Annotated in this window: 57 protein-coding genes; 28 read left to right on the top strand and 29 right to left on the bottom strand. The window is 65.1% G+C overall.

Annotated elements, in window-relative coordinates:
* Positions 1 to 159: 159 nt before the first annotated feature.
* A complete protein-coding gene (locus tag AC5I49_RS01860) occupies positions 160 to 1140 on the bottom strand; it encodes an AraC family transcriptional regulator (protein ID WP_495788752.1) in 981 nt (326 codons plus the stop codon).
* A gap of 91 nt (positions 1141 to 1231) precedes the next feature.
* Positions 1232 to 1555 carry a winged helix-turn-helix transcriptional regulator gene (locus AC5I49_RS01865; protein WP_012204939.1) on the bottom strand — a complete coding sequence of 108 codons (324 nt, stop codon included), beginning with the start codon at positions 1553 to 1555 and terminating at the stop codon, positions 1232 to 1234.
* A 150-nt stretch (positions 1556 to 1705) separates the two neighbouring features.
* Between AC5I49_RS01865 and gstA the strand changes: the two genes are divergently transcribed.
* Positions 1706 to 2338: a glutathione transferase GstA gene (gene gstA / locus AC5I49_RS01870; RefSeq protein ID WP_070080323.1), complete on the top strand. Its 633-nt coding sequence runs from the start codon at positions 1706 to 1708 to the stop codon at positions 2336 to 2338.
* A 131-nt stretch (positions 2339 to 2469) separates the two neighbouring features.
* On the opposite strand, the gene AC5I49_RS01875 is transcribed toward gstA, so the two are convergent.
* From AC5I49_RS01875 to AC5I49_RS01895, 5 genes are all read right to left on the bottom strand, one after another.
* Positions 2470 to 3480: a hypothetical protein gene (locus AC5I49_RS01875; RefSeq protein ID WP_495788753.1), complete on the bottom strand. Its 1011-nt coding sequence runs from the start codon at positions 3478 to 3480 to the stop codon at positions 2470 to 2472.
* Between the two features lie 80 nt (positions 3481 to 3560).
* Positions 3561 to 4874 carry a hypothetical protein gene (locus tag AC5I49_RS01880; RefSeq protein ID WP_277848598.1) on the bottom strand — a complete coding sequence of 438 codons (1314 nt, stop codon included), beginning with the start codon at positions 4872 to 4874 and terminating at the stop codon, positions 3561 to 3563.
* Positions 4875 to 5397: 523 nt separating this feature from the next.
* On the bottom strand, positions 5398 to 5889 hold the full coding sequence (locus AC5I49_RS01885) for a response regulator transcription factor (RefSeq protein ID WP_043791276.1): 492 nt from the start codon (positions 5887 to 5889) through the stop codon (positions 5398 to 5400).
* 378 nt (positions 5890 to 6267) lie between these two features.
* Complete coding sequence (locus tag AC5I49_RS01890) at positions 6268 to 6483, bottom strand: hypothetical protein (RefSeq protein ID WP_158529984.1); 216 nt, start codon at positions 6481 to 6483, stop codon at positions 6268 to 6270.
* Positions 6484 to 6580: 97 nt separating this feature from the next.
* The gene (locus tag AC5I49_RS01895; protein WP_277848597.1) at positions 6581 to 7135 is read right to left on the bottom strand and encodes a MarR family winged helix-turn-helix transcriptional regulator; all 555 of its coding nucleotides are present in this window, start codon (positions 7133 to 7135) and stop codon (positions 6581 to 6583) included.
* A gap of 117 nt (positions 7136 to 7252) precedes the next feature.
* Between AC5I49_RS01895 and AC5I49_RS01900 the strand changes: the two genes are divergently transcribed.
* Together AC5I49_RS01900 and AC5I49_RS01905 are read left to right on the top strand one after the other, a co-directional pair.
* Entirely contained in the window at positions 7253 to 8104 is an 852-nt protein-coding gene (locus AC5I49_RS01900; protein WP_277849940.1) for an EamA family transporter, read from the top strand.
* 45 nt (positions 8105 to 8149) lie between these two features.
* A complete protein-coding gene (locus AC5I49_RS01905; protein WP_016453668.1) occupies positions 8150 to 8785 on the top strand; it encodes a nitroreductase family protein in 636 nt (211 codons plus the stop codon).
* 28 nt (positions 8786 to 8813) lie between these two features.
* On the opposite strand, the gene AC5I49_RS01910 is transcribed toward AC5I49_RS01905, so the two are convergent.
* A complete protein-coding gene (locus AC5I49_RS01910; protein WP_016448140.1) occupies positions 8814 to 9173 on the bottom strand; it encodes a hypothetical protein in 360 nt (119 codons plus the stop codon).
* Between the two features lie 280 nt (positions 9174 to 9453).
* Between AC5I49_RS01910 and nikR the strand changes: the two genes are divergently transcribed.
* From nikR to AC5I49_RS01925, 3 genes are all read left to right on the top strand, one after another.
* Complete coding sequence (gene nikR, locus AC5I49_RS01915; protein WP_016448139.1) at positions 9454 to 9912, top strand: nickel-responsive transcriptional regulator NikR; 459 nt, start codon at positions 9454 to 9456, stop codon at positions 9910 to 9912.
* 89 nt (positions 9913 to 10001) lie between these two features.
* Positions 10002 to 12065, top strand: a complete 2064-nt coding sequence (locus AC5I49_RS01920; RefSeq protein WP_495788754.1) for a TonB-dependent receptor — start codon at positions 10002 to 10004, stop codon at positions 12063 to 12065.
* A gap of 26 nt (positions 12066 to 12091) precedes the next feature.
* Positions 12092 to 12799 (top strand): DUF4198 domain-containing protein, encoded by a 708-nt coding sequence (locus AC5I49_RS01925; protein WP_244386223.1) that lies wholly within the window; start codon positions 12092 to 12094, stop codon positions 12797 to 12799.
* A 73-nt stretch (positions 12800 to 12872) separates the two neighbouring features.
* Here the strand turns inward: AC5I49_RS01925 and AC5I49_RS01930 are convergent, their stop codons facing one another.
* Both AC5I49_RS01930 and AC5I49_RS01935 read right to left on the bottom strand, forming a co-directional pair.
* A complete protein-coding gene (locus tag AC5I49_RS01930; protein ID WP_047328102.1) occupies positions 12873 to 13895 on the bottom strand; it encodes a tripartite tricarboxylate transporter substrate binding protein in 1023 nt (340 codons plus the stop codon).
* Positions 13892 to 15214: an arylsulfatase gene (locus tag AC5I49_RS01935; RefSeq protein ID WP_016448136.1), complete on the bottom strand. Its 1323-nt coding sequence runs from the start codon at positions 15212 to 15214 to the stop codon at positions 13892 to 13894. Before AC5I49_RS01935 ends, AC5I49_RS01930 begins: the two co-directional genes overlap by 4 nt.
* Before the next feature lie 150 nt (positions 15215 to 15364).
* Between AC5I49_RS01935 and AC5I49_RS01940 the strand changes: the two genes are divergently transcribed.
* On the top strand, positions 15365 to 16261 hold the full coding sequence (locus AC5I49_RS01940) for a LysR family transcriptional regulator (RefSeq protein WP_013802902.1): 897 nt from the start codon (positions 15365 to 15367) through the stop codon (positions 16259 to 16261).
* A 57-nt stretch (positions 16262 to 16318) separates the two neighbouring features.
* Here the strand turns inward: AC5I49_RS01940 and AC5I49_RS01945 are convergent, their stop codons facing one another.
* Positions 16319 to 17617 (bottom strand): D-amino acid dehydrogenase, encoded by a 1299-nt coding sequence (locus AC5I49_RS01945; RefSeq protein WP_016448135.1) that lies wholly within the window; start codon positions 17615 to 17617, stop codon positions 16319 to 16321.
* A 114-nt stretch (positions 17618 to 17731) separates the two neighbouring features.
* Here AC5I49_RS01945 and AC5I49_RS01950 point away from each other — a divergent pair, with 114 nt between their 5' ends.
* Together AC5I49_RS01950 and AC5I49_RS01955 are read left to right on the top strand one after the other, a co-directional pair.
* Positions 17732 to 18217: a winged helix-turn-helix transcriptional regulator gene (locus AC5I49_RS01950; protein WP_013802900.1), complete on the top strand. Its 486-nt coding sequence runs from the start codon at positions 17732 to 17734 to the stop codon at positions 18215 to 18217.
* A gap of 332 nt (positions 18218 to 18549) precedes the next feature.
* On the top strand, positions 18550 to 19779 hold the full coding sequence (locus AC5I49_RS01955) for a DUF11 domain-containing protein (protein WP_495788755.1): 1230 nt from the start codon (positions 18550 to 18552) through the stop codon (positions 19777 to 19779).
* Between the two features lie 25 nt (positions 19780 to 19804).
* Here the strand turns inward: AC5I49_RS01955 and AC5I49_RS01960 are convergent, their stop codons facing one another.
* The 8 genes from AC5I49_RS01960 to AC5I49_RS01995 form a co-directional block, all read right to left on the bottom strand.
* The gene (locus AC5I49_RS01960; protein WP_016448132.1) at positions 19805 to 20395 is read right to left on the bottom strand and encodes an HD domain-containing protein; all 591 of its coding nucleotides are present in this window, start codon (positions 20393 to 20395) and stop codon (positions 19805 to 19807) included.
* A 46-nt stretch (positions 20396 to 20441) separates the two neighbouring features.
* Entirely contained in the window at positions 20442 to 21302 is an 861-nt protein-coding gene (locus tag AC5I49_RS01965) for a phosphodiesterase (RefSeq protein WP_495788756.1), read from the bottom strand.
* Entirely contained in the window at positions 21289 to 22350 is a 1062-nt protein-coding gene (locus tag AC5I49_RS01970) for an ABC transporter ATP-binding protein (RefSeq protein WP_016448130.1), read from the bottom strand. Before AC5I49_RS01970 ends, AC5I49_RS01965 begins: the two co-directional genes overlap by 14 nt.
* The gene (locus AC5I49_RS01975; RefSeq protein ID WP_034347925.1) at positions 22340 to 23107 is read right to left on the bottom strand and encodes an ABC transporter permease; all 768 of its coding nucleotides are present in this window, start codon (positions 23105 to 23107) and stop codon (positions 22340 to 22342) included. The genes AC5I49_RS01970 and AC5I49_RS01975 overlap by 11 nt, the downstream gene beginning before the upstream one ends.
* 119 nt (positions 23108 to 23226) lie before the next feature.
* Entirely contained in the window at positions 23227 to 24084 is an 858-nt protein-coding gene (locus AC5I49_RS01980; protein ID WP_495788757.1) for an ABC transporter permease, read from the bottom strand.
* A complete protein-coding gene (locus AC5I49_RS01985) occupies positions 24081 to 25106 on the bottom strand; it encodes an ABC transporter substrate-binding protein (RefSeq protein WP_252651580.1) in 1026 nt (341 codons plus the stop codon). The genes AC5I49_RS01980 and AC5I49_RS01985 overlap by 4 nt, the downstream gene beginning before the upstream one ends.
* A 79-nt stretch (positions 25107 to 25185) precedes the next feature.
* Entirely contained in the window at positions 25186 to 26175 is a 990-nt protein-coding gene (locus tag AC5I49_RS01990; RefSeq protein WP_017407210.1) for a LacI family DNA-binding transcriptional regulator, read from the bottom strand.
* A gap of 126 nt (positions 26176 to 26301) precedes the next feature.
* Positions 26302 to 27015, bottom strand: a complete 714-nt coding sequence (locus AC5I49_RS01995; protein WP_392457740.1) for a nucleotidyltransferase domain-containing protein — start codon at positions 27013 to 27015, stop codon at positions 26302 to 26304.
* A gap of 235 nt (positions 27016 to 27250) precedes the next feature.
* Here AC5I49_RS01995 and AC5I49_RS02000 point away from each other — a divergent pair, with 235 nt between their 5' ends.
* A complete protein-coding gene (locus AC5I49_RS02000) occupies positions 27251 to 28639 on the top strand; it encodes a GntP family permease (protein WP_495788758.1) in 1389 nt (462 codons plus the stop codon).
* A 489-nt stretch (positions 28640 to 29128) separates the two neighbouring features.
* Positions 29129 to 29395, top strand: a complete 267-nt coding sequence (gene infA / locus AC5I49_RS02005) for a translation initiation factor IF-1 (RefSeq protein WP_016448120.1) — start codon at positions 29129 to 29131, stop codon at positions 29393 to 29395.
* A gap of 141 nt (positions 29396 to 29536) precedes the next feature.
* Here infA and AC5I49_RS02010 read toward each other — a convergent pair whose 3' ends face one another.
* The 4 genes from AC5I49_RS02010 to AC5I49_RS02025 all read right to left on the bottom strand — a co-directional run bounded on the left by AC5I49_RS02010 (position 29537) and on the right by AC5I49_RS02025 (position 32366).
* Entirely contained in the window at positions 29537 to 29836 is a 300-nt protein-coding gene (locus tag AC5I49_RS02010; protein ID WP_016448119.1) for a pentapeptide MXKDX repeat protein, read from the bottom strand.
* Between the two features lie 104 nt (positions 29837 to 29940).
* On the bottom strand, positions 29941 to 30732 hold the full coding sequence (locus AC5I49_RS02015) for a molybdopterin-dependent oxidoreductase (RefSeq protein WP_046983528.1): 792 nt from the start codon (positions 30730 to 30732) through the stop codon (positions 29941 to 29943).
* A complete protein-coding gene (locus tag AC5I49_RS02020) occupies positions 30729 to 31382 on the bottom strand; it encodes a cytochrome b/b6 domain-containing protein (RefSeq protein WP_160854929.1) in 654 nt (217 codons plus the stop codon). Before AC5I49_RS02020 ends, AC5I49_RS02015 begins: the two co-directional genes overlap by 4 nt.
* A gap of 69 nt (positions 31383 to 31451) precedes the next feature.
* Positions 31452 to 32366, bottom strand: coding sequence for a LysR family transcriptional regulator (locus AC5I49_RS02025; protein ID WP_495788924.1), 915 nt, complete (start codon positions 32364 to 32366; stop codon positions 31452 to 31454).
* On the opposite strand from AC5I49_RS02025, the gene AC5I49_RS02030 reads away from it, so the two are divergent.
* The 9 genes from AC5I49_RS02030 (at position 32289) to AC5I49_RS02070 (ending at position 40254) form a co-directional block, all read left to right on the top strand.
* A complete protein-coding gene (locus AC5I49_RS02030) occupies positions 32289 to 33233 on the top strand; it encodes a hydroxymethylglutaryl-CoA lyase (RefSeq protein WP_495788759.1) in 945 nt (314 codons plus the stop codon). The genes AC5I49_RS02025 and AC5I49_RS02030 overlap by 78 nt on opposite strands.
* A 29-nt stretch (positions 33234 to 33262) precedes the next feature.
* A complete protein-coding gene (locus tag AC5I49_RS02035) occupies positions 33263 to 34408 on the top strand; it encodes a CaiB/BaiF CoA transferase family protein (RefSeq protein ID WP_331254694.1) in 1146 nt (381 codons plus the stop codon).
* A gap of 77 nt (positions 34409 to 34485) precedes the next feature.
* Positions 34486 to 35469, top strand: a complete 984-nt coding sequence (locus tag AC5I49_RS02040) for a tripartite tricarboxylate transporter substrate binding protein (RefSeq protein WP_464181110.1) — start codon at positions 34486 to 34488, stop codon at positions 35467 to 35469.
* A 227-nt stretch (positions 35470 to 35696) separates the two neighbouring features.
* Positions 35697 to 35984: a hypothetical protein gene (locus AC5I49_RS02045; protein ID WP_016453658.1), complete on the top strand. Its 288-nt coding sequence runs from the start codon at positions 35697 to 35699 to the stop codon at positions 35982 to 35984.
* The gene (locus AC5I49_RS02050; RefSeq protein WP_043791292.1) at positions 35981 to 36391 is read left to right on the top strand and encodes a hypothetical protein; all 411 of its coding nucleotides are present in this window, start codon (positions 35981 to 35983) and stop codon (positions 36389 to 36391) included. Before AC5I49_RS02045 ends, AC5I49_RS02050 begins: the two co-directional genes overlap by 4 nt.
* Positions 36392 to 36618: 227 nt before the next feature.
* The gene (locus tag AC5I49_RS02055) at positions 36619 to 36918 is read left to right on the top strand and encodes a hypothetical protein (RefSeq protein ID WP_016448111.1); all 300 of its coding nucleotides are present in this window, start codon (positions 36619 to 36621) and stop codon (positions 36916 to 36918) included.
* 82 nt (positions 36919 to 37000) lie between these two features.
* Positions 37001 to 37918, top strand: a complete 918-nt coding sequence (locus tag AC5I49_RS02060) for a dioxygenase family protein (RefSeq protein ID WP_016448110.1) — start codon at positions 37001 to 37003, stop codon at positions 37916 to 37918.
* Positions 37919 to 37930: 12 nt separating this feature from the next.
* Entirely contained in the window at positions 37931 to 39562 is a 1632-nt protein-coding gene (locus AC5I49_RS02065; RefSeq protein ID WP_495788760.1) for an ATP-binding protein, read from the top strand.
* The gene (locus tag AC5I49_RS02070) at positions 39559 to 40254 is read left to right on the top strand and encodes a response regulator (protein WP_047328114.1); all 696 of its coding nucleotides are present in this window, start codon (positions 39559 to 39561) and stop codon (positions 40252 to 40254) included. The genes AC5I49_RS02065 and AC5I49_RS02070 overlap by 4 nt, the downstream gene beginning before the upstream one ends.
* Positions 40255 to 40281: 27 nt before the next feature.
* Here the strand turns inward: AC5I49_RS02070 and AC5I49_RS02075 are convergent, their stop codons facing one another.
* Together AC5I49_RS02075 and AC5I49_RS02080 are read right to left on the bottom strand one after the other, a co-directional pair.
* Complete coding sequence (locus tag AC5I49_RS02075) at positions 40282 to 41592, bottom strand: NtaA/DmoA family FMN-dependent monooxygenase (protein WP_495788761.1); 1311 nt, start codon at positions 41590 to 41592, stop codon at positions 40282 to 40284.
* A 19-nt stretch (positions 41593 to 41611) separates the two neighbouring features.
* Positions 41612 to 43561, bottom strand: coding sequence for a TonB-dependent receptor (locus tag AC5I49_RS02080; RefSeq protein ID WP_495788762.1), 1950 nt, complete (start codon positions 43559 to 43561; stop codon positions 41612 to 41614).
* Positions 43562 to 43919: 358 nt separating this feature from the next.
* On the opposite strand from AC5I49_RS02080, the gene AC5I49_RS02085 reads away from it, so the two are divergent.
* Positions 43920 to 44711, top strand: coding sequence for an IclR family transcriptional regulator (locus AC5I49_RS02085; RefSeq protein WP_495788763.1), 792 nt, complete (start codon positions 43920 to 43922; stop codon positions 44709 to 44711).
* 30 nt (positions 44712 to 44741) lie between these two features.
* On the opposite strand, the gene AC5I49_RS02090 is transcribed toward AC5I49_RS02085, so the two are convergent.
* Complete coding sequence (locus tag AC5I49_RS02090; RefSeq protein ID WP_034367206.1) at positions 44742 to 45557, bottom strand: ABC transporter ATP-binding protein; 816 nt, start codon at positions 45555 to 45557, stop codon at positions 44742 to 44744.
* A 119-nt stretch (positions 45558 to 45676) separates the two neighbouring features.
* Between AC5I49_RS02090 and fepB the strand changes: the two genes are divergently transcribed.
* Genes fepB through AC5I49_RS02105 form a run of 3 tightly spaced genes read left to right on the top strand, consistent with a single transcriptional unit; the run spans position 45677 to position 48768 of the window.
* On the top strand, positions 45677 to 46651 hold the full coding sequence (fepB, locus tag AC5I49_RS02095) for a Fe2+-enterobactin ABC transporter substrate-binding protein (RefSeq protein WP_495788764.1): 975 nt from the start codon (positions 45677 to 45679) through the stop codon (positions 46649 to 46651).
* A 3-nt stretch (positions 46652 to 46654) separates the two neighbouring features.
* A complete protein-coding gene (locus tag AC5I49_RS02100; RefSeq protein ID WP_495788765.1) occupies positions 46655 to 47731 on the top strand; it encodes a FecCD family ABC transporter permease in 1077 nt (358 codons plus the stop codon).
* Entirely contained in the window at positions 47728 to 48768 is a 1041-nt protein-coding gene (locus AC5I49_RS02105; RefSeq protein ID WP_331254693.1) for a FecCD family ABC transporter permease, read from the top strand. The genes AC5I49_RS02100 and AC5I49_RS02105 overlap by 4 nt, the downstream gene beginning before the upstream one ends.
* A 46-nt stretch (positions 48769 to 48814) precedes the next feature.
* On the opposite strand, the gene AC5I49_RS02110 is transcribed toward AC5I49_RS02105, so the two are convergent.
* A complete protein-coding gene (locus AC5I49_RS02110; RefSeq protein ID WP_047328120.1) occupies positions 48815 to 49186 on the bottom strand; it encodes a hypothetical protein in 372 nt (123 codons plus the stop codon).
* A 405-nt stretch (positions 49187 to 49591) separates the two neighbouring features.
* Here AC5I49_RS02110 and AC5I49_RS02115 point away from each other — a divergent pair, with 405 nt between their 5' ends.
* The 3 genes from AC5I49_RS02115 to AC5I49_RS02125 are packed head-to-tail and all read left to right on the top strand — an operon-like array spanning position 49592 to position 52541.
* The gene (locus AC5I49_RS02115) at positions 49592 to 50251 is read left to right on the top strand and encodes an HIT family protein (protein WP_495788766.1); all 660 of its coding nucleotides are present in this window, start codon (positions 49592 to 49594) and stop codon (positions 50249 to 50251) included.
* Positions 50248 to 51486: a phosphotransferase family protein gene (locus AC5I49_RS02120; RefSeq protein WP_495788767.1), complete on the top strand. Its 1239-nt coding sequence runs from the start codon at positions 50248 to 50250 to the stop codon at positions 51484 to 51486. Before AC5I49_RS02115 ends, AC5I49_RS02120 begins: the two co-directional genes overlap by 4 nt.
* Positions 51483 to 52541: a thiamine-phosphate kinase gene (locus AC5I49_RS02125; protein ID WP_495788768.1), complete on the top strand. Its 1059-nt coding sequence runs from the start codon at positions 51483 to 51485 to the stop codon at positions 52539 to 52541. Before AC5I49_RS02120 ends, AC5I49_RS02125 begins: the two co-directional genes overlap by 4 nt.
* Positions 52542 to 52607: 66 nt before the next feature.
* Here the strand turns inward: AC5I49_RS02125 and AC5I49_RS02130 are convergent, their stop codons facing one another.
* The gene (locus tag AC5I49_RS02130) at positions 52608 to 53015 is read right to left on the bottom strand and encodes a hypothetical protein (protein ID WP_026062022.1); all 408 of its coding nucleotides are present in this window, start codon (positions 53013 to 53015) and stop codon (positions 52608 to 52610) included.
* A gap of 332 nt (positions 53016 to 53347) precedes the next feature.
* On the opposite strand from AC5I49_RS02130, the gene AC5I49_RS02135 reads away from it, so the two are divergent.
* On the top strand, positions 53348 to 53968 hold the full coding sequence (locus AC5I49_RS02135) for a hypothetical protein (protein ID WP_017403990.1): 621 nt from the start codon (positions 53348 to 53350) through the stop codon (positions 53966 to 53968).
* Positions 53969 to 54003: 35 nt separating this feature from the next.
* On the opposite strand, the gene AC5I49_RS02140 is transcribed toward AC5I49_RS02135, so the two are convergent.
* On the bottom strand, positions 54004 to 54939 hold the full coding sequence (locus tag AC5I49_RS02140) for a LysR family transcriptional regulator (RefSeq protein ID WP_013802857.1): 936 nt from the start codon (positions 54937 to 54939) through the stop codon (positions 54004 to 54006).
* Positions 54940 to 55010: the final 71 nt, after the last annotated feature.

Here is a 55010-nt window from a genome sequence, read left to right on the forward strand (position 1 = left end):
GAACACCTGCTGAAATGTTTGATGAGTGTGTTGCGTTGACCGGTTGAATCCACCGTGCAAAGCCGACCCCTGACGGCTAAGGTCCAACGCCTGCAGCGGTTAGTGGATTCAACCACCCAACCCCACACATTCGTCAAACCTCAACCGGCTTGAGTCGCTTCACAGCGCCCGCACCGGAATGCAGATGTCGCAGCAGAACTCACCGGTCTCGGCATCCATGGCAGTGGCCGCAGAAAACATCTCAAAGCAAGGCCGGTCGTCACATTGCATGCCGCTGGACGGCATCCATTCGCGCGTCAGCCGCATCCAGGCGTTGGCCAAGCCCTCGGGTTTTCCTTTGAACCTTGCCACGGCGTAACGGCCGCCTGGCAGGGTTTGGGTGTCCACCTGGCCGCTGGCGACAAAATGTGCGGGGACTTCCACGCAGGCGTCATAGCGGCATTTGCTGGCGGGTGTGAGAGAGGGGTCGTCATAGCCTATGCCGTAGCACGTTTGATCGCTGAGGCCATTGGAATGCATCCACGGCGCAATGGTGCCTCGCCAGAATTGGCCTATGGCTGGCCCATAGGGGCCGATCAAGCGTTGATAGGCGACATGTGCTTTGGGTAGATCAATGATGCGGACGTCCATGGCGATTTCTTCCTTCAGGTGACAAGAGCCCTGAGGTTCGCCGAACGCGCATGGGTCTGTCTGATGGAGATTGCCGAAGACCTGATCAGGATTGCTCTCCTGGCTGCCTTGCGGCTGCCCGATGGCGGCCGCCTGGGTTTTCAGCCGCTCAAGCGTGGTGGAGCGCCAGGCCGATGGCGTGCAGCCAAACTTGAGCTTGAAGGCGCGCGCAAATGCTTCGCCCGATTGGAAACCGGTGGCCAGCGCGGTTTCAAGCACGGTTTCCTTGCTGCCGCAGGACAGCCGGAACGCCGCCTTCTCGAGCCGTCGCCGCTGTGCATAGCTGCCCAGCGTTTCTCCCATCCATGCCGCGAAAATTCGGTGAAAGTGGAAGCGCGAGAAATTGGCGATGTCGGCCAGATGTGCGCCATCCAGAGGCTGATCCAGGTGGGCATCGATGTAGTTGAGCACGCGATTGATCCGTCGCGCGTACTCGGCGCGGGATGCCTGCTCGGAAGGCTTGTTCGTCATGGTCGTTGTTCTTCAAATCACCGTGCATGCGGCGGTGGGGCCTGCCTGTCAGCAGGGGGCGGATGGAGACAACCAGCCGGCGCAGTTCTCGTCAGGCCGGCGCCTTGCCCTTCACCCACAACCCAAACTCCTTCATCACTTCCACCACGGGCTTGAGCCGCTCCCCATCGGGCGTCAGCTCGTACTCCACCTTGATCGGCGCCGTGGGGTAGACGGTGCGCTTGACCAGGCCCGCTTCCTCCAGCGCGCGAAGGTCCAGGGTGAGGGAGCGTTGGGAGATGCCGGGCATGTCGCGGCGCAGGTCGTTGAAGCGCCGGGGGCCGTCGATGAGGTAGGAGGCGATGAGCAGCCTCCAGCGGCCGCCCAGCAGGCGCATGGCTTCTTCCACGGAGCAGCCGGAGATGTTGGATTTCATAGCACATTCATCATAGGCAGACGGCAGGTATATTTTTTTAACCTATGGGCAGTTTTATTGCCTTCTTCCAGATTTATCCCTGGTGCATGACATTGGCCAGGGGCTGTGCCTGAATGCGCAGGCCCCTTGTTCCATCACCAGAGAAATTCCATGAAGCTGTATTACCTGCCGGGCGCCTGTTCGCTGGCGCCGCACATTGTCCTGAACGAGCTGGAGCTTGATTTCCAACTGGTCCGGGTGGACCACAAGACCCACCAGACGGAAGACGGCAGGGACTTCCGTGCGCTCAGCCCGTTCGGCTATGTCCCCTTGCTGGAGTTGGACGACGGCAGCCTGCTGCGGGAAGGGCCCGCCGTCCTGCAGTACCTGGCGGACCTGGGGCCTGCGTCGCTTCTGGCGCCGGCCCATGGCAGCCTGGAGCGCTATCGGCTGCTGGAGTGGCTGGCCTTCCTGAATTCGGAGATCCACAAGGGCTTCATCCCGCTGCTGTATGCAGTGGCGGCGGGAAAGTACGGCGTGGAGACGGCCAAGCCCAAGCTGGAGCAGCGGTATGCCTGGGTGGACGCGCAACTGGCCGGCAAGCCCTACCTGATGGGCGATGGCTTCACCGTGGCCGATGCGTATCTGTACGCGCTCACGCAGTGGGGGCAGGCGCCGTGGCTGGAGTCGGTCTACAAGACGAGCATTCGCTTCGATGGCCTGGAGCATCTTGCCGGCTGGTATGGGCGGATGCGGGAGCGGCCTGCCGTGCGCCAGTCGCTGCAGGCGGAAGGGCTGCGGTAGGGCCGGCGGCCGCCACGCATGCGGCCACCACGCACTTTGCTGCGTCATGGCAAGCAGCCCGCGCCTTGCGGCCTTGAGGGTGCCCAATGCAAATCGTCTGACGTGAAGTGACGTGGTGTGGACGTGACAGATCACGCCAAGGTTTCAAGGCTCACGGCCACGATGACGGGGGCAGGCTCCGTGTTCACGAGGCGCAAGGCTTGGTTTGGCTGTCCGTCTCCGCGTGCGCGCTGAACCGTCACACCCATGGCCTGCACGGCGTCAGCCTCGTCCAGCGTCTGGCGCAGCGAGGCGGGGATCGGCACTGCGGCAGTGAAGTCGAAGCGGGGTTTCAACGCGACGTAGAAAGTTGACACACGGCACGCCATCAGTCCGCCAGGCCCGAAGAATACGCCTGCATCCGGCACCAGGCCGCGACCCAGCGCCACCATCGAGGCGTCGTACCAGCTGCCGGGGTAGATCGGCACTTGGTCCCAGCATTCAGAGGTGATCGTGACCGTCTCCAGCGAAGCTGCGGGTAGCGCAAGGACGCGGCCGGAAGCGTCCAGGGCCTGCAGGGAAGCCGGAGCCTGCGGCCCTGCGCCGGATGTGTCGTTGAGATTCAAGCGCAAGGTGCCGGGGTTTGCGATCGTGCCGACAGCCACTGCTGCGCTCCACTCCGACGAACTCTTGGGCAGTGTCCAGATCGGTTTCCACTGGAGGTAGCCGGTCTCGTACACCTTGGTCCATCCCACCGGAGTGGGCGAGTATGCAGGTTCGCCTGGAGGCGTTGCCATCTTCTGCATGGCGCCTGCAAGCATCGACTGATAGGGGAATTTGCAGGCTTCGAGTACCTGCAGAAAGGTCTTGTATCCCTGCGAAAAGCTGCGCCCCGACGCTTGGTACAGCGCGCCATTGGCAGCGGACTGGGGCACCGCATCTGCAAAGAGAAACTGCGCATCGGCCATGGTGCCGGTCACTGGATCCGGCCAGTTCCACGCGGTCACCGGCATCAGCATCTGCCCCCGCACCAGCGGCGCCGAAATGGATGCCGAGCGCTTGAACACCATGCCGGTTTTCGGCCCGCTCGATACGCTTGGGGCCCTTGGGGGCGGAGGCACCAGATCAGCCAGGCCGCCGAGGAACTGATGGATCACGTTCATGAACGCTGTCTCCGGTTGACGGGGGTGGGCGGGGTGGGCAGGACCGGCCGCGGCGTCCCGCCCACCCGCTGGTCTTCAGGTCAGTGGATGCCCGGGAAATCAACGATCACGCCGATGATTTGCGGGTTCACCGAGGTGCTGCTTCCCTTGAAGGTATTGGCCTGTGCGGTGCTCTTGGTGTACTCGGACTGGTGACCGCCCGTGCCACCGAAGGTGAAGGGCCCGATGCGCACACCCGCGCTGGCCTCGAAGGCCTGCTTGTTCTGCTGATAGGTGTTGGCGCTCATCGTGATCTCGAACGAAGGCTTGTAGACGACCAGCAGCTCGGACACCCGTGCCGCGACGATGCCGTTCGGGCCGAACAGGGAGCTCGATCCCGGGCCGCCGTTGGCCACCCACGGGGCGACGATGGTGTAGCCCTGGCCGCCCGGCCCCTGCTGGGCCTTGGCCAGTTCGCTCATGAAGCCGCCCGGGTACCAGTCGCCCGGATTCACCTTCACGCGCGTGGAGGACTCGCAGCTGATCTTCACTGACGAACTCGAGTCCTGGTTGAACAGGTCGGACTTGCTCCAGCCGCCCGATGCGTTGACGCTCCAGAAGAAGTTGCCAACGCTGGTCGAGCCCTTGGCAAACGAGGACTTGAAGTCGCTGCTCGATTGCGAAGATTTCATCGCGATCGAGAACGCGCCTGCACTGCCATTGCTGAGCGCTGCGCGCCAGTCCGCGCCCGTCGTGTCGATGTGGAAGTCCGGCTGCCAGCGCAGGATGCCCGAGCCATCCGGCACCTTGGTCCAGCCTGCCGGTGCGTTGTTTGAGGCAGGGTCGCCCGACGGAATCTGCATCATGTCGATGGCGCGCTGCAGATCGCTGGGCATGCTGGCCCGCTCCAGCTCCATCTTCATCTTGACCGCCTGGTTGTAGGCGTTGGTGGCCGCCTGGATGGCGGCAACGTAGGCAGCAGCCTCCGGCGCGTTGTTGAGCCAGGTGTTGATGTCAGGGTAGCGGGCTGCGAATATCAAGCCGCCGTTCTGCTTTGAACTCAGGTAGAACTGGTTCATGTCGCTGTTGGCCTTGGCCATCGCATTGCTTTTTTGGACGCACAGGTTAGCCAGCTCCGCCTGATTGGCCTGCTGCTCGGGGCTGACCTTGAATGTCACGTGACCAAAGATCTGGCGAACGGCGTCGAAGAGCGTCGCATCGAGGCTGCCGTACTGGCCGATCGCGGACCACTGCGGCATGCCGCTGACGATCTGATAGGCGGCCGGGTCCCATTGCCCGGTCGGAGCCGTGCCCCAGCTGAAGTCCTTGGGGGTGCCAAGCAACTGGAAATTCGGGGTGCCGAGATTATCGACAAGGGCGTTGTACAACTGGCTGAACATGGCTTGATCTGACATGGCGTGCAATTCCTGAAATTGAATGGATAGGGAGCGACATGAGGTTTGAAGTCATGAACGCTTTTCTTTGCCAATGAGAATGATTGCCCGGTATTGGGCCTAAGGCATGGGGTGCTTGGGAGAAATCGCAGGGGGTGACCGCGAAGAATGATTCATGGCGGGATACTCCTTTGAGTTGCGTGCAAGGATCCGACACGTGGGTGCCGGGAAGATGCCTCGACGGATGCGGACCGTAGAGACGAAGAAACTAAAAGGCGAAGAGAATAAAAGGCGAAGAGATATGAGCTTCTGCAGTCGTTCAAGGCTCGTGCGGATATTCCATGTCAACCGCGCAAACCTCAAATGCAATGGTGCCTGCTGCAGCCGCCATAAGGAGATTGCTCACCCTCCGGTTGATCCAAAGTCGCGAAAGTCAATGTCCGCGATTCGTTGTGCTCATCATGCCCAATTGCACCAGGAGGGTGGAATACTTCCAATGTCGTATTCGGTGGGTACGGACAGGCGATGCGCGCTGGCCTGGATATCAGGTGTCGCCGCCATTGCGAGTTGCCGTTGGCGCGAATGTCTGCAACTGGGCCGTGCTTGTCAGGCCCAGTTTGCGCAGAATGTTTTCGCGATGCTTGCGCACGGTCAAGTCGCTGAGGTAAAGCGAACGTGCGATCTCCTTGCTGGTGTGTCCCGCCAGCACGTGCGCCAACACCTCCTGCTCGCGAGGAGACAGAGGGAGCGGTGAGCGGGCAGCGCTCAACCAGCCTTGCCGCCTGGCATGCGTGACGAGTTCTACGGCATTGCGCAGGCCCAGCCGTGTACACATATTGCTGCGGTGCTTGCGTACCGTGTGTTCGCTGATGCCCAGCGTGTGCGCAATGTCCTTGCAACCAAGGCCTTTGGCCATCGCTTCGAGTACATCGATTTCGCGCGCAGTGAGTGAAGACGCGATGACTTCATCTGCTGTTGGATGCTCAGCATCGAGATGGCATTCGCTATTTGCCAAAGCTATTTCCGATATGTCCATGGTATGTCTCCCATTTTTTATGTGCCGATGCCATAGGGCCATTCCACGCCGAAGCCTCGGCGAGACTGCTTTGCACAGTGCCGTTTGAAAGATTGAATAACTCGCTAAAGCGCCTGTTTACCGACTGAATAAACTGGCGTCATGCCATTCGTGTAGAAATTGTGCGGTAAAGGATCAGCCGAAAAAAGCCTGAACATTGGACGATTGAAAATCGCGCGCATTCAGCCTGCGGCAGCCTTTTGTATCCAAGGCGGGAGATTAGTAAACCATTATCAAGATGGTGTGGTGCGTTGAGGGAGTATCAAAGTCGTTTGAGAATCTGTTATCGCCATTTCACCGTTGGAATGGACATCTTAGTGGAAATCTCTGGCGAAATCATTACATCTGGCTACAAAAATTCGACACCAGGGTTTTTGCAGCAGATTGTGGGAAAGCCAATGGTCTTCTGTGGGTCGCGCTTGTGTGATCAGGATTTTCTGGCATTGCCCAGCCGAGTCCAGGATGCGGGCTGTAGTGCAGGTCTTGAGACATGCGGGTAAGCAATTGCTGCCATGGCGCATCGAGAAGCGGCTGGGTGCCTGCGATGTGCTTCAAGGGAAGCGCCTCTTTTGCCAAAAGCGTTCCCGGGTCATGGCGAAGGGCGTGAGCACCACGACCGTCGCCAGTTCCAACGACCTGGACATACGCCAGTTCAGGGGGCAGGGCGGGTGCCCTCGTCAGGCCCGCCCTCCAGCACGCGCAGCAGCAGGGAGAGCCTCTCATCCAGCTCGGCCAGTTCGGCGGCGGGCATGGGCGCCAGCATGGCGCGCTCGTTGTCCAGGTGCGCTTCCACCGCGCGGTCTATCAGCTCCAGCCCCTGGTCGGTGAGCTGCACCAGCATGCTGCGCGCGTCCTGCGGGTTGGGCAGGCGCTGTACCAGGCCGCGCGTCTCCAGGCTTTTCATGCGGTGGGTCATGGTGCCCGAGGTGACCATGAGCGTGGAGAACAGGGCCGTGGGCGTGAGGCAGAAGGGCGCGCCCGAGCGGCGCAGCGTGGCCAGCACGTCGAACTCCCACATGGTCATGCCGAAGCGTGCAAAGCATTCCTCCAGCCGCTGCTCCAGCAGGGCGGCGCAGCGCTTGATGCGGCCTATGGGCCCCATGGGGCTGGGGTCCAGGTCCGGGCGTTCGCGGCGCCATTGGGCCAGGATGGTGTCGACATGGTCGGGCAGGCGTTGGGAGGAGGGTTGGGAGGGGGGTTGGGTCATTTGTCTTGATTTTAAGATAAATCGTGCATAATGGGTTTGTCTTGAATTGAAGATAAATCCATGTCCTCCTCCTCATCGTCCTGTGCCTCCACGGCCCCTGCTGCAGCCAGCGCTGCCATGTCATGGCGCGACATCCTGCTGACCGCGCTGGCCCCCGCCATCTGGGGCTCCACCTACATCGTCACTTCCGAACTGCTGCCGCCGGACCGGCCGTTCACGGCCGCGCTGATCCGCGTGCTGCCGGCCGGGTTGCTGCTGGTGCTGTTCACGCGGCGGCTGCCAGCGGGTTCGGGCTGGTGGCGGCTGGCGGTGCTGGGCGCGCTGAACATCGGCGTGTTCCAGGCGCTGTTGTTCGTGGCGGCCTACCGGCTGCCGGGCGGGCTGGCGGCCGTGCTGGGCGCCGTGCAGCCGCTGCTGGTGATGGCCCTGGCCTGGGGGGTGGACGGGCGCTCCCCCGCGCGGCTGACGCTGTGGGCCGCCGTGGCGGGCATTGCGGGCATGGCAGTGCTGCTGCTGTCGCCGCAGACGGTGTTCGAGCCCGTGGGCATGGCGGCGGCGCTGGCCGGCGCGGTGTGCATGGCGGCCGGCACGTGGCTGACGCGGCGCTGGCGCGTGGACTTGCCGGTGCTGGCGCTGACGGGCTGGCAACTGCTGTTTGGCGGGCTGATGCTGCTGCCGCTGGCCTGGTGGGTGGATGCGCCGCTGCCCGCGCTGTCTCTCACCCAGCTGGGCGCCTATGCCTATCTGTGCCTGGCCGGCGCGCTGCTGGCCTATGTGCTGTGGTTTCGCGGCATCGGGCGCCTGCCTTCGGTGGCCGTGTCGTCATTGGGCTTGTTGAGCCCGCTCACGGCCGTGGTCCTGGGCTGGGCGCTGCTGTCGCAGTCCATGACGGGCATGTCCTTCCTGGGCCTGCTGGTGGTGCTGGCCAGCGTGCTGTTGGTGCAGTGGTCGGCTTCGCGCGGCGCCTGAGTTTCTGGCATCGAGGTTCCTCTTTTTTCCCACCGAGCGTTTCACATGACTTCTTCCGAACTTTCCTCCATGCCCATCGGGCAGGCCATCGCTTCGCGCATTTCCGCAGACCGTTTCGAGCCGGGCCGCCCGCTGGCCGATGAGACGCTGGCCGCGCTGGTGGCCCAGGCCTCGCTGTCCCCGTCGGCCTACAACCTGCAGAACTGGCGCTTCATTGCCGTGCGCACACCCGAGGCCAAGGCGCGCCTGAAAGCCGCCGCCTATGGGCAGCAGAAGGTGGAGGACGCCTCTGCCGTCTTCATCGTCTGCGGCACGCTGGCCGCGCATGCGCGGCTGGCGGAGTTTTTGCAGCCCAGCGTGGACAGCGGCGTGATGAGCCAGCGCACGGCCGATGGCTGGGTGGCGCAGGCCCATGCCGCGCATGCGGACAACCTGCAGTTGCAGCGCGACGAGGCCGTGCGCTCGGCCTCGCTGGCGGCCATGACGCTGATGCTGTCCGCCCAGGGCCTGGGGCTGGCGAGCTGCCCCATGGTGGGATTCGATGCGGAACTGCTGGCAGCGGGCTTTGGCCTGCAGGCCCACGAACTGCCCGTGATGCTGGTGGCCGTGGGCCACGCGGCCGGCACGCTGCGCCCGCAGAAGGCGCGCAGGCCGCTGGCCGACATCCTGGCCTACGCCTGAGCGTGGGATGGGTTGGCGGGGTGCAGGCTCAGCTGGCAGGCTGCAGCTGCATGCCCAGGCGCGAGAACAGGATCTGCCGGCCGTCGCCCTGCAGGCGCTGTATCACCATGCCACCATCGCGGTGCAGGTAGATGCGCAGGGCGCTGCCGTTGCCGGGATCGTGGTCCAGGTAGCAGGGGTCCTTGTCCAGGTCCTTCCAGCCATGGGGCTCGACCAGCCGGCGGCCGGCGATGCGGCGCAGCTCGGACTCGGGCGCCGCGAAATAGGTGTGGGTCTGCAGCCACAGCGTGCGCAGCTGTTCGAAGGCCTGGTCGCGAGAAGAACAGGCGGGCGCAGCCTCCAGCAGGGACAGCAGCATGTCCAGAAGCTGATCGAATGAATACTGCATGCCGCGCCCCTTTCAGCGATCGACGGTGCGCACCGCGCATCCTCGATCAGCGTAACCGGATATGGCGCGAATGTGAACAAAGCATGACCGTGGTGGTTTGTCGCTATTGCCAGTCCGTACCGACAGTGATTGGCGCGGCTGTTGCATGGGGGCATGTGAGGGATGTGGGGCAAGGGCCTGGATGGCCGGACAATGGCCGGCAGATCCGGCGTGATGCCTGTCTTTTGCGCCTGCCCCGCTGTTGCCGCCATCTTCCTGTTTCCCTTCACTTGTGCTGCCCATGGAACGCTTCACCATCTCCATCGACGACGACCTGGCCCGTGATTTCGACGGCTGGATCGCCGCGCGCGGCTACGACAACCGCTCCGAAGCCATACGCGACGTGCTGCGTGCCCACCTGGCCCAGGTGCGCGAGCGCGAGGACGCCGACGGCCTGTGCGTGGCCAACCTGTCCTATGTCTACAACCACCACGAGCGCGATCTGTCCGAGCGCCTGGCCAGTCTGCAGCACGACCACCATGAGCTGCACATGGCCACCACGCACGTGCACCTGGACCACGAGCAATGCATTGAAACCGTCATGCTGCGCGGCCCGGCCAGCGCCGTGCGGCGCTTTGCCGACACCATCACGGCCGAGCGCGGCGTGCACCACGGCCAGCTCAACGTGGTGATGGTGCGCAGGGCAGAGCCTGGCGGGCACGATCACGCGCACCACCATCCGCATTCGCACGACGATTGAGCCAGCCCGGGGCCGGGCGCCTTGCGCAGGCCCTGTCATGCAGGTCGGTATGAAGTTTGCTTTTTTCTTCATACAACTCCTGGAAACGCATGACACATCCCCTGAATTCCCCTTCCCGGCGCCTTGCCGTGCACCAGATTGCAGCAGCTGGCCTGCTGGGCCTGGGTTGCATTCCCCATGTCGGTGCACAGCAGGCGGGCGACGCCACGGCCAGCCTGCAGCCTGTCGAGGTCAAGGGCCAGACCGCGCGCGGCGCCTCGGCCGCCTACACCACCAGCGTGATCGAGGCCGAGGACATCGCCAACGCCCATGCCAGCCATCCGCAGGAGCTGCTGCGCCAGGTGCCGGGCATGAATGTGCAGAACTACCAGCTGTCCGGCGTGGGTGACGCCATCGTCATGCGCGGCTTCGGCGGTGGCGGGCACGGCGGCGACGTGGGCGTGGTGCTGGACGGCATTCCACTGAACGAGGCCATGTCGCATGCCGACGGCTATGTGGACCTGGGCGTCATCGTGCCGCTGGAGATGGAGCGCATCAGCATCTACAAGGGGCCGGTGTCGGCGCTGTACGGCAACTTCAACCGCGCAGGGCTGATGGCGATAGAGACGCGCAAGCAGGGCGACTACACCCCCTACCGCGAGGCCGACGTGAGCCTGGCCTCGCACGGCACGCTGGACGCTCAGGCGGCGCTGGGGCTGAAGCCGGGCGATGGCGAGTTCCTGAACCTGGCGGCCCAGCACTACCGCACGGACGGTTTCCGCGCGCAGTCGCAAATGCAGCGCAGCACGGCATCCCTGCGCTGGAGCAAGCGGCTCTCGTCGCAGCTGGAGGTGGCGCTGTCGGCACGGCTGCACCACGGCGAGGGCGACTCGCCTTCGTACCTGACGGCGGGGCAGTTCGCACGCGATCCGCATGGCATCGATCCGCGCGCCATGAACGATGGCACGCGCAAGAACTTCGCCACGCTGCGCGCCGATGTGCAGTACGCGCTCTCGCCACGGCTGACCTGGCTGGGCTATGCCTACACCACGCAGCAAAGCTTCACGCGCTGGTTCAGCCGGCCCATCGACGCACTGCAGTGGCGCCAGCGCGAGGAAAGCTATGACCGCGCCGTCTACGGCGCAGGCACCAGCCTCAATGGCCGCCATGCCACGGCGCTGACCCCGATCAACTGGGTGGCAGGGCTGGAGGCCGTGCGCGAATCCACCGACTACCAGTTCTACGACGGCCTGCAGTGGCGCGAGCGCACGGGCGCTGCCCTGGATGACCGCAATTCCAGGCTCAACACCCTCTCGGCCTTTGCCGAGGTGGATGCGCCCGTTCACCGCCTGCTGCAGCTGTCCGCCGGCCTGCGCTGGGATCGCTTCACGGGCGGCTGCCGTCCCAACGGCCCTGAGGCGGGCAGCGACCCCTGCGGCCCGCTGGCGCGCACCTCGCATGCCAGCCCCAAGCTGGGCCTGCGCTCGCAGGTGGTGCCGGGTGTGCTGCTGCGCGCCAGCTGGTCCGAAGGATTTGCGCTGGCCAGCGATTTCGCCAAGTACGCGCTGGGCGCCGCGCAGCTCGATCCCAACATCTTCCGCCAGACTGAAGTGGGCGCGCAGATCAAGCCCATGCCGGGCCTGGTGCTGGATGTGGCCGCCTATCGCCTGCAGTCCTCGGACGAGATCCGCAGCGTGGCGCCCGGCGTCTATGAGAACTTCGGCGCAACGCGCCGCACGGGCGTGGAGGCCAGCGCGCTGTGGGCCGTGCGCAAGAACCTGGACCTGCAAGTGGCCTGGGGCAGCGCCCATTCGCGCGTGACCGAGAACGGCAACCCGGCCCTGGTCGGCAACCAGGTGGCCGGCGTGCCCCGGCAGACGGCCACCGTGGGCCTGGCCTGGCGCCCGCTGGCGCAGTGGGAAGGCTCGCTCACCTGGCGCCGCGTGGGCCGCTATGCCGTCACCGCCGACAACAGCGTCTTCTATGGCGGCTACGCCACCTGGGACCTGGGCCTGAGCTGGCGCCTGCCTTCGGCGCGCAGCCGCATCTACGCCGTGGTCTCCAACCTGGGGGACAAGGCCTATGCCACGTCGGCCTCGGTCATCCGCGGTGTGCCGCTGTTCGCGCCCGGCGCGCCGCGCACGCTCAAGGTCGGCGTGCAGACGCAGTTTTGAGGAAAACCCAAATGAGAAACAGGTACATGACAGCCCGCCATCCCTTCGCCGCCGCAGCGTTCGCTGCGCTGCTGGCCTGCGCACCGCTGGCCCAGGCCCACAACGTCTGGCTGGAGCCCGACGCCGACGGCGCCTACACCGTGCAATTCGGCGGCCATGAGGGCAAGCTGGAGAACTTTGCGGCCGGCAAGCTCAAGAGCGTTGAGGCCTATGACACGCGCGGCCGCCGCATCGACGTGGCCGTGCAGCCCGTGCCCGGCGGCGCCCGCGCCACGCCGGCGCGCAAGGCCGCGCTGCTGGCCGCGCATTTCGACAACGGATTTTTCAGCCGCGTGGGCGAGGGGCCGATGATTGAAAAGCCCATGACCGAGAACCCCGGCGCCACCAGCGGTGTGCATGCGCTCAAGTTCCACAAGACCATCCTCGAATGGGGCCCGGTCACCCGCGAGAAGCTGGGCCAGACCCTGGAGATCATCGCCAAGACCCGCCGCTCCCCCCACGCGGGCGAGCCCCAGCAATTCCAGGTGCTGCTGGGCGGCCAGCCCCGGGCCGGCGTGCGCGTGTCGCTGGGAGAAAAGGGCGAGCCCCTGGAGACCGATGCCGACGGCCTGGTGACCGTGCTGCCGCGTGCCGGGCTCAACCAGCTGCTGGCCATCGTGCGGCTGCCTGTCTCCGGCGACGCGCGCACCACCAGCCTCAGCTACGAGTACCTGCTGGGGTTCTCGGCGCATTGAAAGGGGCTGGTGGCCCGGTCCGGCGTGGCCCGGTCCGGCGTGGCCCGGCCTGGCGTGGCCCGGCGTTGTGGGGTCAGTCCAGCGCCAGGCGCCGGTCTGCAGCCAGCTTCTTCCACTTGGCGTTGTCCTGGGACATGAAGCGCTGGATCTCGGACAGGGACATGGGCGTGGCCACGGCCCCGGCGGCCTGCAGCGTGGGGCGCAGCTCGGGCGACTGTATGGCCTGGTTGATCCATTGGTTGAGCTGGGCCAGCCGCTCGGGGGGCGTGCCGGATGGCACGGCCACGGCATACCACTGGGTGGCCTCGTAGCCGGGCACGCCGGCCTCGCGCATGGTCGGTACATCAGGCAGGCTGTCTATGCGCGTGGCGCTGGTCACGGCATAGGCCTTCAGCCGGCCCGACTGGATGTGCGGCAGCACGGGCGTCACGCCCAGCATGGCCAGGGGGATCTGCCCGCCCACCACATCGGTCACGGCCTGGCCGCCGCCCTTGTACGGCACATGCACCATGCTGGTGGCCGCCAGGGCGTTGAGCAGTTCGCCCGCCAGATGCTGGGAGGTGCCCGTGCCCGAACTGGCGTAGCTCCATTGGCCCGGTTTGGCTTTCATGGCGGCTACCAGTTCGCCCAGGCTGCCGGCCGCACCCGGGGCAGGGCCCACCAGCACCATGGCGCCCCGGGCCATCACGGCCACGGCGGTCAGCTCGCGGCCCACCTCGGGCTGGCGTGGGCCGGACAGCTGCGGTCCGGGCACGGAGACCAGGGTCAGGCCATCGGCAGGCGCCTTGGCTGCCGCCTGCAGGCTGATCGCGCCCGAGGCGCCCGGCCGGTTCTCCACCACCACGCTGACACCGGCCCTGGCCTCCAGTTGCCGGGCCACATGGCGGGTCAGCACGTCCAGGCTGCCGCCGGGCGCAAAGCCCACGATCCAGGTGATGGGCTTGCCCTGCGGCGCGTGCGCCGCCGGCTCGGCCGCGCGGGCCGTGGGCAGTGCAAGGGCCAGCAGGGCTGCGGCGGCCAGGGGGCGCAGTGCATGGCGGCGGGTGGTCGGCAGGCGGCCGCTGGCCTGCGGGGCGGGTAGGGGTGCGCAGGTCATTGGTCGGGGGCGCCGGGCGCGGTGTTGGGGTGTGCCTTGCAGCTTTCGTTGAAGCGCTGGACCATGGTCAGCATGGGGTTGAGCACCCAGGTGTTGAAGATCAGCACGTCATGCTCCTCCTTGGGATCGCGCACGATGTTGAACAGGTAGGGTGACTCCAGCTTGCCCTTGCTCTCGTTAACCTCGGGCTCCCAGTAGAAATGCAGCTTCCAGTCGCGCCACTTCGCGGCCCGCAGCTGGTCCTTGATGTAGAAGAGAAAGCCCTCGCGCGCGGACCGGGGCTCGCCCAGCAGGAAGGCCGTCTGGTCCAAGCCGTCGATGGGCCGGTCCTGTGGCATGGCGGCGCCCGCCACCGCCGCCAGGGTGGAGAAGATGTCGGTCACGTGCATGATTTCATTGCTGGTGCGCCCGGCCTGGATGCGGCCCGGCCAGCGTGCGATGAAGGGCACGCGCAGGCTGCCCTCCATGGCCGTGTGGTAGGTGCCGCGCCAGGGGCCGGCCGTGCCGCGGTAGGGCTGGCGGAACTCGGGGCCGTTGTCGCTGCAGAAGATGAACAGGGTGTCCTCGCGCAGGCCGAGCCGGTCGATCTCGTCCGAGATCTGGCCCACGCGATGGTCCATCTCCACCATGGAGTCGGCAAAGTCGCCCTGGCCGGTGCGGCCCGCGAAATCCGCATGCGGCAGCGTGGGAAAGTGCAGGTGCACCAGGGGCAGGTACAGAAAGAAGCGGCGGTCCCGGGCGTGGTTGCGGCGCATGAAGTCCAGCGAGCGCTCCACCAGCTCGGCATCGATGTTGCGCCGCGATTCTAGGTCGTAGACCTTGACATCGTCCGAGGGCGCGCCCGCGCGGCCTTCCATGATGTGGGGCAGGGGCGCCACCAGGGGGTCGTAGCCCGTGGTCGCGGTGAACTGGCTTTCGTCCGTGGTGCGGGGAATGCCGTACCACTCGTCGAAACCCCGGTCCGAGGGATAACGCCCCGGAATGTCCCCCAGATGCCATTTGCCGAAATGCGCCGTGGCATATCCCTGGGCCGACAGCAGCTGGGCCAGCGTGGTCTCGCCGCGCGTCAGGCCCTGTGGCAGCCCGGCCGGCACCGATTGCAGGGCACCCGTGCGGATGGGATGGCGCCCCGTCATCAGGGCCGAGCGCGTGGGCACGCAGTCGCTTTCCACGTTGAAGTTCTGCAGCAGCAGTCCCTCGCAGGCCAGCTGGTCGATGCGCGGAGTGGGCGCGCCGCGCAGCGCACCGCCGCCGTAGCAGCCCAGCTCGCCCCAGCCCAGGTTGTCCGCGACGATGAGCACGATATTTGGTGGGTTCATGATGTGGCTCAAAAAGTTTCCATGCCAAAACTCTAGCCACAAGCCCTGTCTTGGTGATAACCAAACCAGCGAAAATCGATGCACATCTGGAATGGCTTTGCTCGGCAAGGTAGCAAGCTTTCTCGTTTTTCTTCGTTGACAAGGAATGGCATGACGGGATTTGCCTATAACGAGCTGGCCTGCTTTCTGGCCGTGGCTGAGCATGGCCATTTCGGGCGTGCGGCCGCTGCCCTGCAACTGACCCAGCCGGCCGTCTCCAAGATCGTGCGCCGCGTGGAGCAGGGGGTGGGAGCGGCCCTGTTCACGCGCGGAACGCATGGCGTGGCGCTGACCAGCAGCGGCCAGCTGTTCATGGAGCCTGCGCGTCAACTGGTGCTGCGGCATGAGGAGACGATGCGCGCCGCCAGCGACATCCAGGCCCAGCATGTGGGCCTGATCCGCCTGGGCTTCACGCAGGCCACCTCGGAAAGCCGCGCCACCCGGGCCGTGGCCGAGTTGCTGCGCCGCCGCCCCGGCCTGCGCGTGCGGCTGACCGTGGGTAAGTCCGACGACTTGGAGCGCGCGCTGCTCGACGGCAGCCTGGACTTGGCCGTGGTGCCGTCCTACCCGGGCCATGCCACGCGCTGCGCCCAGGTGGTCATTGGCGAGGACGAGCTATGGGCCGCCGCACGGCCGCGCCACCCGCTGTTCCAGCTGGCGCTGGAGCAGGGCCTGAGGTTCGGGCATTTGCAGGGCTACTCCTGGGCCTTGCCGGCACCGGGCGCCGCCGTGCGCAAGGTGGTGGACGAGGCCTTCGCGGCCCAGGGCCTGGGCGCGCCCACCGTGGCCCTGGAGATCCAGCACAACACCGAGGCCACCATCGACATCGTGGGCCAGACCGATCTGCTGTGCTACGTGCCCAGCCATGTGCTGCGCAGCAATCCCGAGCGCCTGCAGTCCCTGCCCATCCCCGAGCTGCGCACGCGCCGCAGCTGGCTTCTCATCAGCCACCCCAAGGCCCATTGGTCGCCGCTGATGTCCGCGCTGCGGGACCTGACGCTGGGGTAGCGGCCCGTAACGCAGGGCCGGTGCAGGCTGGCCTCAGATGTTCAAGGTGTCTTGCGCTCAGGCAGAGACGGGCGTGGAGCTGCCCCCCAGGTGCCGGGCCGGCCGGTGCGTGTAGCGGTCCAGGGCCAGGCCGTCGGTGCTGATTTCGGGGCTGCGGCCGGTGATCAGGTCGGCGATCAGCCGGCCCGAGCCGCAGGCCATGGTCCAGCCCAGCGTGCCGTGGCCGGTGTTCAGGAACAGGTTGGAGTAGCGCGTGGCGCCGATGATGGGCGTGCCGTCCGGCGTCATGGGCCGCAGCCCGGTCCAGAAGCTGGCGCGCGCCACGTCGCCGCCCGGGAACAGGTCGTTGACCACCAGTTCCAGCGTGGCGCGGCGGCGCGGGTCCAGGCGCAGGTCGAAGCCGCCCAGTTCGGCCATGCCGCCCACGCGGATGCGGTCGTCAAAGCGGGTGACGGCAATCTTGTAGGTCTCGTCCAGCACCGTGGACTGCGGCGCCAGCGCCGGGTTGCCCAGCGGCACGGTGAGCGAATAGCCCTTGACGGGGTAGACGGGCAGGTCCAGCCCCAGCGGCTCCAGCGCCTGGCGCGAGTAGCTGCCGAAGGCCATCACGTAGCGGTCGGCGGTCAGCAGTTCGCCATTGACGCGCACGCCGGCAATGCGGCCGCCTTCGACCACCAGGCCATCCACGTTCTGGTTGAAGCGCAACTCCACGCCCAGGCCGGTGGCGATGCGGGCCAATTCATTGGTGAAGCGGTGGCAGTCGCCGGTCTCGTCCTTGGGCAGGCGCAGGCCGCCGGTCAGCCGGTCGCGCGCCTGGGCCAGCGCGGGTTCCACCTGGGCCAGCTGGTCGCGGTCCAGCAGTTCGTAGGGCACGGCGCATTCGCGCAGCACGGCCACATCGCGCTCCACGGCGTCCAGCTGGGCCTGGGTGCGGAACAGCTGCAGCGTTCCTCCCGTGCGCTGCTCGTAGGCGATGCCGGTGTCGGCGCGCAGCTGCTGCAGGCAGCTGCGGCTGTACTCGGCCACGCGCATCATGCGTTCCTTGTTGACGGCGTAGCGCTGGGCAGAGCAGTTGCGCAGCATCTGCGCCATCCAGCGCAGCTGGAACAGGCTGCCGTCCAGGCGCACGGCCAGCGGCGCGTGTTCCTGCAGCATCCACTTCAGGGCCTTGAGCGGAATGCCGGGCGCCGCCCAGGGCGTGGAGTAGCCGGGCGAGACCTGGCCTGCGTTGGCAAAGCTGGTTTCGGACGCGGGCGCATCCTGCCGGTCCAGCACCGTGACCTCGGCACCGGCCCGCGCCAGGTAGTACGCACTGGTCACGCCGATGACACCGCCGCCAAGAACAAGGACTTTCATACGATTCACCGCCAGGTCAACAAGATGAAATCAAAGTCTATTGACGATGAGGCAGTGGAAACCACTGAAATATTGCTACTCTCCAGTGATTGATAAGCCCCGGGAATCGCCGCCATGGCCGCCAAAAGTGAAAACCGCGTGCTTGACCGCACCGACCGCAAGATCCTCGACATCCTGCAGCGCGACGGCCGCATCTCCATGACCGATCTCGCCGAGCAGGTCAGCCTCTCGGCCACGCCTTGTTCGGAGCGCGTGCGCCGCCTGGAGCGCGATGGCGTGATCACGGGTTACCACGCCCACCTCTCGCCCGAGGCGCTGGGCAAGACGCTGCTGGTGTTCGTGGAGATCAAGCTGTCGTCCAAGTCGGGCGAGGTCTTCGACAAGGTGCGCCAGGAACTGCTGCACGTGCCCGACGTGCTGGAGTGCTTCCTGGTCTCGGGCAGCTTCGACTACCTGGTCAAGGCCCGCCTGGGCGGCATGCGCGAGTACCGCCGCCTGCTGGGCGACATCCTCAAGAAACTGCCCGTGCCGGCCGAGTCGCACAGCTATGTGGTGATGGAAGAGGTCAAGGAGACGCTGGCGCTGCCTGTGGATCGGTGAGGGAGCCGTCCTCGGTGTTCCAGGGTCGGATCTACCCCCATTCCTTATTGTTATTTACTGTTTGAAACTTTTGTCACAATAGATTTGATTCAAATGGGGTATTGTGCGATCCCATCCAAATGGATATCGGACGGCAGATCGGTTGTTATGGAGTTCCGCATTCATCGGCGCTCTCCGTTGAAAAGTAGGCAGGACGACAACTTGGAGTTCCATTCCAATGGCGGTATTGCAAATATTTGTCATTGAATGGTGAATTTTTGGGATTGGTGATTTTTAAAGTTCAATGCCAGTGATAACTTGATAGCTCAAATCTATCTATCGCTGGGAGTTCTATGAAAAATCACGCCCTCATGGCTGCCTTGATGGCCGGTGCAGCAATCTCGGCCTGCCCACCCGCCAGCGCGCAAGTGACGCGTTACTTCGGGGAGATGAGAACCTCCTACTCGGATTTCCAGGATCGCACGGCTTGTCCCCTGGGGCCTCACGGCTCATGCCAGGATTTTCCGAGGACCGCCCGCCTGGCCGGCTGGTTTGAAACGGCCGCACCCTTGCAACCCGACCTGGACGAGAGCGAAATAAGGGCGCTGGTCACTTCCTATAGTTTCTCGGACGGATTGACCACCTACAGCAGTGCCGATCCGGATGTGCGCGCATTCATTTTCAGGGTTTCCACGGACAGTGGGTCCAATATCGTGAGAAACAGAATCCACCTTCAACGCTGGCTGACGGAAAACAATCCGCACCGCTCCATCAATGGCGTTGGCCCGGGTGGATCTCCCAATGATGTGGATATGCTCAGCCGGTTTGAAATGACCACGGAACAGGTGGCGGCCGTGAACAACGCGATGTGCGCTTCCCTGTTCTCGGAAACATCCCAGCAGGTCAGCCATTCGGGTGAGAGCGACACCTGTCTGGGGACCTATGAGATGCCCGACAACGGCGTGTCCGTTGCGTGGACCGGGGCGCCCGTGCAAAACCAGAACGTCATGTCCTGGCACAGGGAGGCCGTGCATCCTGCCCTGTCGTTGACCCACAGCATCTCGCCCGCAGGCCAGGTGCAGGCGGGGCAGGCGGTGCGCTACACCATCACCGTCAGGAATACGGGGACCGTGGCCGCCACCCAGGCGCAGATTGCCGACAGCCTGCCTGCCGGCCTGGAGCGCGCCACCTGGACCTGTACGCCCGGCGCCAGCACGCCATGTCCCGTGGCGTCAGGCTCCGGATCGCTGGCGGTCACGGTGCCCGTGTTCGCGGCAGGAGACTCGCTGGTGTTCACCGTGATGGCCAGCGTGTCCAACCCGGCGCCCGCAACCATTACCAATGTGGCCACCGTGGATGCCGGGGACCCGTCGGTGCAGTGCATGCAAGCAGGGCAGGTCGTGGGAACGGTGCCGTGCATGGCTTCCGCGTCCATCAATACGGTGGCGGCTTTCCCCGGCGGTGGCCAGGTAACCCCCGTGCCGACGCTGCAGCACACAGTCCTTGCGGTCCTGAGCCTGCTGGCCGCAGCCATCGGATGGAGGGGGCTGGGGCGGCGCCAGCGGGTCGGCGCGGGCCGCTGACGCGGCCACAGGGGCGCTGGCGCAGCTAGGTCGCGCTGGCGTCCTGCGCGGCGGCGCCCATTTTCTGGCGCGTGTCCTCGTCGAGCAGGCTGCGCACCTGGGCGAACAGAGGATCGGCGCCCGTGTACTTCCTGCCGTAGCCCAGGTTGAAGCCGTAGTCGAAATCCTGCGGATTGATCCCCTGGTTGTGCTGCAGGATGGTCTCCAGCTTGTCCAGGGCCTTGACGGCGCGGGCCTCGGGCGTGGCGGCGTCTTCGTACTCCTGCCACAGGGCCATGATGGCGTCGCGGTGCCCGGGCTGCAGCGAGCGGGTCAGGTGCAGCAGGTCGGCCTTTTCCTGCGCGCTCTTGTCGGGGTGCTGGTTCTTTTCCACAGCGGGGATGTCGCCGTGGATGGCCTCGCCCAGGTCGTGGATCACGCACAGCTTGAGCAGCTTGAGCATGTCCAGCTGTGCGAACTGGTCCTCGAAGGCGATGGCCATCAGGCACAGGCGCCAGCTGTGCTCGGCCGTGCTTTCGGTGCGGCCGGTGGAGGTGTGGGCGCTGCGCAGCACGCTCTTGAGCTTTTCCGCCTCGCGCAGGAAGTCCAGGCGGCCCTTGATGTTGTTGATATCCATGGCGGATATTCTCGTCGGCTTTCACCAGGGCCGCGCGCGTCCGGGCTCAGTCGATCAGCCGCCCCTGCGCATCCCAGAACGGGTGCGGGCCGTCAAACTGGCCGCTGGCCACGGCATGGCTGACCAGCCGGCCGCCGGGCGGCAGGGCGTGCAGCATGAAGCCGGGCGGCTCCAGCGTCCAGGCCGATGCGGCGTCGGGCGCCAGGTCCAGGCAGACCTGGTGGGCGGGCGCAGGCGAGGTCATGGCCACCGTGCCGCCAAAGGCGACCTGGATGCTGCGGTGCAGGTGGCCGCAGATGACGCGCTGCACGTTGGGGTGGCGGCGCACCAGGTCTTCCAGCGCCTGTGCACCCTGCAGCAGGCCGATCTTGTCCATGTGGCCTATCAGGGTCTCGAAGGGCGGGTGGTGCATGGCGATGACCACGGGGCGGCCTTCGCTGGCGGCCAGTTGCAGCTCCAGCCATTGCAGGCGCTCCTCGCACAAGGTGCCCTCGCTGTGGCCGGGCACCACGGTGTCCAGCGCGATCAGCCGCAGATCGCCGATGTCCACCGCGTACTGGATGAAGCCTTCGCTACGCAGCCAGGTGTGCTCGGGAAAGGCGGTGCGCAGCGCGTCGCGGTCATCGTGGTTGCCGGGCAGCAGGTAGATGGGAAGCTCGCCCAGCGGCGCCAGCAGGCTGCGCAGGTGGGCGTATTCGGCGGGCCGGCCGAAGTCGGTCAGGTCGCCGGTGATCACGACGGCGTGCGGCTGCTGCGGCAGGGCCAGCACGCTTTGCACCGAGCGCTCCAGGTATTGGGCGGTATCGATGCGGCGGTAGGTCAGGCGGCCGGGTTCGCGGATATGCAGGTCGGTGAGCTGGGCCAGGAAGGTGGTCATGGAGGGGCGCAGGGTTTCAGGCGTGGGCATGGTTGGGCATCCATTGGTGGGGGGCGATGCGCAAGGCCACGCGGTCGCCCGATTGCGCGGCGTGGTCGCGGGCCACGTCGGCCATCAGCGGCGTGTGGCCCGCCAGCTCCAGCGTGAGCTGCAGGCGGTCGCCCAGAAAGACGCGGCGCGCCACCGATGCGGGCACGGCGCCCGGCGTGCCGGCGGCGCAGACCTCGATGTCTTCAGGGCGCAGCAGCAGCCGGGCCGCGCCCGTGCATTCGGCCGGACAGGCCAGCTCCATGCCGGCCAGCGCCAGCCGGTTGCTGCGCGCATCGTCTTCGCTGCGTTCGACCTGGTTCACGCGCCCCAGGAAGGTGGCGACAAAGGGATGGGCCGGGCGGCGGTACAGGCTCTCACCGTCGCCCACCTGCAGGATGCGGCCTGCCTGCATCACGGCCATGCGGTCGGCAATGGCCATGGCCTCCTGCTGGTCGTGCGTGACGTGGACGGCGGTGATGCGCAGCTGGCGCAGCAGCTGTGCGAGTTCGTCACGCAGGGTTTCCTTGAGCTTGGCGTCCAGCGCGGTCAGCGGCTCGTCCAGCAGCAGCACGCGCGGGCGCGATGCCACGGCGCGGGCCAGGGCCACGCGCTGGCGCTGGCCGCCGGACAGTTCGGCCGGGCGCTTGTGCTCCAGGCCGTTCAGGCGCACCAGGTCCACCAGTTCGCCCACCACGCGGCGCTGCTCCTGCTCGGACACGCCGCGTATGCGCAGGCCGTAGGCTATGTTGGCCTGCACGCTCATCTGCGGGAACAGCGCGTAGTGCTGGAACACCATGCCCACCTGGCGCTTTTCTATGGGCACGCGGGTGACGTCGGTGTCGCCGAAGGCGATGCGGCTGCCCGCATCCGGCGTCTCCAGCCCCGCGATGATGCGCAGCAGCGTGGTCTTGCCGCAGCCCGAGGGTCCGAGCAGGGCCAGCACCTCGCCGGGCTCCACGCGCAGGTCGGTGGCCTGCAGGCCGCGCGTTCCGTCGGCATAGGTCTTGGCGCATTGCCGGATGTCGATGGCGACGCTGTTACTTTCCATAATGCTTCTCGATGAAATGCCCCAGCGCCTGCAGCAGCCACATCACGGGCAGGATGACGATGAGGAAGATGAGGGTATAGGCCGAGCCCACCTCGATGCGCATGGACGCATAGCTGTCGGCCAGGCCCACGGGCAGGGTGCGCGTCAGCGGCGTGTGCAGCATCCAGGTCAGGTTGAACTCGCCCATGGACAGGGTGAACACCATCAGGCAGGCAGCCACGATGGCAGGCAGCACGGCAGGCACCAGCACGCCCAGGAAGCGCTGCGCGAACGAGGCGCCCAGGCTGCGCGCAGCCTCCTCCAGCGCCACCAGCTCCTGGCGGCGCAGCGCCGAGCCCACCATGCGCACCATGAAGGGCAGGGTGAACACCACATGGCCCACCAGGATGAAGGCAAAGCTCTGGCGGAAGGCGGCCACGCTGCCATAGGCCAGCAGCAGGGCCAGGGCGCTGGCCAGGCCCGGAATGGCCACGGGCAGCGTCAGCAGTTCCTCGAAATGCCGGGCCCAGGGCGAGCGGCTGCGCGCCAGCGCATAGGCGCAGGGCACGCCCAGCACCAAGGTCATGGCCACGCAGGCGCAGGCCAGCAGCAGCGACATCAGCACGGTATTGCCGTAGCCGGCCCAGACCTCGGCCAGCCAGCGCGTGGTCAATCCGCTGGACAGGCCCTGGCCGTAGTTCTGCACCAGCCCGGCCAGCACCGACAGCAGCATGGGCGCCAGCATGAACACGGTGACGGTGGCCGTCACCAGCCACATCAGCGGCGGCATTTTTGGCCGCCGGGCCGCCCCAAGGCAAAAAGCGGCCCCTTCGGGGGGCAGCGGACCTTGCGCTGCAAGGGCAGCGTGGGGGCTATTTTTTTGTGTAGTCCGCATGGTCAGACTCCTGTGGCGGCCGGACCCGCCCAGCGCCGCGACAGCCACAGCACCAGCCAGGTGATCAGCCCCAGGCTGATCGACAGGCTGGCGGCCAGGGCGAAGTTGGCGTAGTTGGTGAACTCGTTGTAGATGGTGATGGGCAGCACCTCGAACTTGCTCGACAGCGTGAAGGCCGTGCCGAAGGCGCCGACCGACGTGGCGAACACGATGGCGCCGCAGGCCAGCGTGGTGGGCAGCAGCTGCGGCCACCACACATCGCGCGCCACGCTCCAGCCATTGCCGCCCAGCGAGCGCGCGGCCTCTTCCAGGTGCGGGTCCAGCGCCTCGGCCGCTGCCGTGTAGGAGGCAATGGCGCGCGGAAGCGAGAAGTACAGGTAGCCCAGGAACAGGCCCAGCAGCCCGTAGGCGAAGGTGATCCGCTCGCCGCCCAGGGCCACCGACAGGTCGGCCAGCGCGCCCTGGCGCCCGCCCAGCAGGATGATGAAAAAGCCGATGATCACGCCCGGAAACGACAGCGGCAGCGTCAGCAGCGACAGCAGCAGGCCGCGCCCCGTGAAGCGGTGGCGCGCCAGCGCAATGCCCATCACCGCGCCGATCAGCAGCGTGGCCAGGGTCACGGCCAGCGACAGGGCCAGCGTCTGCAGCAGGCTTTGCAGGTACAGCGCGTCGGTCAGCGTGGCGAAGTAAGTGCGCCAGCCTTCACGCGCCGGCAGCGCCAGCAGCAGGCCGACCGGCAGCAGCCAGAACGCCGCGAAGAAGGCCACGGCCGGCGCGCTGCAGGCCAGCAGCAGCGCGCGGGCGCGCCAGTCGCCTGGCGCTTGGGAGGAAATGCCCACGATGCAGTCCGCCCGGCTCAACGCACTTCACGCAGGTAGCGCGTGGAGAAGCCCTTTTGCACATCGGCCATCTTCTGGTAGTCCACCGAGGTGGCGCGTGCGTACTCGCTGGCGGGCAGGAAATGGCCGGCCACTTCCTTGGGCAGGGCCACGTCGCGCACCGGGCGCAGGTAGGCGTTGGCCCAGATGGACTGGCCCTTGTCGGACAGCACATAGTCCAGCACCTTCTTGCCGTTGTCCGTGTGCGGCGCCTTGTTCACCAGGCTCATCACATAGGGCATGACCACGGTGCCTTCCTTGGGGATCACGAAGTCCACGTCGGCCTTGTCCTTGTAGCGGGCGCGGTAGGCGTTGAAGTCGTAGTCCAGCAGGATGCCGATCTCGCCCGACAGCAGGCGCGCATACGAGGTCTGCTTGGGCACGATGGGCTCGTTCTTCTGCAGCTTCTTGAAGTAGTCGATGGCGGGCTGGAAGTTGTCCAGCGTGCCGCCCATGGCCTGGTTCACGGCCACGGCGCCCACATAGCCCACGAAGGCCGAGGCCGGGTCCAGGTAGCCCACCAGGCCCTTGTATTCGGGCTTGAGCAGGTCTGCCCAGGACTGCGGCACGGGCTTGCCGCCCAGCGCCGCCTTGTTGACCATGAAGCCCAGCGTGCCCGAGTGGATGGTCACCCACTCGCCCTTGGGGTCCTTGAGGCCGGCGGGAATCTGGTCCCAGTGGGCGGGCTTGTAGGCGGCGACCACGCCGTCTTTCTGCGCCTGGATGGCGAAGGTCACGCCCAGGTAGGTCACATCGGCCACGGGGCTGGCCTTCTCGGCCACCAGCTGGGCCAGCGACTGGCCGGAGTTCTTGTTGTCGGGCGGCACGGTGATGCCGGTATCGGCCTTGATGGCCTTGATCTGCGTGCCCCAGTCGGCCCATTCGGGCGGGCAGTTGTAGCAGATGGCGCTCTGGGCCAGCGCCGTGCCGCAGACGGCGGTGGTGGCGGCCAGCAGGGCAAGGCGCTTGAAGGAGAGCTTGAAGGGGAGGGCAGTCAGTTTCATGGTGCGTACTCGAAGAGGTGGGGGAGCGTGGGGAAGGGAAGGGCGCGGCCTTGGCTTGCGCGGGCCGCTGTTGTTGGTTTCAGAGCCGGCAGGACTCGCCGCTGCGCCAGCCATGCGGCAGGCACAGGCTGTCCTGCGCGGCCAGGGTTTTCTTGCCCGCCAGCGCATCGCACAGCAGGCGCACGCAGGCCGAGCCGATCTCGTGGTTGGGCTGGGAAATCGAGGCCAGCGAAGGCGTGAGATCGCCGGCCATGGCAATCCCGTCAAAGCCGACCACGCTCAGGTCCGCAGGCACGGAGAACCCGGCCAGCGATGCCGCGCGGATGGTGCGTATCGCCAGCAGATCGTTGCTGCAGACAATGGCCGTGGGCGGCGCCTGCTCGCTCAGGTGCTGCTGCAGCATCTGCACGGCCGTGGCGGCAAAGGGCACCTCCCAGACCGGCAGCGGCGCCAGGCCTGCGGCCTGCATGCCCAGCGCATAGCCACGGCAGCGCTGCTGGGCGCGGTCGGACGCCTGCAACTGGCCTGTGACCATGCCGATGCGGCTGTGGCCTGCCGCAGCCAGGCGCAGCACCAGCTCCCTGACGGCGCCCGTGTTGTCCACGCCCACGCAGGCATGCTCATGGGTGTGGTGATAGGCCAGCACATAGGGCTTGCCAGCCTGGCGCACACGCGCCAGCGCCGCCGAATCGCCAGGATTGGAGACCACCAGCACCAGCGCATCCACCCCGCTGGCCAGCAGCCGCGTGGTGGCCGCGTCTTCACCGGCGTGGTCGTATTCGGTGGTGCAAGGCGAAATCGCATAGCCGCGCAGCGCCGCCTGTGAGGCAATGCCCTGCAGGCACTCGGCAAACACCGGATTGGTGAGCGTGGGCAGCACCACGCCCAGCACCTTGCTGCTGCGCGTGCGCAGCGTGCGGGCGCTGGCATTGGCCACATAGCCCACTTCCTGCGCCACACGCAGCACCGTGCTGCGCGTTTGCGCATTGACCACCTCCGGCGAATTGAAAACCCGCGAAACAGTGGCGACGGACAGGCCCGCGCGGCGTGCAACCTCGGTGATGCTCATGGATGTAAACGATTTCTTGAAAACGTTTACATTGCACCCGCTGCGCGTGACGGTGCGGTGACGGAGATTTGAAGCTTTTGTGGCAGCCAGGCGTTTGGCGGCTTGGGCCCTGGCGTTGCCCGGTACCTAGGCTGCCGTAGATGCAGCCCGCTGGCGCCGAATCCAGCTGATGAAGGCCGAAAGCTCTGCGTTGAAACGAGCTCTGGGTGCCTCGGGCGTCCTTGCCTGCGCCAGAAAGAAAGCCATGGACTGCGCCATGTCCGGATGGAGCTGCGCAAAGCAATCGGCGAACTCCTCCAGCGTGCGCGGCCAGAAGCCCCCTGAGCAGGGGCGCAGCACATTGGTGGCCCGGATCAGCTTGCGTGCGGCTTCGCGTTGCAGGCGCAGGGCCTCCATGTCGTCCCGGGTTCCGGCAATGCGCTGCAGGTAGTCGTTCAGCACCTGCACGTAGTCGCCATTGACGGCCTGTGCAATCGCCCTGGACGGCTCGAACGCCTCAAACTGCTGCGCCAGGTCTTCTCCATGGATGCAGCGGCACTCATGCTTGAGCCAGTAGCCCCAGCTGTAGAGATGGGCCGGGTCCAGCACCTCTTGCCGAGTGCCCAGGTCGAAATCGATCTTCACGACTTCTGTGTGACGTAGTTGCAGGTCCTGGCGCAGCTGCTCCAGCCGGGCGCTCTCCTGTCCACTAAGGGAGCGCACCAGCACCACCGTCAGGTCCAGGTCCGAGAAGCCCGCCCTTGCGCAGCCGCGCGCCACGCTTCCATGCAGGTAGAGGCTGTCCAGCGCCTCGCCGAGGGCGCTGGCGATGGCTGCGCGCGCATCTGCCACCAAATCCACAAATTCCGGCTGGATGGGGGCTCTGACAAAGACTTCGAGAGTGCCAGCGGAGCCGAGGTTGTTCATTGGTCTTGCAGTAGTGGAACGGGAGGCACGGCTCTGAGCCAGTCTCCTGCGAACAAGCCTGGAGCCTACAGGTCGCCTTCAGGGTCAGGCATAGGATTTGCAGCGATTGGAAACCGCATGCATCCCAGCGTGCGGGCGTCCATCATAAAAACACAACTCCAAGCTTCCTATGTCTTCATTCGATACCCAACTGCTGCTCATCGCGCTGGCCAGCGTGCTGGTCCTCGTCGCGCTGATCGTCTCGCGCATCCGTCTTCATCCTCTGCTGGCGCTGCTGGTGGTTTCCATTGGCGTGGGCTTTGCCACCGGCATGGCGCCGGGCGAGATCGTCAAGAACCTCACCAACGGGGCCGGCAAGACGCTGGGTGCGGTGGGCGTGGTGATTGCCTTGGGCGCCATGCTGGGCAAGATCCTGGCGGACTCCGGCACCACCGAGCGGCTGGCCAGTGCCATCCTGCAGCGCACGTCCGAGCGCATGATTCCCTGGGCCATGACCCTGGTGGCCTTCGTGATCGGCATTCCCATGTTCTTCGAGGTGGGGCTGGTGGTCATGCTGCCGCTGATCTTCAGCGTGGCGCGCAAGCTGGAAAGCAATGAGCGCTTCAAGGGATCGGCCTATGTCTATGTGGGCGTGCCCGTGATCGCCGCGCTGGCCGCCATGCACGGCATGGTGCCGCCGCACCCGGGCCCGCTCACCGCCATTGCCACGCTGCACACCACGGTCGGCCCGACCATGCTGTATGGCTTTCTGGCCGTGATTCCCGCCATGGTGCTGGGTAACCCGCTGTACGGCGCCTTCATCACGCCGCGCATGAGTACGCGCCCCGATGCAGCCCTGCTGGAGCAGTTCACATCAGGCAAGAAGGAAGGCGGGGAGGGCAGTGCGCCCAGCATCGGCATGGGCGTGCTGTGCGCCTTGCTGCCCGCGCTGCTGATGCTGGTGCATGCGCTGGCCGAGGTGCTGCTGCCCAAGGATTCGGGCCTGCTGCATGCGGCGGCCTTCCTGGGCAATCCGCTGGTGGCCATGCTGCTGGGCGTGGTGTTTGCCTCCATCACCCTGGGCTATCTGCGCGGCGCCGATGCCGAGAAGCTGCGAGACGCGCTGGGCCAGAGCCTCAAGCCCATCGCCGGCATCATGCTCATCATTGCGGGCGGCGGCGCCTTCCAGCAGATCCTGACCAGCGCCAAGGTGGGCGATGCCATCGTCCACATGACCCAGCAGTTCGCCCTGCCTCCGCTGGTGCTGGGGTGGATGATCGCCATGCTGCTGTCGGTGTCCACCGGCTCTGCCACCGTGGGCATCGTGGGCGCGGCTGGCCTGCTGGCGCCGCTGGCGGCCTCCGATCCTTCGCTGAACGTGCCGCTGCTGGCGCTGGCCATCGGCTGCGGCTCGCTGTTCTTCAACTATGCCAACCACGCGGGCTTCTGGATGGTGAAGGAGTCCTTCGGCATGAGCATGGGCGAGGCCACCAAGACGATTACCGTGGTCCAGTCCATCGTGTCCTTTGTGGGCCTGCTGATGGTGCTGCTGTTCAACCTGCTGCCCAAGCTGGGATAGGTGAAAGGCATGAGGCGGGCCGACGGCGGCCGCTTCGATGCCGCGGCAACCACCAAGAGAGGGCACTTCTTCCGGTTCGACTGCGAATTGCCCCAGTCGCGGCAGGGAAAATGCCGCCCCGTACAGGTGCGGTACCCGGCGCCGCTTCAACGCGGGTCCGGCAATTGACCTATACTGCTGGAGGTGCTGTCCTTGTTGTTCGCCTCCTCAGTGCCCGTCTGACATTCTTGCAGTCCCCGGACTGCCGTTGGCCGCCCACTGTGACGAAGTCCGCAACTGTCACTCCCATCGGCGAGCACCACGCGGGTCCAACACCCTTCCCCGGGCCCGCACTCTCCCTGCCACCTGCAGGGGCCTCTTTCCCTTTTTTCCGATGATCCGCTGCCTGTGTGCAGCGGTCATCCTGCGCTGGCCCAAGGCCGCAGCATGGTGCTGCACCGGCAACTTGCGGCGACGCACCCCTTTCAACATGTACTCACAGGAGTCCCATTGGCTAAAGAAGAACTGATCGAAATGCAAGGCCGGGTAGACGAAGTGCTGCCTGATTCCCGCTTCCGCGTAACGCTGGAAAACGGCCACCAGCTCATCGCCTATACCGGCGGAAAAATGCGCAAGCACCGTATCCGCGTGCTGGCCGGCGACAAGGTCACGCTCGAGATGTCGCCCTATGACCTGAACAAGGGCCGTCTCACGTTCCGTCATATTGAGCAACGCTCCGGCGGCGCCCCGGGCCAGCGCCCACCCCAGCGCCGCTGAGGTCTGCCAGCCCGCTCTTGCCTCGGAGCGGGCATGGGGGGTGCACAGAAAGGACCCGGCTTTGCGCCTGGTCCCATGGCCGGCAGCCCCGCCAGCCCGGCCGCCCGGGCGGCATCGGCCGGGACAGGCGAGTTCCCCGGCTTACTTGGACATTCCGTCCTTGCCCATGGAGTCCTTCTTCATTGCGTCCTTGGACATGCCATCCTTGTGCATGCCGTCCTTGTGCATGGAGTCCTTCTTCATTCCATCCTTGGACATGGAATCCTTCTTCATCCCGTCCTTGGACATGGAGTCCTTCTTCATCCCATCCTTGGACATGGAATCCTTGGTCATTGCGCCCTTGGACATGCCGTCCTTGGACATCTCATCCGCAGCGAATGCCGAGGTGGCGCCGGCCAAGGCGAGGCAGGCGGCGAGCACGGTGGTGGTGAACTTGGTCATTTGAGTCTTCCTTTGGATTAGCGGTTTGCAGGTTGCACAATCGGCCGGCCTTGCATGGCCCGGCCTCGCACCTTCGTTGGCGGCACAGCGGCTTGTGAGGCCGCTCAGCTGCCTCCGAACCAGTTGTAGCCCTGGTCTTCCCAGTAGCCGCCGGAGTAGGTGTTGGTGACGAACATGGCCTGGACGTGCTTCGGGTTCTTGTAGCCCAGCTTGGTGGGCATGCGAAGCTTCATCGGGAAGCCATATTTGGGCGGCAGGGGCTGCCCGTCGTAAGTCAATGCCATCAGCGTCTGCGGATGCAGGGCCGTGGCCATGTCGATGCTGGTGAAGTAGTCGTCCACGCACTTGAAGCCGACGTACTTGGCGCTGGTGTCGGCGCCTATATGGCGCAGGAAATCGGCAAAGCGCACGCCGCCCCAGCGGCCTATGGCGCTCCAGCCCTCCACGCAGATATGGCGCGTGATCTGTTCTTCCTGCGGCATGGCGCGCAGCTCGGCCAGGCTCCAGGCATGGCGGTCGGCGACCATGCCGGTCACCTCCAGGCGCCAGCTGGCCCCATCCACCTCGCGCACCTCGTCCTCGCCGTAGTAGGCATTGAAGGGGAAGGGGCGCGTGATCTCGGCTGCTGAATAGGTGGGCGCCAGCCGCGTGGGGCTGAAGAGCAGGCCCTGCACGCGGTCGTTGAAGCGCGATACCTGATTGAGCGCGGCCTCGACGTGGCTGTCATCGCTGATGCTGCAGCCCGTGAGCAGGGACAGGCCGCCCAGCGTCAGCGAGCGCTGCAAGAAGGCGCGGCGTGCGGGCTGGTCCAGCTTGCGGACGATCAGCGAGCGTGCCTCGTGCACCACGGCCGCGCCATCGACGCCGGGCAGGGAAGGGGCTTTGAAGATTTTCATGGTGTCTTGGGCGCACGGCCGTGGATCATGGTCAGGAAGGTCCGGGGCACCAGGGCGACCATTGCCAGGTGCACCACCACAAAGGCGACCAGCGCAGCCATGCCGAAGAAGTGCACGCGCCTTGCGGACTCATAGCCGCCCAGCAGCTCGCGCAGCAGCGGGAACTGCACCGACTTCCACAGCACCAGGCCCGACAGCACGATCACCACCAGGTCCAGCACCACGAACAGGTAGGCCAGCTTTTGCACATGGTTGTAGCGGGCCGGGTCGGCATGCGAGAGCCGGCCCTTGAGGGCGGACACCAGGTCCTGCCGCACGCCCTGCACCGTGATGGGAAAGAACTTGCGCAGCCACCGGCCGCTGGCGATGTTCAGCAGCAGGTACAGCAGCCCGTTGAACACCAGCAGCCACATGGCCGCGAAATGCCATTGCAGCGCCCCGCCCAGCCAGCCGCCCAGAGTGATCGAGCCCGGAAAGGTGAAATCAAAGAACGGCGCCGCGTTGTAGATGCGCCAGCCACTGGTCACCAGGATGACCACGGCCAGCGCATTGAGCCAATGCGTGAGGCGCAGCCACAGCGGGTGGATGCGCTGGCCATCCTGGGGCTGTGCCGGTTGGGGGGTGATGAGGGCGGTGTTCATGGGTCCCATTGTTGGAGGGACCCTGTAGCGGATGTATCACGCAAACTTCAATTAATCGTGATAACTCCCAAGGCCGGCTCAGCCCGCCTGCGCGCACCCGGCCAGATAGTCCACCAGCGTGCGCGCCGCAGGCGATAGCCGGCTGCCGTCCCTGAAGCAGATGGCGAACTGCCGCCGCGCCCAGGCATCGGTGAGCGGCACCATGTTCACGCCTTGCACACCTTGCCCGCCCTGACCGGGGCCCGCCATGCCCAGGATCTCCCTGGGCATGATAGCCACGCCCAGGCCGGCGCGCACGCAGCGGATCGTGGCGTCGAAGGAGCTGACCACGGCGCGGTAATTGAGGGGCCGGCCGATGATGGCCGCCGCCCGCGCCAGCATGGTGTAGACGGCCGTGGAGGCGGGCAGGCCCACATGCTCGCAATCCAGCGTTTCGCTGAAGCTGCAGCTATCGCGCAAGGCCAGCGGGTGGCCGGCCGGCACGGCCACGGCCAGGGTGTCGTAGCGGTAGGGCAGGGTCTGCAAGCCCTCCAGATCGGCTGCGTTCCAGCACACGCCCACCAGGGCCAGGCCTTCGCGGATGGACCGGATGATTTCGCTGCTGGTCAGCTCCTCGATGTCCACGCGGATCTGCGCGTGCTCGGGCTTTTGCAGAAAGGCTGCAATGTCATCGGGCAGGGACTCGGCAATCGATGAGACCGAGGCCAGTATCCGCACCTGCCCCTTCACGCCATGCTGGTAGGCCGCCATGTCGCGGGCCGCGCGGTCGGCGCTGGCCAGCATGGCGCGTGCGTGCTCCAGCAGCATCAGCCCGGCTGCGGTGGGCACCACGCCCCGGCGGTGGCGCTCCAGCAGCGGGGCCTGCACCTGCTCTTCCAGCAGTGCCATGCGCTTGCTGATGGCCGATGAGCCGATGTGCTGCTGCTCGCCCGCGCGGGCGATGTTGCCCAGGTCGCAGGCGGCGACAAAGAGCCGCAGGGTGGTCAGGTCCAGTCCACCGAGCGCAAGAAGGAATGGATACGCGATGCCTACGCTGCCGGCCAGCGCGAGATCGAAGTCGGCTCCTTTGTCCCCGCACGCCTGCTGCCGCAACTGGCCGACACGGGCGAGCTGGTGGCCTATGCCCGAACGCTGCCGGGCCTGTTCGTCTCCGTGCTGGTGCCCAATCTGCGCGGAGCCGAAAGCGCCCTTGCCAGCGGGGCCGACCTGATGCTGGTGCCGCTGTCGGCCAGCCATGCCCACAGCCTGGCCAACCTGCGCAAGACGCCCGATGAGGTCGTGGCCGAGGTGGCCCGCATGCGTGCCGCACGCGATGCCGCAGGTTCGACGATGCTGATCGAGGGCGGCATTGGCACGGCCTTCGGGTGCACGCTGCAGGGCAGGGTGGAGCCGGCCGAGGTGCTGCGCTGCATGCAGGCCCTGCTGGACGCGGGGGCCGACCGCGTCAGCATGGCCGACACCGTGGGCCATGGCGGGCCGGGCCAGGTGCAATCGCTGTTCGAGCAGGCGCGGCGCATTGCGGGCGAACGCTTTTGGTGCGGCCACTTCCACGACACGCGTGGCCTGGCGCTGGCCAATGTGCATGCCGCACTGCAAACCGGCGTCACGCGCTTCGACGCCACGCTGGCCGGCATCGGCGGCTGCCCCCATGCGCCCGGCGCCAGCGGCAATGCCTCCACCGAAGACCTGGCCTTCATGCTGGACACCATGGACATCGGCACGGGCCTGGACATCGAGGCCCTGCTGCGCCTGCGCGCCAAGGTGGCCGCCTGGCTGGACGGCGAAAGCCTGCACGGCGCGCTGTGGCGCGCGGGCTTGCCGCGCAGCGTCACCGCCGACGCAGCCCCCGCCGCTGCATGAACCCCTTACCTTCCCACGAGCACACCTGTATGGCCACCGAACCCCTGCTGCCGCTGTCCGGCATCCGCGTCATCGAATTCACCCACATGGTCATGGGCCCCACCTGCGGCATGATCCTGGCCGACCTGGGCGCCGAAGTCATCAAGGTCGAGCCGCCGGGCGGCGACAAAACGCGCACGCTGCCCGGCCTGGGCATCGGCTTTTTCCGCAGCTTCAACCGCAACAAGAAAAGCGTGGTGCTGGATATCACCACCGAAGCGGGCCGCGCCACCGCTGCCGAGCTGGCCGCTGGCAGCGACGTGGTGCTGGAGAACTTCCGCCCCGGCCTCATGCAGTCCCTGGGCCTGGACTACGCCACGCTGTCGCAGCGCGCGCCCGGCCTCATCTACGTCAGCCACAAGGGCTTTCTGCCCGGCCCCTACGAGAAGCGCCTGGCGCTGGACGAGGTGGTGCAGATGATGGGCGGCCTGTCGTACATGACCGGCCCCGTGGGCCGGCCGCTGCGCGCGGGCACCAGCGTCAACGACATCATGGGCGGCATGTTCGGCGCCATCGGCGTGCTCGCCGCCCTGCGCGAGCGTGAGCGCACCGGGCGCGGCCAGGAGGTGCAAAGCGCGCTTTTCGAGAACTGCGTCTTCCTGTCCTCCCAGCACATGCAGCAGTACCTGATGACGGGCGAGGCACCGCCGCCCATGCCCTCGCGCGTGTCGGCCTGGAGTGTCTACGACGTGTTCACCCTGGCCGGTGGCGAGCAGCTGTTCATCGGCGCCGTCAGCGACAAGCAGTTCGCCACCCTGTGCCGCGTGCTGGACCGCGCCGACCTGCTGCAGCGCCCCGAATACGCCGACAACGCCGCCCGTGTGGCCGTGCGCCCTCAACTGCTGGCCGAGCTGGGCTCCATCCTGGCCAGCCATGAATCGGCCCGGCTTGCGCCGCAGCTGGAGGCCGCAGGCATTCCCTACGCGCCCATCACGCGGCCCGAGCAACTGGTGGACGACCCGCACCTGCGCCAAAGCGGCGGCCTGGCTTCCATGCAGACCGAAGACGGCGGCCAGACCGACGTGGTGCTGCTGCCCCTGCTCATGAACGGCCACCGTCCCGGCGTGCGCATGCCGCTGGCCGGGATTGGCGAGCACACCGAAGAAATCCTCGGAGCCCTTGCATCACGGACCTGACAGCCATCCCCAGGCGCCGAAGGCCGCAGAAAAACCACCCCGGCGCGCATGAGACAACACAAAAAGGAGACAACCCCATGCACTCGTCCCATCCCTTCCGCCGCCGCACCCTGCTGGCCCTGGCCGGCGCATCGCTGGGGGCCGCTGCCCTGGGCGTGTGCGCCCAAAATGGCACGCCGCTGCGCGTCATCCTGCCCGTGGGGGCAGGCTCGGGCGCCGACACCATCGTGCGCTCGGCCCAGACTGCGCTGGTGCGCTCGCTGGGCGGCCAGCCCGTGGTCATGGAGAACCTGCCGGGTGCGGGCGGCATCACGGGAACGCAGGCCCTGGTCAAGGCGCCGGCCGATGGCAACACCATCGCCTTCATCTCCAACAACCACGCCGTCAACCCCAGCGTCTTCAAGAAGCTGCCCTACGACAGCCTGGCCGACATCACGCCGCTGTCCATCGTCGGCGGTTCGCCCTTCGTGCTGGTCGTCCACCCCAAGGTGGCGGCGCGCAATGCGCGCGAACTGCAGGCGCTCATGAAGGCGCGGCCCGGCGACCTCAACTACGCCTCGTCCGGCAACGGCACCATCTTCCACCTCGCGGCCGAAGTCTTTCTGGACGCGGCCGGCACCACGGCACGCCACATTCCCTACAAGGGCGTGGGCCAGATGGTGGTGGACCTGCTCAGCGGGCAGGTGGACTTCGGCGTGATCGCCGTGGGCACGGCGCAGGCGCACCTCAAATCCGGCGCGCTGCGTGCCATCGGCATCATGGGCCGCGAGCGCGTGGCATCGCTGCCCGATGTGCCCACCGTGGCCGAACAGGGCTTTCCCGGCGTGGACATCGCCGGCTGGGTGGCCGCCATAGGCCCCAAGGGCATGCCGCCCGCCCAGGTGCGGCGCCTGCACGACGGCATCGCCTCTGCCTTTGCCGACCCCGAGGTCAAGGCCGGCTTTGCACGGCGCGACGAATACACCGTGCTCAACAGCCCCGAGGCCGCAGCCCAGTTCCTGCGCTCCGAGCAGGAACGCTTTGCGCGCCTGGTCAAGAAGGCCAATGTCACGCTGGAGTAAGTCCGGATGGCCCTGGTCTGGTCGGCTGTATCCCTGCGGGCGAAGTTTCTGAACGCGCTGCTGCCTTGCGCGCAAGGCCCCACGGCCGCGTAGGCAGTCTTCAGATGGGTGTGAAAAGGTCCGGGTGGTACCGCTTTGCCGACATGCCCGAGGCATGGTCGATTCATGGGCATCGTTGACATGTACTGGCAGGGTGGATATCTTTGATATATCCAAAGGAGTTGAGTATGCCGACCCGCACAAACGCCAACCAGATTGCCTTCCGCTACCGCGCAGTGGACAGCGCCACCGGCGTCACGCGAGAAACCGCCAAGCGCCTGGCCGAGCATCTTGGTGTTGATGAAACGCAGGCGATACACCGTGCGCTGCATGAGCTTGCCGTACGCATGCTGCCGCAGTACGAGGCGGATGACGGCCCCTTGACGGCAGCCCAGGTCAGGCAAATCAAGAAAAAAGTGCCGCAAGGTGAGCAACGCTCGGTGAAGTCGAGCTTGTTCGACTTGGAGACGCTGTGACCGCACCTTGGTGGGATGAGCCCACGGCGGGCGACATCGTCTGGTGCTATTTCCCGCAAGACATCATTCCCGGGCCCAAGCCTCGGCCCGCGCTGATCCTGGTGGTCTTCGATGACGATGCTCCGCAGTTCACGGTACGAGTCGCCTACGGCACCAGCCAGCGCACTACCACGCTGTACAAGGGCGAGTTCGCCATCCTGCGCGAGCGCAATCCCGTGGCCTATGCGGCTGCCGGGTTGAGCTATGACACGAAATTCAATCTCAAGCAGGCCCTGGATCTGCCGTATACGGCAGAGTGGTTTGCAGTGCCGCCTGCAGCTCCCCATGGACAGACGCCCAAGTTGGGAGTCCTGCATCCTTCCCTTGTGCGCGCGGTGCAGGCCGCTTATCAGGCAGTGTCCAAATAAGCAGGGTCCTGCCACGGCCGCCGGGCCTGTCCTGTGTCGCAGGTGCCTTGCCCGATGGGGATCAACAAGCTGATGGTGGACAATGGCAAGGAGTTCACGTACGCCTTGTCCGCAGGCAATGTAAGCCGGGTGCAGCCATCAGACGATGTTGCAGAACCCACGTCCACTTCTCCCAATTTCCCCCCAGATTGGTCGCAAGAATTCCTGTGCAACTCCAGGAAAAGACCATGATTGATTTCTCGCAAACCAACGCTTCACGCATTCGCCCGGCCCTTGTGCTGGCTGTGGCGGCCTTCGCGGCGGCCTGCAGCCATGCGCAGGGCCACGGGGGGCACGGCAATCCGCCGTCGCCGCCGCCCGAGGCCTATACGGCCTGCCAGGGCAAGGCCGAGGGCGACAGCGTGACGCTGACCATGCCCGATGGCAAGACGCTGGCCGGCACCTGCCGCAGCCTGAACGGGCAGCTGGTGGCCATGCCGGCCGGCGGGCCCGGCGCAGGCGGGCCGCCGCCCCATCCGCAGCAGTGATCGCGTGGCCCGGCGGGCCACGCCGCCGGGCTGTCTGCAACCCCACGGGCCTGCGCACAGGCCCTCATGAAAAGCCATCCCCATGAACCACTCTCAAGATGCCCATGATCTTGCCCACGACCTGGGCCTTCAGCACGATCTGCAAGTCATGGCGCGCCGCCTGTCCGAGCGCCGCCGCCTGTTGGGCCTGATGGCTGCCGGTGGCGCTGCCGCGCTCTTGTCCGCCTGCGGTGGCGGCGGAGGTGATTCCGGTGATTCGACAGGGACCGGCACAGGAACCGGGACAGGAACGGGCACCGACACGGGCACAGGTACGGGTACTGGAACCACGACCGGCACCTGCATGGTCGATCCCACGGAAACCGAAGGCCCTTACCCCGCCGACGGCTCCAACGGCTCGCGCGGCAGTTTGGTCAACGTGCTGTCGCAAAGCGGCGTGGTGCGCAGCGACCTGCGCAGCAGCTTTGGCGGCATGAGCGGCACGGCTGCGGGCCTGCCGCTGACGCTCAAGATCACCCTGGTCAACGTCAGCACCAACTGCAGCCCGCTGGAAGGCTATGCCATCTACCTGTGGCATTGCACCCGCGAGGGCGAGTATTCGCTGTACTCCACCGACCTGCTCAACCAGAACTTCCTGCGCGGCGTGCAGGCGACGGACAGCAATGGCGAATGCACCTTTGTGACCATCTTCCCGGGCTGCTATGACGGGCGTTGGCCGCACATGCACTTCGAGGTGTTCCGCAGCCTCAACACGGCCGGCAGCTACACCAACAAGCTGCTGACCTCGCAGATGGCCATGCCCAAGGACGTGGCCAGCGCCGTCTATGCCGGTGTCAGCGGCTACAGCGCCAGCGTCTCCAACCTGTCGCGGGTCAGCGTGACATCGGACAATGTCTTCGGCGACAACACCAGCGAGCAGATCGCCTGGCAGACGCCCACCTTCACCGGAGACACCACCAATGGCCACACCGCCACGATATCCATCGGCATTGCCGTCTGACGCAGCAACTGAATGAGCCTCCGCCTCCCGCGACTGAAGCTGCAGCACAAGGCCTTCTTCGCCCTGGCCGTGCTGCTGGTGGCCCTGCTGCTGGTGTTTCTCGGCTTCTCGCGCCTGGGCCTGCAACGGGGCCTGGGCCCGTACATGGCCGAGGTGGAGCTGACCGGCATGGACGGGCTGGCCGAGCGGCTGGTCCAGCACCATGAGCAAAACGGCGGCTGGGATGCGGCGCGCGCCAACCCCGGTTTCTGGCGCGACATGGTGCGCCCGGGCGCAGGCATGGGCCGGGGCTTTCCTGCGGGTGAGCCCGGGCCACGGCCCCCCATGCACATGTCCATGCCCATGCCGGAGCCGAGGCCTGGTTTTGAGGGAAGCCACGGTCCGGGGCCAGGTCCGGAGTTTCCACCGCCACCTGGGCCGGAAGGCGGAGAGCCTGCCGATCGCTCAGATCGCTCCGACCGTACAGACCGCCCAGGCCCGCCGCCGGACCGCCCCTTCGGCGGCCCGTGGGCGCGCGTGGGCCTGCTGGATGCCCAGGGCCAACTCATCTCCGGCATGGCGCCGCAGCCAGGCGCGGCGCACCGCGTTCTGCGCGCCGTCAACGGGCAGGCCATTGGCGAGATCGTGCTGTCCCCCGTGCAGACCGGGCAGGGCATGCAGCGCGACCTGGACCGCGCTTTCCTCGCGCAGCAGATGAGTTTTGTGGCCTGGACCGGGCTGGCCGGCCTGCTGCTGGCGCTGCTGCTGTCGGCCTGGCTCACGCGGCGCTGGCTGGAGCCGCTGACCGCCTTCGTCGACGGCCTGCGCGGCATTGCGGCCGGGCGGCTGGACACGCGCGTGGCCATCAAGGGCGATGCGGAGCTGGCCCGCCTTGCGGAAACCTTCAACGACATGGCCGTGCAGCTGGCCACCATGGAGGCCTCGCGCCAGCGCTGGCTGTCCGACGTGGCGCATGAGCTGCGCACGCCCCTGTCCACCATGCGCGCCGAGGTCGAGGCCGTGCAGGACGGCGTGCTGCCCATGGACGACCGCATGGCGCTGCGCCTGCACCGGCAGATCATGCGGCTGATACGGCTGGTCAGCGACCTGCGCGTGAGCCTGGACGACCCGCAGGCCCTGCACGGCTCGGGCCATGTTCCCGTGCATGTGCTGACCCTGCTGGGCGAGGCGCTGGACGGCGCGCGGCCCGGCTTCGAGCAGGTCGGCATCGGCCTGGACCGCTCCACCGTGGACCAGCTGGCCGCGCGCATTCCGCCGCCGCTGGTGCAGGGCGACCCGCACCGGCTGCACCAGGTGTTTGCCAACCTGCTGGAAAACAGCCTGCGCTACACGGCTGCGGGCGGGCGGCTGCAGGTGTCTGCCGAAATCGTCCAGTTGCAGGGCCGCAGCATGCTGCAGCTGTGCTGGGACGACACGGCTCCCGGCGTGGCCAGCCAGCACCTGCCGCGCCTGTTCGACCGCCTCTATCGCGTGGACGCCTCCCGCGTGCGCGACGGCGACGGCCTGGGCGGCTCCGGCCTGGGGCTGGCCATCTGCCGCACCATCGTCCAGGCCCATGGCGGCAGCATCGAGGCCGCTGCCTCGCCGCTGGGCGGCCTGCGCATCACGCTGTGGCTGCCCTTGCTGGAAAATTCCGCGCCATGAAGCCTGCCCGCATCCTCCTGGTCGAAGACGAAACCGACATGGCCGCCATCGTCATCGACTACCTGCGCCATGCAGGCTACGAAGTCGAGCACATCCGCCACGGGCGCGAGGCGCTGGACCGCATGCTGCGCTCCCCGCCCGACCTCACCGTGCTGGACATCATGCTGCCGGGGCTGGACGGCCTGGACATCCTGCGCCAGTTCCGCCCCCACAGCGCCAGCCCCGTCATCCTGCTCACCGCGCGTGTCGAGGAAATGGACCGCCTGCTGGGCCTGGAGCTCGGTGCCGACGACTACATCTGCAAACCCTTCGCCCCGCGCGAAGTCGTGGCCCGCGTCAAGGCCGTGCTGCGCCGCAGTGCCGGCCCCGGCCCCGCGCAGCAACGCCTGACGCTGCTGCCCGAGCAGGGCCGCGCCATGCTCAACGGCAGCGTGCTGCCGCTGACCAAGCGCGAGCTGACCTTGCTGCAGGCCCTGATGCACCAGCCCGGCCGCCTGTACTCCCGCGCGCAGCTGCTGGAGCTGGCCTGCGCCGACACGCTGGACGTGAACGAACGCGCCATCGACAGCCACATCAAGAACCTGCGCAAAAAGCTCAAGGCGGCGGACGACCGCCATGAGTGGATTCGCTCCGTGTACGGCGTGGGCTTTGCGTTCGAGCCCGATGGCGGGTCCGACACGCGGGCGCAGTGAAGGCCAGGCGAGGGCAGGGCGCAGGCCCTACCTCGACTCTTCGAGGTGCTCCATGAACGTGGTGCCCGTGTAGCGGGAGCGGAACAGGCCGGCCTCCACCAGGCGCGGCACCAGCTGCTCCAGCACGCAATGCAGGGACTCGACGGAGCCGCCGGGCGCAGCCAGAAAGCCGTCGATGGCGCCAGCGGCGCTCCACTCGGTGATCTGCGCCACGGCATCGTCCACCGTGCCGACCACCTGCCAGTGCGCGGCGGAGAGGATTTCCGGCCGCTGCAGCAGCTCGTCGATGCGCAATGATTCGCGTTCCATCAGGCGCCTGAGCAGGCCCGCATGCGTGCGGCTGGACGGGGTTGCCACGGGCGGCGGAAGGTCGGCTGCGGTGATCGGCCGGTCTGCGGGCCAGTCCGTCAGGTCCAGGCCGACCATGGCCTTGATCGATGCCAGCTTGCGGCCCCTGTCCACCCGGCCGTGCGTCTGCTGGAACATCTCCCGGGCCTGCTCGCGGGTGTCGGCCAGGTACAGGCTCAGGCCGGGCAGCAGGCGCACATCCTGCGCCTGCCGCCCATGGCGCTGGGCGCGCCGAGACAGGTCCCGGCGCAGCTCCAGCGCCGCGTCCAGGTCCGGCGTGGGCGCGAAGACGATGTCTGCCACCGATGCGGCAAAGTCGCGCCCTGTGCTGGACGCGCCCGCCTGCACCAGCGGAATGCGCGGGCCGCCGAACTCCGGCAGGTTCAGCGGGCCGCGCACCTTCAGGTGCGGTCCCTCGTGGTCTATGGGGTGGACCAGCGAGGTGTCGGCGTAGCGGCCGCTGTCCCGGTCGATCTTCAAGGCCTCGTTGGGGAAGCTGGCCCACAGCCGGCGCACCACGTCGGTGAACTCTGCGGCCCGCGCATAGCGTTCATCGGCATCGGGCATGGCCTGCAGCCCGAAGTTCTCGTGGCCCTGCAGGGCCGTGACGATGTTCCATCCGGCGCGGCCGTTGCTGATCCAGTGCAGCGACTGCAGCTGGCGCGCCACCGCATAGGGCGGGAAAAACGTGGTCGATACCGTGGACACCAGGCCGATGCGCGAGGTCTCGCGCGCCAGCGCGGCCATCAGCACCGTGGGGTCCAGGCTGGCGAAGCCCGCTCCCGTCTCCAGCGCCTCCATGGGCAGAAAGCTCACGTCGGGGCGGAAGACGAAGTCCAGGTGCGCGGCCTCGGCGCGCCGGGCCAGGTCCAGGGCGAAGTCGCTGGAGTACAGCCCTTCGATATTGCTGCCGGGCCGCCGCCAGGCGTCGCCGCTCAGCCAGGTGGGGGCCAGCGAAAGGCCGATGTGCAGGGGTTTGCGGGGTGTCATGTCTGCTGTCATTCCCATCTCAGAACGTTCCGCGCACGCCCACGCCGATCATGCGCGGCGCGGTCATGCTGGCCTCGATGCCGCCGATGCCGCGGTTTTGCTGCAGATACGTCGGTGCGCGCCTGTCGAACAGGTTCTTGATATAGCCGTACAGCTGCACGCGCGCGCTGTAGGCATAGGTCATGCGCAGGTCGGCGATGGTGTTGGAGCCGACCGCATAGGCGCGGGTGTTGGCGGTATCGGAGTAGTAGCCGTCCAGATGGCGCACCTGGCCGGAGACATTGAACCGGGGGCTGGCGTCCCAGCTCACGCCCAGGCTCAGGTTGTAGCCGGGCGAGCGGGCGAAGCGGTTGTGCTCGTAGCCGGGGTTGCTGCCCATCTCCTCGATGCGGGTGCGCAGCACGCCCACGCCGGCCTTGATCCGCAGGTTGTCCAGCGCGCGGTAGTCGGCGCCCAGCTCGAAGCCATAGGCATGGGCCTTCTCCGCGTTGATGGTGTAGGACTGGGCCACGCCCGGGGAGATGACGACGGGGATGTTGTACTGCGCATCCCGCATGTCCATGTAGAACAGGTTGGTGTTGAGCATCAGCCGGTCATCGAGCAGGCTGGCGCGGCTGAACAGCTCGTAGTTCCAGATCGACTCCTTCTTGAAATACGCCCATTGCCGGCTGGTGAGGTTCAGCGACACACCGCCCGGGTTGTAGCCCCGGCTGACCAGCGCGCCCACGGTCCAGCGCGGTGTGGCGGCATAGGCCAGGGACAGCTTGGGCAGCAGGGCCGAGAAGGTTTTCGTGTAGTCGAGGGCGGTGGGTGCCAGCACCGAAGTGCCGGTGCGCACCACCTCGTCCTGCTGGTAGCGCAGGCCGCTGGTCAGGGTCCAGCGGTCGGCCAGGCGCCAGTTCAGCTCGCCGAAGACGCCCAGGTTCTTCTTCGTGTCGTCGAAGGCGGACAGGCCGCGCAGCAGCAGGCTTTCGTCCGTGCCGGTGCGCGCGTAGTAGACGCCGCCGAAGCCGCTCAGGCGGTCCTTGTCGCTGCCCACCAGGGCGCGGAACTCATTGGAGACATTGTTCTGGCGGATATCGGCATCGCCCTCGCCGGGAATGCCCGTGTATCGCTGCACGGACGAGCGCGAATACTGGGACTGGTTGACCAGCCGCACGCCGTTGCCCAGCTCGTAGCTGAGGTCGAGGATGCCGGTGTCGGTCTTCTGCTTCCAGCTGGGCATGGTCGTCGTCCAGTGCTCCAGCGCGCTGAACGGAGCGGACGCTGCCTCCTGGCTGGGGCGGTTGCTGTCGTTGTGGGAATAGGTGAACTTGGCCTCCAGGCCGGGAACGCTGCTGGGCAGCCACAGGAACTTCATGCGTGCGTTCAGCGCGCGGAAATCCTGATCGGCCTGGCCCCGCTGGAACTGCGGATTGGTGTAGTCGATGAAGGTATCGCGCCCCGAGTAGTCCACGGCCAGCCGCGCGGCCAGCTCCTCGCCCACGGGGCCGGAGACGGCGATGGACGCACGCCGCGAGTGGTAGTCGCCCGCCTCCAGCTGGTAGGCCCCTTCGCGCTTGAAGCTGGGGTCCTTGGTGTTCACGACGATGGCGCCCGCAATGGCATTGGCACCCTGCGAGGTGGTCTGCGGGCCGCGGAACACCTCGATGCTCTCCACATCCCAGACCGAGGTCGCGCCGAAGAACATCTCGTTGTAGTTGAGATAGTGCCCATCCAGGTTGATGGTGGCGCGCGGCACCGTGCCGCCCCAGAAGACGTTCTGGCCGTTGTTGGGGCCCTGCGTGTCCTGCCCGCGGATGATGGGCGCGCCCACCGTGTCGGTGTAGACCACGTTGGGCACGTCGTGCAGCACCTCGTGGACCGAGGCATTGCCGGACTCCTGCCGGGCCAGGTCCTTGCCGGCCTTGACCGACACGGAGGAGGCCGTGTCCTTGAGTTCGCGCCTGACCTTTTCTCCGCTGACCACGACCGCTTCAAGCGCGGTGGATTCCCCCCCGGAACCCGACGCGCCCTGTGCGAAGGCGCCGGCCGGCGCCATCAGGGTAGAGAGTGCGATGGCGCCCGCCCGGGACGGGAGCCTGCGATGGAAACACAGCTTCACAGCATCTTCCTTTGATGAGAATGATTCGTATTTTTCAAAGGTCGCCATCATGCATTGAAATTCCACAGTAGGGAATGCATTCCCACATGCGGAAGAAAAAAACAGCGGCGAAATGGTGTGCGCGCACCTGTGCAGAGCCTTCGGCAGAGCCGGTATCATCGACACCGGCGGCGCCTGCGCCCCCACCTGCGATGCGCCTGGTACAGGCAAGAAAGCCCAGCCCTTGAAAACAACAACACCTCAGACGACAGCCGGCGAGAAGCGCTCCGGCACCATCCAGTCCGTCTCCATCGCCACCCGGTTTCTCATGGTCCTGGCCAATGCCGAAAGCGAGTTGGCGCTGGGCGAGGTGGCCCGGCGAACGGGAACGGGGGGCTCCACGGCCCACCGCTACCTGCAAAGCCTCGTCAAGGAAGGCCTGGCCAAGCAGGACCCGGCCAGCGGCCTGTATGACCTGGGCAGCGCGGCGCTGAGCATCGGCATTGGCGCGCTCAAGCGTGTGGATGCGGTGGAGATTGCGGCGCAGCGCATGAAGGCGCTGACGCACAGCCATGCGCTCAGCGGCGGCGTGGCCATCTGGACCGACCGGGGGCCCACCCTGGTGCGCTGGTACCGCAGCGCCTACTTCTCGATCAACCCGCTGGCGCTGGGCGACATCCTGCCCATAGACAACACCGCCTGCGGCCTGGTGTTCCAGGCCTTCCTGCCCAAGGCCACCATCGACGCCGCACGGCGCCAGCAGCCCGCCCATTTCCGTGGCAAGCCGCCGGCCAAGGCCGTGCTCGACGAAGTGCGCGAGCGCTGCTGGTCCGAGATGACCAGCCACCTGCTGTCCAACGTCACGGGCCAGGCGGCGCCGGTGTTCGATGCGCAGCATGAAATCGTCTGCGCGGTCACCACCGTCTCGGACCTGGGCCAGCTCAAGTCGCCGCAAGACCGGTTCGCGCTGTTCCGCGAGGCCAGCCTGATCAACCAGTCCACGGGCGGGCGGGCCTTCAGCGCAGATTCGCCTTGAAAGCCGAGCCGGGAAGAATGGCCGGGCGCCTCAGTTCCCTGCGGCGCGCTCCACGGCATTCACGGCCCTGCGCCCCCTGGGCACCACCAGGGGCGTCCCCGACACAGGGTCTGCCATGATCACGGCCGGCAGGCCGAACACCTCCTGCACCAACTGCTCCGTGAAGATCTCCCCGGGCGCGCCCTGCGCGGCAATGCGCCCGTCGCGCATGGCGATCAGGTGCGAGGCATAGCGGCAGGCCTGGTTGAGGTCGTGCAGCACCGCAACCACCGTGCGGCCGGCGTCGTTGAGATCCGCCAGCAGCTCCATCAGCTCGATCTGGTGGGCGATGTCCAGGAACGTCGTGGGCTCGTCCAGCAGCAGGATCGGCGTCTGCTGCGCCAGCACCATCGCAATCCACACCCGCTGGCGCTGGCCGCCTGACAGCTCGTCCAGCAGGCGGTCTGACAGTGCTGCCACATCGGTGGCCTGCAGGGCCTCGGCCACGGCCTGCTCATCCGCGTCCGTCCACTGCCTCAGGAAGGATTGATGGGGGTAGCGCCCCCGCGCCACCAGGTCCGCCACCGTGATGCCCTCGGGCGCCACCGCGCTTTGCGGCAGCAGGCCCAGGCGCCGCGCCACCTCCTTGGCGGGAAATTGCGAGATGTGCCGGCCATCCAGGATGACCTGCCCGGCCACCGGCACCAGCAGCCGCGACAGCGCGCGCAGCAGGGTGGACTTGCCGCAGGCGTTCGGCCCCACGATGACGGTGAAGGAGCCATCGGGAATGGCAAGGGACAGGCCCTGAGAAATCGTGCGCTCGCCGTAGCGCAGCGTCACCGCATCAGCACTCAGGCGCTGCGTCATGGCCGGTCATTTCCCACAATCGATAGGTCCTTCAGTGTTTGCAATGTGGAATGAATTCTACAATACGGAATACGCTGAAGACGCCGCCCTGGCGCCCGGCCCCGTCGCTTCGGATCGAGATGAACAGACTCCAACTTGCCGCCCTGGGCGCGGCCGCCGCACTGGCCGTGCTGGCCTGTTTCGCATGGTTTCCACGCGCCGCCGTTCCCGTGGCGGGCGCCGCACCGCATACATCGGATGCGCCGGCTGCAGCACACGCAGACCATGCACCGCTGCCCCGGCGCATCGTCTCCACCTCGCCCAGCGTGACCGGCATCCTGCTGGCCATCGATGCGCCGGTCGTCGCGACCGCCGCGACCACGCCCAGCCGCATGACCGACGACAAGGGCTTTTTCTCGCAATGGGCCGCGGTTGCCGACAAGCGCGGCGTGCAGGTGCTCTACCGCAACCTGCAATTCGACATCGAGGCCGCCATCGGCGCCAGCCCCGACCTGCTGGTGGCCTCCGCCACCGGAGCCGACAGCGTGGCCCAGCACCGCACCGAACTGCAGGCGCAGGGCGTGCCCATGGTCGTGGTCGACTACTCCAGCCAGTCCTGGCAGGACATCGCCACCGAGCTGGGCCGCATCACGGGCCATACGAAGCAGGCCGCCGCAGCCATTGCCCGCTTCGATGCCCATGTGGCGCAGACCGCCGCCTCCATCACGCCCCCGGCCCAGCCGGTCAGCATCGTTGCCTACAACCTGGCCGGCAGCTACTCCATAGGCCGCGCCGCCAGCCCCCATGCGCGGCTGCTGGCCGCACTGGGCTTCAAGGTGGAGGGCCTGCCGCCCGCGCTGGCCGCCCAGGTCACACGCGCCTCGGACTTCGAATTCATCTCCCGCGAGAATCTCTCGGCCGCCATCACCGGCGACTCCGTCTTCCTGCTCGGCGCCTCGCAGGGCGATGTGCAGGCCTTCCTGGACGACCCACTGCTGGCCAACCTGCCCGCCGTTGTCGGCCGGCGCGTCTATCCGCTGGGCCCAACCTCGTTTCGCATCGACTACTACTCGGGGCAGCAGATGGTCGACGCCGTGGCAAGCCATTTCCGCTGAGCCATGCGTGCACGGCTCCAAGGCGCGGTGGCGCGGCCTGCCCAGCGCTCCTGTTTGCGCTCCTCCCTGCGCCCCTCCCTGCACTGCAGGCGTTGGCTGGGCCTTGCAGGCGGGCTGCTGGCGCTGGCCATCATTGCCGTGCTCGGCATCACCGTCGGCTCGCGCGACATAGCACTGGCCGACATCCTCGGCGCGCTGCGGGCTCCGGACCTGCGTGATGACCAGCACCTGATCGTCAGCCTGCTGCGCATGCCCCGCACCGTGGTGGCCATCCTGGCCGGCATGGCGCTGGGTGTGGCTGGTGCGCTCATGCAGGCCGTCACCCGCAATCCCCTGGCGGAGCCGGGCCTGCTGGGCGTCAACGCGGGTGCGGCGCTGGCCGTGCTCATCGGCATGACGGCCTTCGGCCTGACGTCCGTGCTCCAGTACGTCTGGTGCGCCTTTGCCGGCGCGGGGCTGGCGGGCGCCGCCGTCTTCGCGTTCGGCCAATCCCGGGGCGCGGGCGCGCACCCGGTGCGCCTGGTCCTGGCCGGGGCCGGCCTGTCGGTCATGCTCACCTCCAGCGCCGGCATCATCCTGCTCAACGCGCCCCCGGAAGTCTTCGACGGCTTCCGCCACTGGGCGGCCGGCTCGCTGGAGGGCAGCGGCTATGCCAGCGCCGCCGTGCTGGCGGCCGCCGTGGCGGCGGGGCTGGCGGCGGCCTGGGCCATCGTCGGCCAGCTCAACGCCATGGCGCTGGGGCATGACGTGGGCTTGGCGCTGGGTGTCAATGTGCGCGCCACCGCGCAACTGGCCTGCCTTGCGGTCATGCTGCTGGCCGGGGCGGCCACGGCGGCCGTGGGGCCCATCGCCTTCGTCGGCCTGGTGGCGCCGCATCTTGCACGCCTCTCGTGCGGGCCGGACTACCGCTGGATACTGCCGCTGTCCGCGCTCTACGCGGCGGTGCTGCTGCTGGGTGCCGATGTGCTGGGCCGCGTCGTCGCGGCACCTGCCGAAGTGGCTGCGGGCATCGTCGCCTGCCTGATCGGCGGGCCGTTCTTTGTCTGGGTGGCGTGCAGATACCGGTTGAGCAGGCTATGAAGACCTCCGTGAACACATCCGTCGTGCGCTGGGGAGCCTGTTCGTTTCTCTGGCGGCCCAGGCCGCTGGCCGTGGGCATGGCGCTGGTCGTGCTGGCCCTGGTGCTGGGTGTGCTGCTGCTGGGCACGGGAACCCTGTCCCTCAGCCCCGCCGAAGTGCTCGACAGCCTGCTGGGCACGGGCTCCAACCCCGCAGCAGAGCGCATCGTGCAGCGGGTGCGGCTGCCGCGTGTCCTCACGGCCATCTTCGTGGGCGCTTCGCTTGGCATGGCGGGTGCCATCTTCCAGTCCATCTCCCGCAACGCGCTGGGCTCGCCGGACGTGATCGGCTTCACCACCGGCGCGGCCAGCGGGGCGATTGCGCTCATCGTGCTCGGTGACGCCGGGCCGCTGTGGACATCGCTGGCCGCCGTGCTGTCGGGCATGGCCACGGCGGCGGTCGTGCTTGCGCTGTCCGGAGGCCGGCGTGCTGCCGGCGGCTACCGGCTGGTGCTGGTGGGCATAGGCGTGGGGGCCACGCTCTCGGGCCTGAACACCATCTTGCTGGTCATGGGGGACCTGGACCGGGCCGTCGCCGCGCAGCGCTGGCTGGCCGGCTCGCTCAGCGCGCGGACCTGGGCGCATGTCGTGCCCGCCGCGCTGGGCTTCATCGCCATCGTGCCCGTCGTGCTGTGGTGCGCCCGCCGCATCAACCTGCTGGAGCTGGGCGACGATGCCGCCACACAGCTCGGCGTCAACGTGCCGCGCACGCGGCTCACCATGGTGATGGCTGCCGTGGCCCTGACCGCTATCGCCACGGCAGCGGCGGGGCCCATCGCCTTCATCGCGCTGGCCGCGCCCCAGGTGGCCAGGCGCCTGGGCCTGTCGCCCGACGTGCCCCTGTTCACGGCGGCAGCCATGGGCGCCGTTCTGCTGCTGGCGGCCGACATGCTCAGCCAGTGGGCACCCGTGCGCCTGCATCTGCCCATCGGATTGGTGACCGGGCTGCTGGGCGGGGTGTATCTGCTGTGGCTGCTGTTTCGCACGCGCAAGGGATAGACGGCCGTGCAGGGTGCAACGGTGCGCAGCCCCAGTGCATCCGGGACTACCTGACGCCGCGCGCCACCCCAGGCCCCACCACGGTGTACACATGCCCGGCCTCTTCGGCAGCGACCTTGGCCGCCTCGCTGCGGCGCACCTCCGCCTGGTCCTCGTACTCGCAGTTCATCACCCGGGCTTCACTGCCCGCGAACTCCGCCAGCGATTCAGCGCTGTTGCGAATGGTCACCAGCGCCTGCGCCACCACGTCCAGCCGCTGATGGCCTTCGGGGATCTCCAGCCAGGCCAGCGCCAGCTGGGCCAGGGCGGAAACCTCGGCACAGCCTTGCTGCACGAAGCGGTCCATTTCATGCAGCGCTGTTGCAAGCTTCTGGGCGTGGGTGTTTTCGGGGGGAGGGGATGGGGGGATGTGCTTCATGGGTTGGCGTTCACATAGGGAATTCGCTGGCCTACCTTTGGTAGTGCTTCTGTCAATAGATGAAATCTCGCACAATTGATATTTGACATCGCAGCTCTTTGAAAGAAGATGATGTTGACTGTACTTCTGATGGAGGGATACTACGAGTTACGTAGTTCGCGTATGGTGCGCTCAACAGGAAAGAGTGACTTGGATGCGTACTGGTGGAAAGATCCTTTGTAGCCAAGGGGGTGAAATATATGCTTATTTGGAATTGTTAGATACTTATGAGAAAATTTAAAATAATGATAATGAATGGTATTGATGCTGGTAGAAATATCTTCTAATAGATAATGAGCTGCATTTAGGGGTGCGCATGGGTATTTAAATTTAATAGGATTGCGTTTTTAATTAAAGGAGTTTCAAGTGAATGATCACAATGTTGAATACAAGGATTGCGTCTTTTGTCGAGAGTTAAGTGGGTTACGTAATACCAATTTTGCGAGCAGATATCCGGAGGTGTCTTCTAGGGTAATTGGTGAGACGAGATCTCTTGCGGCTTTTCCTTGCATTGGTCAGTTGCAGTATGGGCATTTCCTTGTGATTCCGAAATTTCACGAAGAAACATTTCGTGGTGCTATTAATCATATTGACGACTTGAAAGAGCAATTCCGGTCGTTAATTGATCATATTTGCTCACTCTTGTATTTTAATGAGAAGGAATTTCTGTATTTTGAGCACGGAGCCTATTGTGCTGAAAATGGTGGATGTGGGATTTATCATGCACATATACACGTTGTCCCTAGGGCGGCACAGGTTAATTTGAAGAAGAATTTTCCAGAATCTGAAATACTTTCATTCACAAATATTTTTGATGGCCTTGTGCGCATTCCTGAGAATAATCCATATTTGATGTTTGGAACGTCAACCAACGGTTTCTTTGGCCAAGTTCTTGAAGCGCCATTGCCAAGTCAAACTCTAAGACGTATTGTGGCTAGCGAGATAGGTTGTCAGAGTTGGGATTGGAGGAATGTTGGGCGAGAAATGGAAATGCTGGATGTTTTAAAAAAGGGAGGTGAATTGTGAGTGTTTCTGATTCTGCTGAGATTATAAAAAAACCAGTGCGATTTGATTATCGATTTGCCACTTCTTTATCCGAAAATAAGGAAAAAACTGCAATTCGTGAGAGCTTGGTGTACAGGTTCGCTATTGAGCATGCAGGAGAAGATAAGCTAAATAGTATTACGTTGTACCCCGTTGCAAGGGCGGGGAAAAGTGGAAGTGAGGTTTTTTATCTTGATTTGGAGATTTTAGGCGAAGAATTTCCTGAGTGCTTTATTGCTAAATTCCAGAATAGACAAAAAACTGAGGAAGAGGCTGAGAATGCAAGGAAGGCGGAAAGGGCAAGAATGTGCAGCAGGGTTGAATCTTCAACGCACAAAACTGAGGATTTGGGGATTATTGTTTACAAATTGGCCGCGGCAAGTGATCATATCGAGTTTAGGGGATTTTTTATTGATGTTGCCAACTCTAACGAGGCGTGCGCCAGTGCATTAAAATCTATTTTTAAAGAAATAGGGCGAAGGCCTAATAATCAGGCGGTTTCTAAAAATTTAATTGACGACTTTGAGTGGTATATCGATAGAAGATCTAAGCCATTGGATAAAATAGAGGCGCTTACTTCTGTGGCAGCGGCTCAAGTCGGGATAGGCGATGTCGCTACTTCTATTCAAGAGGCTTATAAACGGATTGAATGTAAGTTAAACGTTAAAGTTTACCCATATTTGGTTCATGGGGATTTGCATGCTCGGAATCTAATGCTAAGTAAAGCTGTTCCTGAAAAAACGGAGCTTATAGATTTTGGGTGGGTTCATTATGGGCATCCCGCAAAAGATTTTGTCCTAATGGAGTGTACTCTAAAGTATATGCTTTTGCCAGAATTGCTGCCAATACTCAAGGGAGAGTCTGATGGGAATATGTATATTCAAGCAAAGTTTATTGAGGCTTTTGAGCAGTTTATAAGTACGCATGGATTCAAGCTACCATCAGTTGAATCTATGTTGCATGCTGTTTTTGGCGAAACAGACGTACCTGAACATCAAATTAAGGCACTGTCACGTGTTTATTTTTGTCTTATCGAAATAAGAAAAGCTGCGGGCGAAGCTCTCCAAAATTATTGTAATAATAGTAGATGTTTTATTAGTCCTGAGCATCATTATTTCGCTAGTTTTTTTCTTGTAACAATAGGGCTATTGGGATTGTCGGAAATTGATCATCTTTGGGCAATGATTGGTCTTCAGACTGTGGGGAGTAAGCTATGAGTAATAGAGAGCTAACGGTGTCGGATATTGGAGAAATAAGATTGTTAAAAGAAGTCTTACTTCCTCATGTTGCTCAGGGCGCTAATATTTTAGGCGATGACTGTGCTCGGCTCGTTTTAGGCGATCGGAGCTTATTGTGGTCTATGGATCCGTGCCCGACACCTGTGGCTCAGTTGTTGGGTGTATGTAGTCCTGATGTTAGAGGGTGGTATACAGCACTAATAAATCTTTCTGATATTGCTGCTTGTGGAGGGACGCCTAAGGGAATTTTAGTTTCGCTTGAGATGCCAGATAACACTCCTGTCTCGTTCGTAGAAAATTATCAGAGTGGATTGATGGCTGCGTTACGAAAAAATGATACGCCGTTGCTTGGAGGAAATGTAAAGAGCGCGCTAAGGTTCTCTGCAACAGGGACTATAGTTGGAGTTGAGGGAGCTAGATCAGTTAGCAGAAAAATCGATGCCGATGATTGTGACGCTTTTCTTATTGGAGATTGCGGATCCTTTTGGGCTTCTGTGATAGGCTACGCGAAGGGGTGGGGTGGTATAACGCCCAGCGAACAAAGCTTCTTACGCGACGCTCTCTTATATCCTAGTCCACAAATCTCAGCGGGAAAATTATTGGCATCACTTCCATTTCAAGTTGCATGTATGGATTGCTCCGATGGCCCCGCAAATGCAATTTTCCAGTTAGCATGTGTTAATTCGATGGATTTGATCGTGCCAAATGAGCCTGAATGGTGTATACCAGATGCGGCTTTTAAAGTTCTTGATTATCATGGTATTTCTACGGAAAATGCCTGCTATAGTTTTGGTGATTGGCAGTTGGCTTGCTTTGTACCGCATGCAGAAAAAGATCTATTCATTGAAATTTTCCGGGGACTGAGCCTCACGTGGATGGGACGAGCTAATAGGGGGAGGGGGAGCGTTTGTAGTAGCATTGGCCGCCAAATGTCGGATGAAAGTCTAAATGAGAATTTTAAAAATGGATATAACTCCTTTGAGAATATTGATCGGTTAATTTCTAGGTACTTAAATTCTCCTATTTTCAATTGACTTAATCTTTTAATTTTATTATATATTCATTTGCTATTTGCATTCGTATATATGGGAGATAGTTAATTATTGGTTACTGAACAACCCCCCCTCATCCAACAACTCAAACGCCACCTCCGGCGTCCTCTCCATCCCCCGCCGAATCGCCGCAGGAATCGCCTGCCGCGTCTTGCTGCACAGGCCGCGCATGGGCAAGACCTCGATCTGGATGCCGCGCACTGTACGCACTTCGCTGGCTCCGGGCTCGATGCGCACGCGGATGCCGAGCTGCTCATACATGCGCTGCTCCACATGGCGCAGGTCCTGCAGGCTGGTGATCTGTTCGAGCCGCTGCAGCAGGCGTTTTTCCTCTTCCCTGGTGAGCCGCAGGATGCGCTGGTCGGCCATGGAGTCGGCTAGCAGGGCATCGTGCTCGCAGATGCAGGCGCCCGGAGGGCAGGGGACTCGGATCGGAATCTGAACGGGAAAGCTCATCGATGCCCAAGGAAGATCCGCCCCGGCCGGGACGGTGCAGGCCATGCTAGTTCAAGGCTGCAGCGGGGCCAAGGGGAAAGTCCTGGGCAGCTTCCATCTCTGCAATGTGGCTTGCCTGATGCCGCAGGGTGCGGAGGGCGGGGCAGCGATTCGGTGTGTCTGCGAGGCCGAATGCAGGCTTTGAGAAGCAGCTGTTTGGCAAGGTGATGAAGGGATGCAATCCGAAGTGGGAATCCGCAACGTCCATTGCGCGAATGATTCAAATGCAACTGATAAGATGCCCGCGCCCAAGTCGGGCATGAATGAATCAATTGAATAAGGGAGCGGAACACATGAAGAAGCTGATCATTGCAATGGCCGTTGCGCAGATGGCATTGGGCGTTGCCGCCGCACCTGTGGCCAATCGCGACAGTGCGATAAAGGCGTGCCTCAAGACATTCCCCGATGCCGCTTCGCCCGTGGACGACAAGATGCGAACGTTTGCACAGGACGATCGCATCAATCTTGAGTTCAACTACATGGGCGCAAAGCTGGTGTGCTCCGTGGGCAAGACCAGTGCGGAGGTGGAAGAGGCCAGCGTGATGGGGCGCAAGTTCTCAAAGGCTGATTTGAAATCCTCGCAGGAAAAGCGCCAATCCAATGAACAGGCAGTTGGCCAGATCGCCGCTGGCAATTGGAAGAGCTTCGTGGCAAACGCGAAGATCAGTACATCCAAGAAGCTCCAGAATCCCCAGTCTGCACGCTTCAAGGACTTGTTTATCAGCAACGTGGATGAACAGCCCACGCTGTGCGGAAAAATTGATGGCAAGAATGAAGCCGGTGCCTATTCCGGCTATCGCGCTTTCTATTCGAATGCTGCCAGTACGCTGGTGGCCGCAGAGACTGGCCAAAGCCCGATGTTCAAGGCGATGGTGGATGAGTTCTGCAGCTCTAAATTCGCAGACGCTGAGTAACGTGAAGGTCGAACGCTACGGGTCAGACTGACTGCTCACGACTTCTGACTCCTCCCATAAAGATTCTCCAACCCCGCCCACACCCTGCGCGTGAGCGGCTTGCTCTGCGCCGCAGGCCGGCGATAGAGCCGCACGTTGATGGGCACGTCCTTGTCGGGCCCGGCCGCGCGGGCCAGGCGGCCCTCGGTCAGGTCGGTCTTGACCAGGGTGAGCGGCAGCCAGGCCAGGCCCAGGCCCTGGTGGACCATGGCGTGCAGGGAGTCGGCGAGGTCGGCCTCGTAGACAGTGCGCAGGCGCGTGGTGTCGCACAGCTCGTGCAGGTGGCTGCGCAGGATCTTGCCCAGGGACATGCTTTGCGCGTAGTCCAGGTAGGGCACCAGCGGGCCGCCGCCGTGGGCGGGCAGGGCGTACTTGGGCAATTGGGGGACCAGGGGGATGCTGACGGGGATCAGCGTGTCCTGGCCCACGGGCAGCCAGGCCAGGTGGTGGCCCTGCAGGCTGCCTTCGATGGCGGGCTGGGCGTGGCACATGAGCAGGTCCACCTTGCCTTGCAGCAGCATTTCCACGCCGTAGTCCAGGCTGGTGGTGACCACTTTCCAGCACAGCTGGGGCATGGCCTGGTTGAGGGCGGTGATGATGCCCGGCAGGACGGTGTGCGACAGCGTGCGGCCGGCCGCGATGGTGATGGTTTCATCGCGCGTGCGGTGGGGGCGCTGCAGCAGGCCGTGGGTCTGCTCCAGGATGCCCAGCACTTCATGGGCCGAGGCCAGCAGCGTCTTGCCGGCGGCCGTGAGCGTGGTGGACTGGTGGCCGCGCTCGACCAGGGGCGTGCCCGCCCATTCCTCCAGCGCGCGGATGCGGCGGCCAAAGGCAGGGTGGGTGATGTGGCGGCGCTCGGCGGCCTTGTAGAGGCTGCCGGTGTCGGCCAGGGCCTGCAGGTCCTGCAGCAGTTTGAGGTTGAGTTCGTGCATGGGTAGGGTGGGTGCAGGGCTGTGCTGATCCGGCACAGCGCCGCCGCAATCGGCACAGCACCAAGGCGGGG

This window comes from Delftia sp. (genome assembly GCF_059499305.1).

Excerpts from the sequence above, each read along its gene's own strand:
- AC5I49_RS01860 (WP_495788752.1), bottom strand. The coding sequence starts at position 1,140 with ATGACGAACAAGCCTTCCGAGCAGGCATCCCGCGCCGAGTACGCGCGA.
- AC5I49_RS01865 (WP_012204939.1), bottom strand. The coding sequence starts at position 1,555 with ATGAAATCCAACATCTCCGGCTGCTCCGTGGAAGAAGCCATGCGCCTG.
- gstA (WP_070080323.1), top strand. The coding sequence starts at position 1,706 with ATGAAGCTGTATTACCTGCCGGGCGCCTGTTCGCTGGCGCCGCACATT.
- AC5I49_RS01875 (WP_495788753.1), bottom strand. The coding sequence starts at position 3,480 with ATGAACGTGATCCATCAGTTCCTCGGCGGCCTGGCTGATCTGGTGCCT.
- AC5I49_RS01880 (WP_277848598.1), bottom strand. The coding sequence starts at position 4,874 with ATGTCAGATCAAGCCATGTTCAGCCAGTTGTACAACGCCCTTGTCGAT.
- AC5I49_RS01885 (WP_043791276.1), bottom strand. The coding sequence starts at position 5,889 with ATGGACATATCGGAAATAGCTTTGGCAAATAGCGAATGCCATCTCGAT.
- AC5I49_RS01895 (WP_277848597.1), bottom strand. The coding sequence starts at position 7,135 with ATGACCCAACCCCCCTCCCAACCCTCCTCCCAACGCCTGCCCGACCAT.
- AC5I49_RS01900 (WP_277849940.1), top strand. The coding sequence starts at position 7,253 with ATGTCATGGCGCGACATCCTGCTGACCGCGCTGGCCCCCGCCATCTGG.
- AC5I49_RS01905 (WP_016453668.1), top strand. The coding sequence starts at position 8,150 with ATGACTTCTTCCGAACTTTCCTCCATGCCCATCGGGCAGGCCATCGCT.
- AC5I49_RS01910 (WP_016448140.1), bottom strand. The coding sequence starts at position 9,173 with ATGCAGTATTCATTCGATCAGCTTCTGGACATGCTGCTGTCCCTGCTG.
- nikR (WP_016448139.1), top strand. The coding sequence starts at position 9,454 with ATGGAACGCTTCACCATCTCCATCGACGACGACCTGGCCCGTGATTTC.
- AC5I49_RS01920 (WP_495788754.1), top strand. The coding sequence starts at position 10,002 with ATGACACATCCCCTGAATTCCCCTTCCCGGCGCCTTGCCGTGCACCAG.
- AC5I49_RS01925 (WP_244386223.1), top strand. The coding sequence starts at position 12,092 with ATGACAGCCCGCCATCCCTTCGCCGCCGCAGCGTTCGCTGCGCTGCTG.
- AC5I49_RS01930 (WP_047328102.1), bottom strand. The coding sequence starts at position 13,895 with ATGACCTGCGCACCCCTACCCGCCCCGCAGGCCAGCGGCCGCCTGCCG.
- AC5I49_RS01935 (WP_016448136.1), bottom strand. The coding sequence starts at position 15,214 with ATGAACCCACCAAATATCGTGCTCATCGTCGCGGACAACCTGGGCTGG.
- AC5I49_RS01940 (WP_013802902.1), top strand. The coding sequence starts at position 15,365 with ATGACGGGATTTGCCTATAACGAGCTGGCCTGCTTTCTGGCCGTGGCT.
- AC5I49_RS01945 (WP_016448135.1), bottom strand. The coding sequence starts at position 17,617 with ATGAAAGTCCTTGTTCTTGGCGGCGGTGTCATCGGCGTGACCAGTGCG.
- AC5I49_RS01950 (WP_013802900.1), top strand. The coding sequence starts at position 17,732 with ATGGCCGCCAAAAGTGAAAACCGCGTGCTTGACCGCACCGACCGCAAG.
- AC5I49_RS01955 (WP_495788755.1), top strand. The coding sequence starts at position 18,550 with ATGAAAAATCACGCCCTCATGGCTGCCTTGATGGCCGGTGCAGCAATC.
- AC5I49_RS01960 (WP_016448132.1), bottom strand. The coding sequence starts at position 20,395 with ATGGATATCAACAACATCAAGGGCCGCCTGGACTTCCTGCGCGAGGCG.
- AC5I49_RS01965 (WP_495788756.1), bottom strand. The coding sequence starts at position 21,302 with ATGCCCACGCCTGAAACCCTGCGCCCCTCCATGACCACCTTCCTGGCC.
- AC5I49_RS01970 (WP_016448130.1), bottom strand. The coding sequence starts at position 22,350 with ATGGAAAGTAACAGCGTCGCCATCGACATCCGGCAATGCGCCAAGACC.
- AC5I49_RS01975 (WP_034347925.1), bottom strand. The coding sequence starts at position 23,107 with ATGTGGCTGGTGACGGCCACCGTCACCGTGTTCATGCTGGCGCCCATG.
- AC5I49_RS01985 (WP_252651580.1), bottom strand. The coding sequence starts at position 25,106 with ATGAAACTGACTGCCCTCCCCTTCAAGCTCTCCTTCAAGCGCCTTGCC.
- AC5I49_RS01990 (WP_017407210.1), bottom strand. The coding sequence starts at position 26,175 with ATGAGCATCACCGAGGTTGCACGCCGCGCGGGCCTGTCCGTCGCCACT.
- AC5I49_RS02000 (WP_495788758.1), top strand. The coding sequence starts at position 27,251 with ATGTCTTCATTCGATACCCAACTGCTGCTCATCGCGCTGGCCAGCGTG.
- AC5I49_RS02010 (WP_016448119.1), bottom strand. The coding sequence starts at position 29,836 with ATGACCAAGTTCACCACCACCGTGCTCGCCGCCTGCCTCGCCTTGGCC.
- AC5I49_RS02015 (WP_046983528.1), bottom strand. The coding sequence starts at position 30,732 with ATGAAAATCTTCAAAGCCCCTTCCCTGCCCGGCGTCGATGGCGCGGCC.
- AC5I49_RS02020 (WP_160854929.1), bottom strand. The coding sequence starts at position 31,382 with ATGGGACCCATGAACACCGCCCTCATCACCCCCCAACCGGCACAGCCC.
- AC5I49_RS02035 (WP_331254694.1), top strand. The coding sequence starts at position 33,263 with ATGGCCACCGAACCCCTGCTGCCGCTGTCCGGCATCCGCGTCATCGAA.
- AC5I49_RS02040 (WP_464181110.1), top strand. The coding sequence starts at position 34,486 with ATGCACTCGTCCCATCCCTTCCGCCGCCGCACCCTGCTGGCCCTGGCC.
- AC5I49_RS02045 (WP_016453658.1), top strand. The coding sequence starts at position 35,697 with ATGCCGACCCGCACAAACGCCAACCAGATTGCCTTCCGCTACCGCGCA.
- AC5I49_RS02055 (WP_016448111.1), top strand. The coding sequence starts at position 36,619 with ATGATTGATTTCTCGCAAACCAACGCTTCACGCATTCGCCCGGCCCTT.
- AC5I49_RS02060 (WP_016448110.1), top strand. The coding sequence starts at position 37,001 with ATGAACCACTCTCAAGATGCCCATGATCTTGCCCACGACCTGGGCCTT.
- AC5I49_RS02065 (WP_495788760.1), top strand. The coding sequence starts at position 37,931 with ATGAGCCTCCGCCTCCCGCGACTGAAGCTGCAGCACAAGGCCTTCTTC.
- AC5I49_RS02070 (WP_047328114.1), top strand. The coding sequence starts at position 39,559 with ATGAAGCCTGCCCGCATCCTCCTGGTCGAAGACGAAACCGACATGGCC.
- AC5I49_RS02075 (WP_495788761.1), bottom strand. The coding sequence starts at position 41,592 with ATGACACCCCGCAAACCCCTGCACATCGGCCTTTCGCTGGCCCCCACC.
- AC5I49_RS02090 (WP_034367206.1), bottom strand. The coding sequence starts at position 45,557 with ATGACGCAGCGCCTGAGTGCTGATGCGGTGACGCTGCGCTACGGCGAG.
- fepB (WP_495788764.1), top strand. The coding sequence starts at position 45,677 with ATGAACAGACTCCAACTTGCCGCCCTGGGCGCGGCCGCCGCACTGGCC.
- AC5I49_RS02100 (WP_495788765.1), top strand. The coding sequence starts at position 46,655 with ATGCGTGCACGGCTCCAAGGCGCGGTGGCGCGGCCTGCCCAGCGCTCC.
- AC5I49_RS02105 (WP_331254693.1), top strand. The coding sequence starts at position 47,728 with ATGAAGACCTCCGTGAACACATCCGTCGTGCGCTGGGGAGCCTGTTCG.
- AC5I49_RS02110 (WP_047328120.1), bottom strand. The coding sequence starts at position 49,186 with ATGAAGCACATCCCCCCATCCCCTCCCCCCGAAAACACCCACGCCCAG.
- AC5I49_RS02125 (WP_495788768.1), top strand. The coding sequence starts at position 51,483 with ATGAGTAATAGAGAGCTAACGGTGTCGGATATTGGAGAAATAAGATTG.
- AC5I49_RS02130 (WP_026062022.1), bottom strand. The coding sequence starts at position 53,015 with ATGAGCTTTCCCGTTCAGATTCCGATCCGAGTCCCCTGCCCTCCGGGC.
- AC5I49_RS02135 (WP_017403990.1), top strand. The coding sequence starts at position 53,348 with ATGAAGAAGCTGATCATTGCAATGGCCGTTGCGCAGATGGCATTGGGC.
- AC5I49_RS02140 (WP_013802857.1), bottom strand. The coding sequence starts at position 54,939 with ATGCACGAACTCAACCTCAAACTGCTGCAGGACCTGCAGGCCCTGGCC.